Source organism: Yoonia sp. BS5-3 (assembly GCF_038069655.2).
In the GTDB taxonomy this organism is placed as follows: domain Bacteria; phylum Pseudomonadota; class Alphaproteobacteria; order Rhodobacterales; family Rhodobacteraceae; genus Yoonia; species Yoonia phaeophyticola.
Genome location: NZ_CP150951.2, coordinates 451727 through 506632 on the forward strand (window position 1 = coordinate 451727; position 54906 = coordinate 506632).

General features: G+C 56.3%; 60 protein-coding genes, 2 tRNA genes and 2 pseudogenes (2 of these 64 only partly in view). 18 read left to right on the forward strand and 46 right to left on the reverse strand.

Going from position 1 to position 54906, the window contains the following annotated elements; all coding sequences use genetic code 11:
* Both AABB29_RS02340 and AABB29_RS02345 read left to right on the forward strand, forming a co-directional pair.
* A protein-coding gene (locus AABB29_RS02340) for a response regulator transcription factor (protein WP_341368475.1) crosses the window boundary here: on the forward strand, positions 1 to 539 show its 3' portion. 148 nt of this gene lie to the left of the window's left edge; only the last 539 of its 687 coding nucleotides appear in the window; the start codon falls outside the window, past its left edge; the stop codon is at positions 537 to 539.
* Positions 540 to 723: 184 nt separating this feature from the next.
* Complete coding sequence (locus AABB29_RS02345; protein ID WP_341368474.1) at positions 724 to 1098, forward strand: rhodanese-like domain-containing protein; 375 nt, start codon at positions 724 to 726, stop codon at positions 1096 to 1098.
* Between the two features lie 137 nt (positions 1099 to 1235).
* Here AABB29_RS02345 and AABB29_RS02350 read toward each other — a convergent pair whose 3' ends face one another.
* Complete coding sequence (locus tag AABB29_RS02350; protein WP_341368473.1) at positions 1236 to 2186, reverse strand: DMT family transporter; 951 nt, start codon at positions 2184 to 2186, stop codon at positions 1236 to 1238.
* 135 nt (positions 2187 to 2321) lie between these two features.
* On the reverse strand, positions 2322 to 3443 hold the full coding sequence (locus AABB29_RS02355) for a PLP-dependent transferase (RefSeq protein WP_341368472.1): 1122 nt from the start codon (positions 3441 to 3443) through the stop codon (positions 2322 to 2324).
* A 365-nt stretch (positions 3444 to 3808) separates the two neighbouring features.
* On the opposite strand from AABB29_RS02355, the gene AABB29_RS02360 reads away from it, so the two are divergent.
* Positions 3809 to 3985, forward strand: coding sequence for a hypothetical protein (locus AABB29_RS02360; protein WP_341368471.1), 177 nt, complete (start codon positions 3809 to 3811; stop codon positions 3983 to 3985).
* Between the two features lie 16 nt (positions 3986 to 4001).
* Here AABB29_RS02360 and serB read toward each other — a convergent pair whose 3' ends face one another.
* Entirely contained in the window at positions 4002 to 4877 is an 876-nt protein-coding gene (gene serB, locus AABB29_RS02365) for a phosphoserine phosphatase SerB (protein ID WP_341368470.1), read from the reverse strand.
* 222 nt (positions 4878 to 5099) lie between these two features.
* Between serB and AABB29_RS02370 the strand changes: the two genes are divergently transcribed.
* The gene (locus AABB29_RS02370; RefSeq protein ID WP_373636757.1) at positions 5100 to 6032 is read left to right on the forward strand and encodes a formylglycine-generating enzyme family protein; all 933 of its coding nucleotides are present in this window, start codon (positions 5100 to 5102) and stop codon (positions 6030 to 6032) included.
* A 55-nt stretch (positions 6033 to 6087) separates the two neighbouring features.
* Here AABB29_RS02370 and AABB29_RS02375 read toward each other — a convergent pair whose 3' ends face one another.
* Together AABB29_RS02375 and aceB are read right to left on the reverse strand one after the other, a co-directional pair.
* Complete coding sequence (locus AABB29_RS02375) at positions 6088 to 7689, reverse strand: isocitrate lyase (protein ID WP_373636758.1); 1602 nt, start codon at positions 7687 to 7689, stop codon at positions 6088 to 6090.
* An 84-nt stretch (positions 7690 to 7773) separates the two neighbouring features.
* On the reverse strand, positions 7774 to 9399 hold the full coding sequence (aceB, locus tag AABB29_RS02380) for a malate synthase A (protein WP_341368467.1): 1626 nt from the start codon (positions 9397 to 9399) through the stop codon (positions 7774 to 7776).
* Between the two features lie 159 nt (positions 9400 to 9558).
* On the opposite strand from aceB, the gene AABB29_RS02385 reads away from it, so the two are divergent.
* Positions 9559 to 10992, forward strand: a complete 1434-nt coding sequence (locus AABB29_RS02385; RefSeq protein WP_373636759.1) for a short-chain fatty acyl-CoA regulator family protein — start codon at positions 9559 to 9561, stop codon at positions 10990 to 10992.
* On the opposite strand, the gene AABB29_RS02390 is transcribed toward AABB29_RS02385, so the two are convergent.
* From AABB29_RS02390 to hmgA, 3 genes are read right to left on the reverse strand one after another with little or no spacing between them, the layout of a single operon-like run.
* Positions 10973 to 11098 carry a DUF2783 domain-containing protein gene (locus AABB29_RS02390; RefSeq protein ID WP_373636760.1) on the reverse strand — a complete coding sequence of 42 codons (126 nt, stop codon included), beginning with the start codon at positions 11096 to 11098 and terminating at the stop codon, positions 10973 to 10975. The two genes, AABB29_RS02385 and AABB29_RS02390, sit on opposite strands and share 20 nt — an antisense overlap.
* 27 nt (positions 11099 to 11125) lie before the next feature.
* Entirely contained in the window at positions 11126 to 12097 is a 972-nt protein-coding gene (locus AABB29_RS02395) for a fumarylacetoacetate hydrolase family protein (protein WP_341368465.1), read from the reverse strand.
* A complete protein-coding gene (gene hmgA, locus AABB29_RS02400) occupies positions 12094 to 13452 on the reverse strand; it encodes a homogentisate 1,2-dioxygenase (protein ID WP_341368464.1) in 1359 nt (452 codons plus the stop codon). The genes AABB29_RS02395 and hmgA overlap by 4 nt, the downstream gene beginning before the upstream one ends.
* A gap of 87 nt (positions 13453 to 13539) precedes the next feature.
* On the opposite strand from hmgA, the gene AABB29_RS02405 reads away from it, so the two are divergent.
* Positions 13540 to 13965 (forward strand): MarR family winged helix-turn-helix transcriptional regulator, encoded by a 426-nt coding sequence (locus AABB29_RS02405; RefSeq protein WP_341368463.1) that lies wholly within the window; start codon positions 13540 to 13542, stop codon positions 13963 to 13965.
* A 69-nt stretch (positions 13966 to 14034) separates the two neighbouring features.
* Here AABB29_RS02405 and AABB29_RS02410 read toward each other — a convergent pair whose 3' ends face one another.
* The 6 genes and pseudogenes from AABB29_RS02410 to AABB29_RS02435 all read right to left on the reverse strand — a co-directional run bounded on the left by AABB29_RS02410 (position 14035) and on the right by AABB29_RS02435 (position 20543).
* Positions 14035 to 15153 (reverse strand): Gfo/Idh/MocA family oxidoreductase, encoded by a 1119-nt coding sequence (locus AABB29_RS02410; RefSeq protein ID WP_341368462.1) that lies wholly within the window; start codon positions 15151 to 15153, stop codon positions 14035 to 14037.
* 11 nt (positions 15154 to 15164) lie between these two features.
* The gene (locus tag AABB29_RS02415; RefSeq protein WP_341368461.1) at positions 15165 to 15911 is read right to left on the reverse strand and encodes a sugar phosphate isomerase/epimerase; all 747 of its coding nucleotides are present in this window, start codon (positions 15909 to 15911) and stop codon (positions 15165 to 15167) included.
* Positions 15912 to 16048: 137 nt separating this feature from the next.
* Positions 16049 to 17128: an ABC transporter ATP-binding protein gene (locus AABB29_RS02420; protein WP_341368460.1), complete on the reverse strand. Its 1080-nt coding sequence runs from the start codon at positions 17126 to 17128 to the stop codon at positions 16049 to 16051.
* 94 nt (positions 17129 to 17222) lie between these two features.
* Positions 17223 to 18119 carry a carbohydrate ABC transporter permease gene (locus AABB29_RS02425; RefSeq protein ID WP_341368459.1) on the reverse strand — a complete coding sequence of 299 codons (897 nt, stop codon included), beginning with the start codon at positions 18117 to 18119 and terminating at the stop codon, positions 17223 to 17225.
* 184 nt (positions 18120 to 18303) lie between these two features.
* Positions 18304 to 19137 (reverse strand): annotated as a pseudogene (locus AABB29_RS02430) (carbohydrate ABC transporter permease); the annotation flags it as partial.
* A 179-nt stretch (positions 19138 to 19316) separates the two neighbouring features.
* The gene (locus AABB29_RS02435; RefSeq protein ID WP_341368458.1) at positions 19317 to 20543 is read right to left on the reverse strand and encodes an ABC transporter substrate-binding protein; all 1227 of its coding nucleotides are present in this window, start codon (positions 20541 to 20543) and stop codon (positions 19317 to 19319) included.
* 210 nt (positions 20544 to 20753) lie between these two features.
* Here AABB29_RS02435 and AABB29_RS02440 point away from each other — a divergent pair, with 210 nt between their 5' ends.
* The 4 genes from AABB29_RS02440 to AABB29_RS02455 all read left to right on the forward strand — a co-directional run bounded on the left by AABB29_RS02440 (position 20754) and on the right by AABB29_RS02455 (position 23406).
* Positions 20754 to 21803 carry a LacI family transcriptional regulator gene (locus AABB29_RS02440; protein WP_341368457.1) on the forward strand — a complete coding sequence of 350 codons (1050 nt, stop codon included), beginning with the start codon at positions 20754 to 20756 and terminating at the stop codon, positions 21801 to 21803.
* 44 nt (positions 21804 to 21847) lie between these two features.
* The gene (locus AABB29_RS02445) at positions 21848 to 22342 is read left to right on the forward strand and encodes a L,D-transpeptidase family protein (RefSeq protein WP_341368456.1); all 495 of its coding nucleotides are present in this window, start codon (positions 21848 to 21850) and stop codon (positions 22340 to 22342) included.
* Between the two features lie 68 nt (positions 22343 to 22410).
* Entirely contained in the window at positions 22411 to 22893 is a 483-nt protein-coding gene (locus tag AABB29_RS02450) for an RNA pyrophosphohydrolase (RefSeq protein ID WP_341368455.1), read from the forward strand.
* A gap of 54 nt (positions 22894 to 22947) precedes the next feature.
* Positions 22948 to 23406, forward strand: a complete 459-nt coding sequence (locus AABB29_RS02455) for a hypothetical protein (RefSeq protein WP_341368454.1) — start codon at positions 22948 to 22950, stop codon at positions 23404 to 23406.
* On the opposite strand, the gene AABB29_RS02460 is transcribed toward AABB29_RS02455, so the two are convergent.
* Both AABB29_RS02460 and AABB29_RS02465 read right to left on the reverse strand, forming a co-directional pair.
* Positions 23386 to 24564, reverse strand: a complete 1179-nt coding sequence (locus AABB29_RS02460; protein WP_373636761.1) for a lytic murein transglycosylase — start codon at positions 24562 to 24564, stop codon at positions 23386 to 23388. The genes AABB29_RS02455 and AABB29_RS02460 overlap by 21 nt on opposite strands.
* A gap of 58 nt (positions 24565 to 24622) precedes the next feature.
* Positions 24623 to 25357: a YafY family protein gene (locus AABB29_RS02465; RefSeq protein ID WP_341368453.1), complete on the reverse strand. Its 735-nt coding sequence runs from the start codon at positions 25355 to 25357 to the stop codon at positions 24623 to 24625.
* A gap of 76 nt (positions 25358 to 25433) precedes the next feature.
* On the opposite strand from AABB29_RS02465, the gene AABB29_RS02470 reads away from it, so the two are divergent.
* A complete protein-coding gene (locus tag AABB29_RS02470; protein WP_341368452.1) occupies positions 25434 to 26126 on the forward strand; it encodes a Tom37 metaxin N-terminal-like domain-containing protein in 693 nt (230 codons plus the stop codon).
* On the forward strand, positions 26123 to 26536 hold the full coding sequence (locus AABB29_RS02475) for a DUF1801 domain-containing protein (protein ID WP_341368451.1): 414 nt from the start codon (positions 26123 to 26125) through the stop codon (positions 26534 to 26536). Before AABB29_RS02470 ends, AABB29_RS02475 begins: the two co-directional genes overlap by 4 nt.
* A gap of 242 nt (positions 26537 to 26778) precedes the next feature.
* Here AABB29_RS02475 and AABB29_RS02480 read toward each other — a convergent pair.
* From AABB29_RS02480 to rnr, 3 genes are all read right to left on the reverse strand, one after another.
* Positions 26779 to 26853, reverse strand: a tRNA-Asp gene (locus tag AABB29_RS02480).
* A gap of 10 nt (positions 26854 to 26863) precedes the next feature.
* Positions 26864 to 26938, reverse strand: a tRNA-Glu gene (locus AABB29_RS02485).
* Between the two features lie 529 nt (positions 26939 to 27467).
* Entirely contained in the window at positions 27468 to 29711 is a 2244-nt protein-coding gene (rnr, locus tag AABB29_RS02490; protein ID WP_341368450.1) for a ribonuclease R, read from the reverse strand.
* 123 nt (positions 29712 to 29834) lie between these two features.
* Between rnr and AABB29_RS02495 the strand changes: the two genes are divergently transcribed.
* Positions 29835 to 30590 carry a YHYH protein gene (locus AABB29_RS02495; RefSeq protein ID WP_341368449.1) on the forward strand — a complete coding sequence of 252 codons (756 nt, stop codon included), beginning with the start codon at positions 29835 to 29837 and terminating at the stop codon, positions 30588 to 30590.
* Here AABB29_RS02495 and AABB29_RS02500 read toward each other — a convergent pair.
* The 3 genes from AABB29_RS02500 to dapE are packed head-to-tail and all read right to left on the reverse strand — an operon-like array spanning position 30587 to position 32467.
* Complete coding sequence (locus AABB29_RS02500; protein WP_373636762.1) at positions 30587 to 30865, reverse strand: SH3 domain-containing protein; 279 nt, start codon at positions 30863 to 30865, stop codon at positions 30587 to 30589. The two genes, AABB29_RS02495 and AABB29_RS02500, sit on opposite strands and share 4 nt — an antisense overlap.
* 49 nt (positions 30866 to 30914) lie before the next feature.
* Positions 30915 to 31328: a GNAT family N-acetyltransferase gene (locus tag AABB29_RS02505; RefSeq protein ID WP_341368448.1), complete on the reverse strand. Its 414-nt coding sequence runs from the start codon at positions 31326 to 31328 to the stop codon at positions 30915 to 30917.
* Positions 31325 to 32467 (reverse strand): succinyl-diaminopimelate desuccinylase, encoded by a 1143-nt coding sequence (dapE, locus tag AABB29_RS02510; RefSeq protein ID WP_341368447.1) that lies wholly within the window; start codon positions 32465 to 32467, stop codon positions 31325 to 31327. The genes AABB29_RS02505 and dapE overlap by 4 nt, the downstream gene beginning before the upstream one ends.
* A 213-nt stretch (positions 32468 to 32680) precedes the next feature.
* Here dapE and AABB29_RS02515 point away from each other — a divergent pair, with 213 nt between their 5' ends.
* Entirely contained in the window at positions 32681 to 33244 is a 564-nt protein-coding gene (locus tag AABB29_RS02515; RefSeq protein WP_341368446.1) for an isochorismatase family protein, read from the forward strand.
* On the opposite strand, the gene AABB29_RS02520 is transcribed toward AABB29_RS02515, so the two are convergent.
* The 6 genes from AABB29_RS02520 to AABB29_RS02545 form a co-directional block, all read right to left on the reverse strand.
* Complete coding sequence (locus tag AABB29_RS02520) at positions 33234 to 33662, reverse strand: GNAT family N-acetyltransferase (protein ID WP_341368445.1); 429 nt, start codon at positions 33660 to 33662, stop codon at positions 33234 to 33236. The genes AABB29_RS02515 and AABB29_RS02520 overlap by 11 nt on opposite strands.
* Positions 33663 to 33805: 143 nt before the next feature.
* A complete protein-coding gene (locus tag AABB29_RS02525; RefSeq protein WP_341368444.1) occupies positions 33806 to 34138 on the reverse strand; it encodes a hypothetical protein in 333 nt (110 codons plus the stop codon).
* A complete protein-coding gene (locus AABB29_RS02530; RefSeq protein ID WP_341368443.1) occupies positions 34135 to 34416 on the reverse strand; it encodes a hypothetical protein in 282 nt (93 codons plus the stop codon). Before AABB29_RS02530 ends, AABB29_RS02525 begins: the two co-directional genes overlap by 4 nt.
* A gap of 54 nt (positions 34417 to 34470) precedes the next feature.
* Positions 34471 to 35298, reverse strand: a complete 828-nt coding sequence (gene dapD / locus AABB29_RS02535; RefSeq protein ID WP_341368442.1) for a 2,3,4,5-tetrahydropyridine-2,6-dicarboxylate N-succinyltransferase — start codon at positions 35296 to 35298, stop codon at positions 34471 to 34473.
* A gap of 150 nt (positions 35299 to 35448) precedes the next feature.
* Positions 35449 to 36285 carry an RNA methyltransferase gene (locus tag AABB29_RS02540; RefSeq protein WP_341368441.1) on the reverse strand — a complete coding sequence of 279 codons (837 nt, stop codon included), beginning with the start codon at positions 36283 to 36285 and terminating at the stop codon, positions 35449 to 35451.
* 165 nt (positions 36286 to 36450) lie between these two features.
* A complete protein-coding gene (locus AABB29_RS02545; RefSeq protein ID WP_341368440.1) occupies positions 36451 to 36996 on the reverse strand; it encodes a thioredoxin family protein in 546 nt (181 codons plus the stop codon).
* An 89-nt stretch (positions 36997 to 37085) separates the two neighbouring features.
* Between AABB29_RS02545 and AABB29_RS02550 the strand changes: the two genes are divergently transcribed.
* The gene (locus tag AABB29_RS02550; RefSeq protein WP_341368439.1) at positions 37086 to 37931 is read left to right on the forward strand and encodes a TIGR00730 family Rossman fold protein; all 846 of its coding nucleotides are present in this window, start codon (positions 37086 to 37088) and stop codon (positions 37929 to 37931) included.
* Positions 37932 to 37939: 8 nt separating this feature from the next.
* Here the strand turns inward: AABB29_RS02550 and AABB29_RS02555 are convergent, their stop codons facing one another.
* The 7 genes from AABB29_RS02555 to trxB all read right to left on the reverse strand — a co-directional run bounded on the left by AABB29_RS02555 (position 37940) and on the right by trxB (position 43276).
* A complete protein-coding gene (locus AABB29_RS02555) occupies positions 37940 to 38101 on the reverse strand; it encodes a hypothetical protein (protein ID WP_341368438.1) in 162 nt (53 codons plus the stop codon).
* Positions 38102 to 38104: 3 nt separating this feature from the next.
* The gene (locus AABB29_RS02560) at positions 38105 to 38695 is read right to left on the reverse strand and encodes a sugar phosphate nucleotidyltransferase (protein ID WP_341368437.1); all 591 of its coding nucleotides are present in this window, start codon (positions 38693 to 38695) and stop codon (positions 38105 to 38107) included.
* 16 nt (positions 38696 to 38711) lie between these two features.
* The gene (locus AABB29_RS02565; RefSeq protein WP_341368436.1) at positions 38712 to 39008 is read right to left on the reverse strand and encodes a hypothetical protein; all 297 of its coding nucleotides are present in this window, start codon (positions 39006 to 39008) and stop codon (positions 38712 to 38714) included.
* 168 nt (positions 39009 to 39176) lie between these two features.
* Positions 39177 to 39923 (reverse strand): glycosyltransferase family 2 protein, encoded by a 747-nt coding sequence (locus AABB29_RS02570; protein ID WP_341368435.1) that lies wholly within the window; start codon positions 39921 to 39923, stop codon positions 39177 to 39179.
* Between the two features lie 15 nt (positions 39924 to 39938).
* Positions 39939 to 41687, reverse strand: a complete 1749-nt coding sequence (locus tag AABB29_RS02575) for a bifunctional sulfate adenylyltransferase/adenylylsulfate kinase (RefSeq protein ID WP_341368434.1) — start codon at positions 41685 to 41687, stop codon at positions 39939 to 39941.
* Between the two features lie 99 nt (positions 41688 to 41786).
* Positions 41787 to 42329, reverse strand: coding sequence for an RES family NAD+ phosphorylase (locus AABB29_RS02580; protein WP_373636898.1), 543 nt, complete (start codon positions 42327 to 42329; stop codon positions 41787 to 41789).
* On the reverse strand, positions 42329 to 43276 hold the full coding sequence (trxB, locus tag AABB29_RS02585; protein WP_341368433.1) for a thioredoxin-disulfide reductase: 948 nt from the start codon (positions 43274 to 43276) through the stop codon (positions 42329 to 42331). Before trxB ends, AABB29_RS02580 begins: the two co-directional genes overlap by 1 nt.
* Before the next feature lie 162 nt (positions 43277 to 43438).
* Here trxB and AABB29_RS02590 point away from each other — a divergent pair, with 162 nt between their 5' ends.
* Complete coding sequence (locus tag AABB29_RS02590; protein WP_341368432.1) at positions 43439 to 43939, forward strand: Lrp/AsnC family transcriptional regulator; 501 nt, start codon at positions 43439 to 43441, stop codon at positions 43937 to 43939.
* 2 nt (positions 43940 to 43941) lie between these two features.
* Here the strand turns inward: AABB29_RS02590 and AABB29_RS02595 are convergent, their stop codons facing one another.
* The 5 genes and pseudogenes from AABB29_RS02595 to ccoN form a co-directional block, all read right to left on the reverse strand.
* A complete protein-coding gene (locus tag AABB29_RS02595; protein ID WP_341368431.1) occupies positions 43942 to 44448 on the reverse strand; it encodes a hypothetical protein in 507 nt (168 codons plus the stop codon).
* Between the two features lie 109 nt (positions 44449 to 44557).
* Positions 44558 to 45430, reverse strand: a complete 873-nt coding sequence (gene ccoP, locus AABB29_RS02600; RefSeq protein WP_341368430.1) for a cytochrome-c oxidase, cbb3-type subunit III — start codon at positions 45428 to 45430, stop codon at positions 44558 to 44560.
* Positions 45427 to 45630, reverse strand: a complete 204-nt coding sequence (locus AABB29_RS02605) for a cbb3-type cytochrome c oxidase subunit 3 (protein WP_341368429.1) — start codon at positions 45628 to 45630, stop codon at positions 45427 to 45429. The genes ccoP and AABB29_RS02605 overlap by 4 nt, the downstream gene beginning before the upstream one ends.
* A gap of 12 nt (positions 45631 to 45642) precedes the next feature.
* Positions 45643 to 46404, reverse strand: a complete 762-nt coding sequence (gene ccoO / locus AABB29_RS02610) for a cytochrome-c oxidase, cbb3-type subunit II (RefSeq protein ID WP_341368428.1) — start codon at positions 46402 to 46404, stop codon at positions 45643 to 45645.
* A 14-nt stretch (positions 46405 to 46418) separates the two neighbouring features.
* A pseudogene (ccoN, locus tag AABB29_RS02615) lies at positions 46419 to 48013 on the reverse strand (cytochrome-c oxidase, cbb3-type subunit I).
* Between the two features lie 232 nt (positions 48014 to 48245).
* Here ccoN and AABB29_RS02620 point away from each other — a divergent pair.
* Together AABB29_RS02620 and AABB29_RS02625 are read left to right on the forward strand one after the other, a co-directional pair.
* A complete protein-coding gene (locus AABB29_RS02620) occupies positions 48246 to 49253 on the forward strand; it encodes a hypothetical protein (protein ID WP_341368427.1) in 1008 nt (335 codons plus the stop codon).
* 155 nt (positions 49254 to 49408) lie between these two features.
* Positions 49409 to 50242 carry a universal stress protein gene (locus AABB29_RS02625; protein WP_341368426.1) on the forward strand — a complete coding sequence of 278 codons (834 nt, stop codon included), beginning with the start codon at positions 49409 to 49411 and terminating at the stop codon, positions 50240 to 50242.
* 37 nt (positions 50243 to 50279) lie between these two features.
* Here the strand turns inward: AABB29_RS02625 and fnrL are convergent, their stop codons facing one another.
* The 6 genes from fnrL to AABB29_RS02655 all read right to left on the reverse strand — a co-directional run.
* On the reverse strand, positions 50280 to 50999 hold the full coding sequence (fnrL, locus tag AABB29_RS02630) for a transcriptional regulator FnrL (RefSeq protein ID WP_341368425.1): 720 nt from the start codon (positions 50997 to 50999) through the stop codon (positions 50280 to 50282).
* A gap of 91 nt (positions 51000 to 51090) precedes the next feature.
* The gene (locus AABB29_RS02635) at positions 51091 to 51606 is read right to left on the reverse strand and encodes a gluconokinase (protein ID WP_341368424.1); all 516 of its coding nucleotides are present in this window, start codon (positions 51604 to 51606) and stop codon (positions 51091 to 51093) included.
* Positions 51607 to 51698: 92 nt separating this feature from the next.
* A complete protein-coding gene (locus tag AABB29_RS02640; RefSeq protein ID WP_341368423.1) occupies positions 51699 to 52565 on the reverse strand; it encodes a dioxygenase in 867 nt (288 codons plus the stop codon).
* Positions 52566 to 52576: 11 nt separating this feature from the next.
* Positions 52577 to 53881, reverse strand: a complete 1305-nt coding sequence (locus tag AABB29_RS02645) for a TRAP transporter large permease subunit (protein WP_341368422.1) — start codon at positions 53879 to 53881, stop codon at positions 52577 to 52579.
* On the reverse strand, positions 53878 to 54429 hold the full coding sequence (locus tag AABB29_RS02650) for a TRAP transporter small permease subunit (RefSeq protein WP_341368421.1): 552 nt from the start codon (positions 54427 to 54429) through the stop codon (positions 53878 to 53880). The genes AABB29_RS02645 and AABB29_RS02650 overlap by 4 nt, the downstream gene beginning before the upstream one ends.
* A 31-nt stretch (positions 54430 to 54460) precedes the next feature.
* A protein-coding gene (locus AABB29_RS02655; RefSeq protein WP_341368420.1) for a C4-dicarboxylate TRAP transporter substrate-binding protein crosses the window boundary here: on the reverse strand, positions 54461 to 54906 show its 3' portion. It continues 628 nt past the right edge of the window; only the last 446 of its 1074 coding nucleotides appear in the window; the start codon falls outside the window, past its right edge — the gene reads right to left on this strand; the stop codon is at positions 54461 to 54463.

The window sequence follows — 54906 nt, forward strand, 5'->3', positions numbered from 1 at the left end:
ATGATTTAATGATCCTTGATGTGGGCCTGCCCGACACCGATGGGCGCGAGCTTTGCCGCGTGCTGCGCAAGCAAGGTGTGAAATGCCCGATTCTCATGCTTACCGCGCAAGATAGTGACGCGGACACGATTTTGGGTCTCGATGCGGGCGCCAATGATTATGTCAGCAAACCGTTCAAGTTTCCGGTCCTTCTGGCGCGTATCCGCAGCCAGCTGCGCACCCATGAACAATCCGAAGACGCGGTCTTCCAGCTTGGGCCTTATACCTTCAAACCAGCCCAGAAAATGCTTGTCACAGAAGACGATAAGAAGGTGCGGCTGACGGAAAAGGAAACAAACATCCTGAAATTCCTTTATCGTTCAACCGAAGGTGTGGTCGCCCGCGACGTCCTACTTCACGAGGTTTGGGGCTATAATGCGGGTGTGACCACGCACACATTAGAGACACATATTTACCGTCTTCGCCAAAAAATAGAACCAGATCCGTCCAATGCCCGCCTTCTTGTGACCGAATCCGGTGGTTATCGATTAGTGGCGTAGTAGACTGACCCGGTGGCTTTTTTCCTCCCAGTTTTGGCCACCGGGTTCGCGAGTTCCCGCCGGAGATCGGGTTATATCTCCACCTCCCTGTTGGACTGGCCCGGACTTCGTGTCCGGGCTTTTTTTCTTGGCGGCGCACCTGACCCGCCCTACCTTTGGTCTGCCAATCAAAAAGGAGGCCCCCATGAAATCCGCCAAGACCTATCTGGAAGATGCAAACGCCATTGTTCCACGCATCTCTGCGCAAGAGGCTATTGCCAAACATACTGCAGGCGGCGCCACTTTTATTGATGTACGCGATAGCGCCGATATTGCAAAGACTGGCACAATCGCAGGGGCACACCGCATCCCGCGCGGCTTTATGGAATTTGCGGCCGACCCCGACATGCAATTCCACAACCCTGTTTTGCAAAAGGACGCGGCCCTTTATCTCGTCTGCGGCGCTGGCGGACAGGCGGCGCTCGCGGGGAAGACCCTGATGGATATGGGCTATAGCAACGTCACCAATGTTGGCGGCATCGGCGATTGGAAAGAAGCGGGCGGACCGACTGAGGAGTAACCAAGTAGCGGCTCTGGCACAACGCGGTGGGGTACCTAACGCTGTGACCAGGGCCATTAAGTGTTTCAGACTGAAGCAGATGTTGAAGGCTATTTAGGGTAGGGTCTGGCTGGGCGGGACAAAACCGCCATTCCACATTATGCTTGCTCTGGCCGCTTTGGCGCAATTGCAACAATCAAAGCTGCGGTCATGATCATCGTCATACCGAACCATCCCAACGCGTTTGGCAATGTTGCGAACAAAATCAGGTCAAAGCCCAGAGCCCAAATCAAGCCAGTGAAATCAAATGGTGCGAGTGTGCTCACAGGTGCCCGCGCTACTGCTTCGCTTGACGCAATATGCCCCGCTCCGCCCAGGAAACCAGCCAGCGCAAGCCATCCAAAGGTCGACCAATTCAGCGGAGCCCACCCGAATGGGAGCGTCAGAAGGCCGACGGATGCGGATACGATGGCAAAGAAAAAAGCAATTGCCGATGCGCTTTCGGAGTTTGTCATCTTCTTGATGTGGACGCGCACGAACGCCATCGTCACCGCATAGCCAAGCGCAGCGGCAACGCCAATCCACATTCCGTCTTCAGGAGCTTCAAGCGCGTCCCAAAGGAGAACGAGCACTCCGAGAAACCCCATCGCAACGCATACAATAAGCCGCCCTGACAGGCGCTCTTTCAACACGAGAGCCGCAAGAGGAAGCGTCAGAACCGGTGCAAGATACGCGATGGCTTGTGCGTTTGCGACAGGCAGATACGCCAAAGAAATGAATGACAGCGCCATAGAAAGCGCGCCGAATAGACCACGCGTGATATGTAGACGTGGATGTTTCGGTCTCAATCCATGCGGAAATGCTCCCAGTACCCATACATACAAGCAAATAGGAAAAAGCGCCAAAGCCGAGCGCCAAAACATGATTTGCCCCACCGGAAGTGTTTGGGCCGCTCCGTGGACTGCGGCAGACATCGCTGCCATTAGCGCAACCGACAGCAAACGCAGTAGTATGCCCGAAGACTGATTTGTTTTCATCATAGGCCCAAACTCCCGAAAATACATCGTTAGCGCTAACATATATTTCGTAAGAGGATTATGACGGGTCAAGAAGTACGCTATCTGCCATTCGCCCACGGCGCAGCATTTGAAACATTGGGCTCATACCCGCAATTCGCTGCAGCCAGTGCCAACGACCGCTTCCCGGTTTTGGCAGCATTCACGACGCGACGCCCAACCCTCGCATCACCCGAGCGCTTGGTCCCAATCGCCGATCAGGTCGTCGATGTCCTCAATCCCCACAGAGACACGGATCAGGTTTTCGGGGATACCTGTGTCAGGTTCAATCGTGTGGCGATGCTCGACAAGGCTTTCCACACCGCCGAGCGACGTCGCCCGAAGGAAGAGCTCAAGCTTGCCAACGACCTTTAGCGCGTCCTCGCGCGCGCCGGTGACCAACACCGATAGCAAGCTGCCAAAGCCGCCTATCATCTGCTGTTTGGCCACTTCATGTCCGGGATGCTGCGGCAGCCCAGGGTAAAGTACTTTATCGACTTTGGGATGCTCTGACAGGAATGTCGCCAATGCCAGCGCGTTTTGCGACATGCATTTGACACGCAGCGGCAGCGTCCGCATTGCCCGGGTTAGAAGCCAGGCTTCGAACGGGCCAAGGATCGCACCGGCCATTTTACGATCGGCCAGGATGTCCTGCCATGTCTGGCTACCTTTGTCTGCGGTGGACAAAACACCTGCCAAAACATCCGAATGTCCGTTGATCGCCTTGGTCGCCGAATGCATCGCAATATCGGCCCCATGGTCCAATGCACGGGTAAGAATCGGTGTCGCTGCTGTGGCATCCACCACCAATAGCGCTTTTGTCACCGCGCGAAGCGCGGCGATATCGACTGTTTTCAACCATGGGTTTGATGGCGTTTCGACGAAAACAAGATCAATATCTATCGCCACGCAAGACGCGATCAATTGGTCCGCATCCACCTCTGTCAGCGTGATGTCCCGCCGGGCGCAAAACATCCGCACCCAAGCCGTCGTTCCCCAATAAATCCCCGATTGCAGGATAACCTTGGCGCCATTGGGCAAGGTCCGAAACACAGCTGCGATAGCCGCCATACCAGACGGAAAAAGCAACGTTTCATCCGCATTTTCAAGGCGTTGCAAAACGGCTTCAGCCTGTCGCAAATTGTCAGAGTTATCACGCGAATAGATGTTATCCGTTCGAAGCAACCCGTAATCGGCATCTCTGACAAAAGTTGTTGCGGGTTGCAATGCAGGCACAACACCGCCCGATTGAAGGTCAATGGCACCTGCTGCATGCGCAGCGATTGTCGCGGGTTTTACGGTCTTTTTCATGCCTCCTATCTGCATTGTAGATAGGCACAGATGCAAGAGCGCGGAACAGCATCTTGTGATCAACACAAGCATATACACCAAAAAGAACTGGTTAATGGCGCGTTAACCTTTTAGTATGACGCCGGGTTAAGTAAGCTCTGACACCCTGTCGACACCGACCTAAAGAGCACCGAATAACCAGTAATAGGCAGTCCAAAGGGAGTGGGCGCTGTGTTTCTTACAAACTCTGTTAACAATTTGGCGCTACCGTTCCGTTGTGACATGACGACAGGTCACGACCTGTCTTTTTGTATAGATGCATATACTTCGCCCAATTGCGGTCCAGATTTTCCCAGATATCTGACCGCACACGAAGGAGAGAATTAATGTCGACCAGAAATCGGGCGAATGCCGCTGACGACGCTGCAGAAGCGTTCTATGGACAAAGCGACACAAGTTTTGTCAAACAAATCGGACAAATCTGCGCTAGCGACCCAAGACTATTGCAGGTCTTCATGCGCACCCGCGAATTCTACAAAGAACAGCAGGCCACCAGAAGCTGAACGTCGATCGCCGGCTTTAGGTCACAAACGCGTCCCGACTATAGCCTTGGATAAACAACAAGGCCGTCAGGTCACCATGGTTAATCCGAATATCGCATTCAGCTTGCACCGTGGGTTTGGCATGTAAAGCAACCCCAGTCCCTGCGCGGCCAAGCATTCCCAAATCATTGGCCCCATCGCCCACGGCAAGCACATCCTGTTCGTCAATACCAAGCTTGGCGGTAATCTCTTCCAGCGCCTGCACCTTGGCAGCTTTTCCCAAAATAGGTCGCCCTACCGCGCCGCTCAGCTTGCCGTTTTCAACCAAGAGCGTGTTCGCACGGTTCTCGTCGAAACCAAGCGCTGCCGCCACCCGCTGTGTAAAGGCGGTAAATCCACCTGAAACCAGCGCAGCATAACCACCCTGCGCCTTCATCGTGTTCACCAGCTCATATCCGCCAGGCATATAGGTGATCCGCTGATCCAGAACCTGTTCGATGATCTCAACGGGCAGGTCTTTCAGCAGACCGACCCGTTCGATCAGGGCCGCCTCAAAATCCAGTTCGCCATTCATAGCGCGGGCCGTGATGTCAGCAACCCGCGCACCAACGCCCGCCTCTGCGGCAAGCTCATCAATGCATTCCTGCCGGATCATGGTGCTGTCCATATCGGCCAACAGCATCTTTTTGCGCCTTTGATCCGTCGGCTGGACGACCAAATCCACACATGCGTTTTGCAGGTCCGCCCAAACGTCCCATTGATTGTCCGGGACATTTGCGATCTCAAACGCTGCGGCTTCATCAATAGCCAACCAGCTTATGTCCCCGCCGCCCCAGGCATTGCGCAGATTATCGACCAGAGCGCTGTCCAAAGACCGTTCGGTTGGGCTTGTCAGTAATGTGACTGTCAGCATGTTTGGCTCCCTTGCGGTATCCCAGATGCGGTAAAATGCATCGGTACAGGCGGTCTATAGCGAAGTTGTTTTCCACCGCAACCGCATGCAGCACATTTGCGCCCGGCCGTCAGACTTTCGCGGCGGGGTGCCCGTTGTCGATAAAAATGATAACGTCACAGCACCAAATGCGCGAGGAAACACCATTTGTCAAAGCAGGCCCGCAAAGGATGCTGCGCCCCGGTGAGGGGACAAAACACCATCCACACCACGCATGCGGCACTCCGATTGTCCGGCGCGCCAGAGGTGCTGGAAGCCGTCGATATCCCGGGTGGCAAAGCACTGATCGGCACCAATGCACCCCTCATCCCAGATGATGGGGAAGGTCCAATCCGCGGTAAGACACTACGCCCGTTCCGCATGATGAAGCGGGTTGTGACCAACGCCGATTTTGCACGCTTTGTGGACCAGACCGGATACATCACCGAGGCCGAGCGTTTTGGCTGGTCATTCGTTTTTCATACGGACGTCCCAAAGGACATAATCCAAACCCAAGCCGTCGCTGGCATCGAATGGTGGCGCAAGGTCGACGGGGCAAATTGGCGCCAAGTCAACGGTCCCGGCACAGAAAACACCCTGCTCACAGATCATCCGGCTGTGCAGATATCTTGGAACGATGCGCATGCCTTCGCCCGCTGGTGTGGTGGCCGTCTTCCGACCGAGGCCGAATGGGAACATGCCGCCCGTGGCGGTCTTGGCGATATCCGCTATCCTTGGGGCGATGATGAACCGGATGATACCGGCTTTATGCCCTGTAACATCTGGCAAGGGCGATTTCCCGATGGCAATACAGGCGCAGATGGCTGGATGGGCACCGCGCCTGCGCAGTCTTTTGCGCCCAACGGGTACGGGCTTTATAACATGGTCGGCAATGTCTGGGAATGGACTGCCGACTTCTACCGGATCAAATCCCTCAAGAAGCGGGTGAAGGAAAAACTGAATGCAATGAAGGGCTTCAGATTGCTCAAGGGTGGATCATATCTTTGCCACCAAAGCTATTGCCACCGATATCGGATCGCCGCACGTACCGGGAATTCACCTGACAGCACGACGCCCCATCAGGGTTTTCGGGTGGTTTGGGACATAAACCGCTCTGACGGCGTGTCCGAAACATGAAGGGGCGCGACGACCCAACGATCGTCGCGCCTGCGGCAATGCCATTGGTAGCCGATTACTCTGCCGCAAATTGGTTCATCGTGTTTGCGGCCCCGCCCGCTTTGAGCGCCCGATCACCGCTGACCATTTCTTTGAACGAATCCCCAAGATCAGAACCAACTTCATGTTGATGTTTCACCGCTGAAATCCCGCGGCGGATCTCTTCGCGCTGAACGGTTGCAACATATGCAAGCATCTTGTCATCGCCGAAGTAACCACGACTAAGCTCATCGACAGATTTCGCGGTCAGATGGAAGGTCGGCAACGTAATCAAATTGTGGAAAACACCGGCACGGGCGCTGATATCGGTCTGGAAGTTACGCAAACGCGCATCCGCTTCGCGGCCAAGTTCAGTGTCATCATAGTCAGCAGACATAAGCGCATTGCCATCGGGGTAATCGGTTTCTGCGATCTTACCTTCCGCGATCCAACCGTCGCGCACCTGTTTGCGCAGGTTCAAGGTCCAGTTGAAGCTGGGTGAATTGTTATAGGCCAGCTTGGCGCCCGGGGCCTTGGCGCGGATTTCAGCGACCATCCCTGCAATTTCATCAACATTCGGTGTATCCGTTTCGATCCACAACAGATCAGCCCCACCTTCGTTGATTGACGCGATGCAATCTTCGATCACCCGTGCGCGACCGGTATCTGGCTGGAATGGGAAAAGGCCGTTTGGCAAACGTTCCAGCCGCATAAAGGTGCCGTCACGATAGAGCGCTAAATCATTTTCAGCCATCGGGTCTTGTGGCGTAATCGGCGACGTTTTCAACCACTTGGTATATTCCGCAGCTAAATCACCGGGGGATTGGCTGACAGGAACCTTCTGCGTCAACCCCGCACCCAAACTATCTGTGCGGGCAACAATGACACCGTCCGTGACGCCCATTTCTTCAAATGCCAAACGGCAGGCACGCAGTTTTTCGATAAAGTCTTCGCGTGGAACGGTCACTTTACCATCTTGGTGACCACATTGCTTGGCATCCGAGACCTGGTTTTCAATCTGCAAGCAGCAGGCGCCAGCTTTGATCAACTCTTTGGCCAGAAGATAGGTCGCGTGTTCATTGCCAAAGCCGGCATCGATATCCGCGATGATTGGCACTACATGGCTTTCGAATGTGTCGATCGCCGCGATTGCGGCAGCCCGCTCTGCCTCGGTCTGCGCGGATTTCAGATCTTTGAACAGGTCATTTAAGGCGACTTCGTCTGCCTGACGGAGTGACGTGTAAATCTCGCGGATCAGATCGGCGACTGCCGTTTTTTCATGCATGGACTGATCAGGCAGATGCCCCCACGTGTTGCGCAGCCCGGCCACCATCCAACCTGAAAGATAAATGTAGACGCCCTTGGCCGTCCCTTTCATGCGTTTGACAGATTTGATCTTTTGCTGCGCATGAAATCCGCTCCAGCATCCCAGGCTTTGGGTGAATTTTGATGTGTCTTGATCGTAGGCGGCCATATCCGCGCGCATAACTGTCGCCATGTCCCGCGCGATATCGAGATGTGTGTCAAAGGTGTTCTGGATTTTCAGCTGCACGATATCATCGATCGCTATGTCAGAGACTGTGCCGTGGGGCAGACGCTCGGCGACTTCAGCGTAGGTTTCTGTATATGTTTTCTGCATCGGTATGTCCTTTTTGGGCAGAGTTCGACTGGCAGCAGCCCATGACAATGGGCCACTGTATTTTTTGCTGTTTTTGTGCGTTGACTAGTCCAGGACGTTGAGCACGTCGTAGGCTGGCAATGTGATAAAGTCGGGCGGTGTGTCGGCCATAACCGCATCACTCACAATTCGGATCGCCGAAGCATAATGACCGCGATGAAACCCGGCGGGCCCATCCACCGCAAGAATGCGCGCGACCTCAGCCTGAACGAGCTCAGAAAACCAGGTCGGGTCCAAGACACGCGTGCGCCCCTCCTCTATTTCGATCTGGGCGCTATGGTGCAGCCATTGCCAAAGCTGCATGCGGCAAATCTCTGCCGTTGCGGCGTCTTCCATCAGGCCATTAATGGGAACAGCCCCGCGACCACACAGCCAATGGCTGAGATATTCGACCGCGATATGCAGATTGCTTTGGACACCTTGCAACGTGATTTTGCCGTTATGGGGCGCCAGCAATTTCGTCTCTTCAATGGCGTAGTATTGGCGCGGTGCCTTGATCTGGTTTGACTGCGGCATGTGCTGGTCAAACACGGACATGGCAACGGAAACAAGCGCTGGATGCGCGACCCATGTGCCATCATGTCCGATCTCAACCTCGCGCAGTTTGTCAGCACGCACCCGGTCAAGCGCGACCGCCATCGCATCAGGATCGTCCTTGATCGGAATTTGCGCAGCCATCCCGCCCATCGCATGAATACCGCGCCGGTGGCATACCTTGATCAAACGCGCCGCATAGCTGGCAAGGAAAGCCGTATCCATCGTCACCACATCACGGTCCGGCAGCATAGCAAACGGATGCGCGCGCATTGTCTTGAGGTAGCTAAAGATATAGTCCCAGCGCCCGCAGTTCAGACCGACAATATTTTGTCTGAGCTCCCAGATGATTTCGTCCATTTCAAACGCCGCTGGCAGCGTCTCAATCAATGCGGTGACTTTGATACATCCAGAAGGCAGGTCCAGCTTGTCTTCGGTCCAGGCAAGAATAGCCGCCCAAAGACGCGCCTCTTGGTGGTTTTCCAACTTCGGCAGATAAAAATACGGACCCCGCCCCGTATCATGTAACGCCTTGCCATTGTGGAACATATGCAACGCAAAATCGAACAGCGCGGCTGAGGCTGATCTGCCCCCAATCAGCACATTCGCCTCTTCCAGATGAAAACCCCTGGGACGCACGATCAATACGGCAGGATCGTCGCTGGTCGCATAATGCGTTCCAGTCGTCGGATCATCGTAGGTTAGCGTCTCATCCCGAAAATCCTGAAGATTGACCTGGCCTGCAATCATCGCAGCAAAACGCGGCGCTGACGCATCTTCAAAATCGGCCATGAAGGCCTTGGCCCCAGAATTCAACGCATTGATCATCATCTTGCGATCAACTGGGCCTGTGATTTCAACGCGGCGGTCCTGCAAATTGGCTGGTGCAGGCGCCGCCGTCCAGACACCATCGCGTATATCCTTCGTTTCGCTCAGATATCCGGGGAGCTGCCCAGCATCAAAGGCCTTCTGCCGCGTGCTTCGTGCCGTCAGCCTTTCCTGCAATTGCTGGGAAAAGGCATCGTGCATGTCGCATAGAAACGCGAGCGCCTCGGCCGTCAGCACACGATCTGCGCCCGTGACATCGCGCAGCACCATGGGCTGAGCTTTGGTTGATTGACTAAGATCCAGTGGCATTGTCGCACCTCGTTCCGCAGCGTTTAATCTGTCATGACAATATATCTCGTTGTACAAAATTGTAATAAGTATATGTTTTAAAAGGGTAATGATGTAATTATTGTTATGCCGCGACGCAGTAACTTGTCACTTTTGTTATGAAACGAAAGCAGGTCGACCATGGCACCAAGAGGCGCAAAGATAGTTATCGGGGCAAAGCTAAAGCGGCTTCGACGCAGTCTGAACTTGACCCAGGCGCAAATGGCCCAGGATCTGGACGTGTCCCCGTCTTACATTACGCTTATTGAGGCGAACCAACGGCCAATCAGTGCACGTCTGCTTGTGAAGCTTGCGCAGATTTACGACTTTTCCCCGGGCGACATTGACAGCGGCATCGATCTACAGCTCCAATCTGAAATCGCAGCGGTGGTCAAAGACCCGGTCTTTGGTCAGACGGTCCCAAGGGCCGAGCTGGAAGAGGTTGTTGGGGCATCTCCGGCTTTGGCGCGTGGGTTATTGGCGCTCTATGGTCGGTATCGCGATCTGGCAATGGCTGCATCTGCCGATGACACGCCATTCGCCGACCGCGAGAAGGCAGAGCTTTTGGAACAGACAGCCCGGCCTGTCGAAGATGTGCGCGAACATTTCCACGCCCGTTCCAATTATGTCGCAAATCTTGATAGCATCGCAGAGGATCTGGCCGCAGAAATAGGTATTGCGCGCAACGAACCGCAGATCTTGCTGAGCGAGCGGCTGAAGTCAAAATACGGATATGACGTCCGTATTCGGACCCAGGATTTCCTGCCCGGCCAATTGCGGTTATTTGATCCGCACCGCAAATGTTTGAATTTGTCGGAAAGGCTTGATCAACCCGGACGGCGTTTTCAAATCGCACTGACACTGGCCAAGCTTGAATATGCTGATGCGATCGAAGACGAAGTATCGCAGGGTGAATTTACCGACGAAGCGCGCCCCTTGGCCCGCGAAAGCTTTGCCAGCTATTTTGCAGCGGCTTTGTTGATGCCCTATGGGCGGTTCTTGAACGCCGCCGAAAACGAACATTACGACATCCAGCTGCTGTGCCAGCGCTTCGGTGCCAGTTACGAACAGGTGGCCCACCGGCTGACGACGCTCCAACGCCCGTCGGCAAGGGGCGTACCCTTCTTTTTCGTGCGCGTTGATCAGGCGGGCAACGTATCAAAGCGGTTCAGTGCGGGCAGGTTCCACTTTTCACGCTTCGGAGGGTCCTGCCCGCTTTGGAATATTCACGATTGTTTTGACGCACCCGACCGCGTGCATACGCAAGTGATCGAAATGCCGGACGGCACAACCTATTTTTCAATCGCAAAATCTGAGCTGCGACACGGCGCGACCTTCAGCGCCCCCGCCGCGCGGCTTGCCATCGGATTGGGCTGTGATATCGCCTATGCCCCACGGCTGATCTACGCCAAAGGCCTGATCCCCGATCAGATCAAACCAGCCCATATTGGCGTGAATTGCTACTTATGTGAGCGGCAAAGCTGCGCATCGCGCGCCTATCCACCGCTGAACAAGGCTTTCGCCTTCTCAGATCGCATCCGCGGCATTTCAAGCTTTAGTTTCGATCCAGACTGAAACTTGAATGAGCCGCAGCGCTTATAGCCCCTAAGAGCACCTGGAGATCGCCAATTTGATTTGCCAAAATCAGGATATGCGCCCGCCCGATCTGTTTGATGTCCACGCGGCGCTTGGGATGCGAATGCTTTGCTCATGTCAGCGCTTTCACTTCTTGATCTATGGCGCCAAAGATGGAATTGCCCTGGGCATCTTCCATCCAGATTTTCACGCGATCGCCCGGTTGCAAGAATGGTGTCTTTGCCGCGCCCGAGGTGATGGTTTCAACCATCCTTTGCTCGGCGATGCAGGCATAGCCACGCCCGCCTTCCGCAATTGTCTTGCCCGGGCCGCCATCCTGATCGCGGTTCGAAATGGTGCCCGACCCAAGGATCGTGCCCGCACCCAGCGGCCGGGTCTTGGCGGCATGGGCTAGCAATACGCCGAAGTCGAAAGTCATGTCTTCGCCCGTTTCAACACGCCCAAAAGGCGCGCCGTTCAGGTCGATGCGCATCGTCCCGTGCAATTTCCGCCCGTCCCAGCCTGGGCAATCTGCCGCGGCGACGGCGACAGGCGAAAAGGACGAAGGTGGTTTGGATTGCACAAATCCAAACCCTTTGGCCAGTTCGGCCGGGATCAGATTGCGCAACGAGACATCGTTCATCAAGACGATGTAGCGGATCGCTGCTGCTGCCTCCTCTGCGGTCGCCCCTTGCGCAATAGCATGGGTGATGACGGCGACCTCTGCCTCAAAATCGATCCCCCAGCGCGGATCCCCTGCGATGGGCTGATACGGCGATAGAAAGCTATCTGACACACCTTGATACATCAGCGGATCCGTCCAAAAATGTTCGGGCATTTCAGCACCGCGTGCCTGGCGCACAAGCGCGACGTGATTGACGTAGGCCGAGGCATCAAGAAACTGAAAGGCGCGGGGCAAAGGGGCGGCACAATCTTTGATCTTGAAAGGCGCGGCTTCGCCCACAGCGCATAGATCGTCGCGGTCGAGGGCGTCTTGGAAACTGGCCGTATCCGCCGGCTGACATGTCGTCAGATCGTCCGAGACGACAACAAATGCGCCGCCGATTCGGGGGGCTTCGGGGCTGAACAGTGTTGCAACTTTCATTTTTTGCCCGGCGTCCCGTCAAATTTCTTTTCGATATCGTCCCAGCAATCGATGTAGTCGTCCTGCAATGGGGCCTCTTTCCCCGCGAATTCGGTCAGATGTTGCGGAAAGCGGGTTTCGAACATGAACGACATCGTCTGGTCCAGCTTGTCGGGGCCCAGATTGGCATTTGACGCCCTTTCAAACGCGTTTTTATCCGGTCCGTGGGGCAGCATCATATTATGCAAGCTGATCCCCCCGGGCACGAAGCCCTGCGGTTTTGCGTCATACTGGCCATAAATATTACCCATCAATTCGGACATGATGTTCTTGTGATACCAGGGCGGGCGAAACGTATCTTCGGCCACTAGCCAGCGTTCGCGGAACAGAACAAAGTCGATATTGGCGGTGCCTTCTTGACCGGATGGTGCGGTCAGGACTGTAAAGATCGATGGGTCAGGATGGTCAAACAGGATCGCGCCAACAGGGCAATAGGTGCGCAGATCGTATTTCATTGGCGCGTAGTTCCCGTGCCACGCAACCACATCAAGCGGCGAATGCCCGATCTTAGTCACATGGAACGCGCCGCACCATTTGATTGTTACCGTCGATGGCACCTCGCGATCTTCAAATGCAGCAATAGGGGCCTTAAAGTCACGCGGATTGGCCATGCAATTGGCCCCGATAGGGCCGCGCCTGGGCAGTTCAAATTTCTGACCGTAGTTTTCACAGACAAAACCACGGCACGGCCCGTCCAACACTTCAACCCGGTACAAAAGCCCGCGCGGAATGATTGCGATTTCCTTTGGTTCAAGATCGATAATGCCAAGTTCCGTATGGAACCGCATCCGCCCGGCTTGCGGAACCACCAGCAACTCAGAATCCGCCGAATAGAAGTAATCATCGACCATGCTTTCGGTGACAAGATACACATGCGCAGCCATGCCCACCTGCGTGTGTACATCGCCTGCCGTGGTCATCGTGCGCATACCGGTCACCCATGTCAGTGGCGCGTCACCATGTGGGATAGCATCCCAGCGATATTGGCCCAAGGACACAACATCGGGCACCACGTTCGGCGCCGATTTCCATAGCGGCACGTCGATCTTTTCATAGCGATGAGAATGCTTAACGGATGGACGAATGCGGTAACACCATGTCCGTTCATTCTGTCCTTGCGGGGCGGTGAACGCCGTCCCGGACAACTGTTCACCATACAGGCCGTAATTGCACCGCTGGGGCGAGTTCATTCCCTGCGGCAAGGCATCGGGCAATGCCTCTGTTTCGAAATCATTGCCATAGCCGGGCATGTAGCCTTGATGCGGCCCAGGAAGGGATTGCGCCTGTATGATATTCCGCGAACCAAGATCTGTCATTGCCCTGTGCTCCATAATTTGGTTTGAACAAAGTAAGAGTTACATTTGTAACTAACAACAATCTTCTGCAACAAATTGGCCCCGGACATGTCCCAAGATCTTTCTGAATTTTTGCCCTACCGGTTATTTCAAGCGGCGGAGGTCACCGGTCGAGATTTTCAGAAAATATACCAAGGGCGTTATGGGATGCTGCGCACGGAATGGCGGGTGCTGTTTCACTTGGGCCGTTCAGGCGACCAAACAGCCAAACAGATTTGCCAGCGCGCCATGCTGCATAAGACCAAAGTCAGCCGCGCTGTCAAAGCGCTTGAGGCAAAGCGCCTTCTGACGCGGAAAACCGTTGAAGGCGACCGGCGCTCAGAAATCCTGTCGCTGACAAAACAGGGGCAAGCGGCGCTTAAGGACCTCACGGGCATTGGCGCAGAATACGATCAGGGGCTGATCGACGCATTGGGCGAAGAAAAATACCAAGCACTGCTGGCAGCGTTAGAGATTTTGAACCGCAAAGCCTGACATATTCAACTTATGTATGCCCCCCGAAAGGTTTTCTGATCAGGGGCCATGCCAGGTACGTCTACAGGATCACACCAGCAGCGCCCGCGCCTCGTCTGGTGACAGGGCGGCAGGTCGGTCGCAGCTTGTGGTTAGCGTGATGAACTTGCGCGTCTCGCCAGCCTTCAGGATACTGGTCATGACATCCACCGCATGCACCGCCAGATCGATATTGCAGCGATGTGGCCGGTCATCGGCGATCGCCGCAGCCATATCTGCCAACCCCGCACAACGATAATTCGCGCGTGTATCCTGATTGGGCACGCCAAACGGATGATCCCATGTGGGCATTGTCTTGATGTCCTGATTTTGGCCGCTGATCTCAACCTCGCCGCCAAAGAAGTTCGGGTCGGGCAGGAAGATCGATCCGTCTTCACCGTAAAGCTCCATATGCCCATGCCGATGCGCCCAGACATCCCAGCTCGTCCCCAGCGTCACGGTTGCGCCATTCGCGAATTCCAAAAGCGCGTGGATATTTGTTGGTGTGTCCACCGGAACCGTCTCGCCCAGCCGGTCGCCATTCCCAATTGTCCGCTCGCTGAAAGTGGCCGTCGCCAGCGCCGCGACGGTTTTTACAGGGCCGATCAGTTGGATCAGATTGGTGATGTAATAAGGGCCGATATCCAGCACCGGTCCTGCGCCGGGTTGAAAGAAGAAATCGGGGTTGGGATGCCAGCTTTCCATGCCATGGCCCATCACATGGCATGTCCCGCCAATGACCTTGCCCAGATCGCCCGCATCAATCGCTGCGCGCGCCTGTTGATGGGCGCCGCCGAGGAATGTATCAGGCGCAGATCCGATGCACAGGTTCTTAGAGGCCGCCAGCGCCCTCAGCTCTTCGCCTTCTTGCAGTGTCAGTACCAGCGGCTTTTCGGAATAGGCATGCTTGCCCACCTCCAGGATGCGTTTGGTCACTTCAAAATGCACCGCCGGAATGGTCAGGTTGACGACAACATCAACATCCGAAGCGCGCAGCAAGTCGTCGACCGTATCCGCCCGAATATCATATTCCGCCGCCCGCGCACGCGCTGCATCCATATTGATATCGGCCACCGCGACGGGCTTCAACGCTTTGAAAAGTGGGGCTAAATCCAGATATGAGGTTGAGATGTTTCCGCATCCGATAATGCCGACGCCAAGTTGTGCCATGTGACCAATCCTTAGAATTTCTGAACAGAGGCAAAGCTGCGCTGCGCGAAGCGCGCGTCGTCGCTGGGGTTGTCATGTTCGAGCACGTAGTGATCGATGCCAGCCTCTTGCAGCGCGGCATGGATCGCAGGCCAATCCATGATGCCGTGGCCGACATCGGCCCAACCGTCCTCATCAGTGCACTCGCCTTCTTTGGCAATGTCCTTGATGTGGACCGCGCTGAGACGGCTTGCGTATTTGGTGATCCATGCCGCCGGGTCATGCCCGGCGATCCGAACCCAGCCCAGGTCAAGTTCCAGCGACAATGTGCTGGCTGCCTCGGCGATCAGATCAAGCGGCATGTCGCCGCTTTCGGTCGCTGCAAATTCAAATTCATGGTTGTGCCAGCCGAATGCTAAACCGGCGTCCTGCAAGGGTTTTCCCGCCTCGGCAAGCCGTTCCCCAAAAGCAAGCCAACCCGCTGTATTTGTTGGTCTTTCTTCCGATCCGATAAAGGGCACAAAGACTTTTTCGATCCCCAGTTTCTGGGCGATTGCGATGGCTTTGGCAGGGTCCCCTTCAACCAGGTCGAGCCCCATGTGACTGCTGGTCATCCGCAGCCCGTTAGTCTCAAGCCCCGCGTGAAGACCATCGAGATCGTCGAACAAACCGCCGAAACCTTCGACCTCGGCAAAGCCTGCGTCGCTAAGCATTTTCAGCGTTTGCGACAGCGGTGGAAAATTGCGTGAGCAGTAAAGCTGGTATGAAATTCGGGCCATGATTTACGTCCTTGAGGCATCAGCGGCGCGCAGCGCCGCAAAAAGAAGAAGTGTTCTGCCGGGCCGCAAAGGTCCGTACAAATGAGGTGCAAGATCGCGTACAGAACCTGTACATACGGCGTATGTACAGGGGGCCACTACAGGCGGTCCTCGGTGGCTGTATCAAAGAGCGAGGCGCGTGATGGATCGATCCCGATCGTAATGGTCTCGCCCGCCTTGACTGTTGCCTGCCCGTCCATCCTGATCCGGAAGAAATGCTGACCAAGCTTAGCGTAGACCAACGTGTCGGACCCCATGGGTTCGACCAGATCGATATCAACCTCAAATGTCAGCGGCGCGTTGCGCACCAGCTCACCGGTGATCACGTGTTCGGGCCTAATCCCGATAGTCGCCGGACGGTCGGCTGTTTGCGGGGCTGCAAATTCATAGCCGGTCATCGGCATGACCATGTCATCGACTTTGAACGCCCCGCCTTCCAGGTGACCCTCGATAAAGTTCATCGAAGGCGAGCCGATGAAGTCGGCCACGTAAAGATTGCGCGGCTGGTTATAAATCTCATCCGGGGTGCCAAGCTGCATGATCGCCCCGCCCTTCATCACCGCGATCCGGTCGGCCAGCGTCATCGCCTCAACCTGATCATGGGTCACGTAGATCATCGTGTTTTGCAACTGGTTGTGCAGCCGCTTCAGCTCAACCCGCAGATCGACCCGCAGCTTGGCATCGAGGTTGGACAAAGGCTCATCAAACAGGAACACATCCACATCCCGCACCAGCGCCCGCCCGATGGCCACACGTTGCCGTTGCCCACCCGAGAGCGCCCCCGGTTTACGGTTCAACAGTGGTTCGATCTGCAGAATTTCGGCGGCGCGCGCGACCCGCTTTTCAATCTCGTCCTTGGGCAGTTTGGCGTTTTTCAGCCCAAACGACAGGTTCCCCTTCACGGTCATCTGCGGGTAAAGCGCATAGGATTGGAACACCATGCCGATCCCCCGCTCGGACGGTTCGGCCCAGGTGACGTTTTTATCCTTGATGAATATCTGCCCGTCGGTGACCTCAAGCAAACCTGCGATGCAGTTCAACAAGGTGGATTTCCCGCACCCCGATGAGCCGAGCAGCACAAGAAATTCGCCTTCGTGGATATTCAGGTTCAGCCCTTGCAGAACCTTGACGGCACCAAATGCCAGATCAAGTTCTTTGATTTCGACAGAGTATGTCATTCTCGTTTTTTGTCCTTTCCGGCGCCGTGCAGTGGCCCGTCGCGTTCGTTCTTTGAAAGCCGGCAGCTTTCATTTTGCTGCGCAAAACCAGTCCTCACCCTTTCACAGCCCCTGCTGCGATGCCGCGGACGAAGAGTTTGCCTGAGGCAAAGTAGATAACAAGTGGCACAAGGCCGGTGAGAAGGGTGGCCGCCATATTGACGTTGTATTCCTTGATGCCCTGCACCGAGTTCACGATGTTATTGAGCTGCACGGTCATCGGATAGGTGGCCGGTTTGGTGTAGATCACCCCGAACAGAAAATCGTTCCAGATACCTGTCACCTGCAGGATCACCGCCACCACAAAAATCGGCAGCGCCATGGGCAACATGATCTGGAAGTAAATCCGCCAGAACCCGGCCCCGTCGACCCGCGCTGCTTTGAACAGCTCTTCGGGCACAGAGGTAAAGTAGTTCCGGAACAAGAGCGTCAGGATCGGCATCCCAAAGATTGTGTGCACCAGCACCAACCCACCCAGATCACCCATCAACCCGATTTCCCGCAGCATAATCACGATCGGGTAGATCATGGTCTGATAGGGGATGAACGCCCCGATGATCAGGATCGTAAAGAAGACCTCAGACCCTTTGAATTTCCAGTTTGAGAGCGCGTATCCATTGACCGATGCAATGGCGATCGACAGCAGAACAGATGGGATCAGAATGTTCACGGAGTTCCAAAAGCCCCGGCTGAGTCCATCGCAATTCACGCCCGTACAGGCCTCGGACCAGGCTTTCACCCAGGGTTCGGTGGTGATTTCCAAGGGCGGCCCAAAGATATTCCCCAGCCTGATTTCCGGCATACCCTTCAGCGATGTCACGATCATCACGTAAAGCGGCAGCAGATAATACAGGCTGATCATGATCAGCGTGCCATAGATAAAGATATTGGTCCGGCTGAACCGTTTCTTTGGCTTCGGCCCGCGCGGCCCGGTAAGTGCGATATCAGCCATATTACGATTGCTCTTTGATAAAGCGCAGATAGGCGATCAATGCCCCCGCACAGATGATAAACCCGCCCAGCGGGAGAAGAAGTGACAGCGAAAATGACCACGCTACAACCACCCAGACAAAAGCCGCGATTGCAGATAGCGCCAGCCCGATCAGCCCAAAGAAGGTCCAAAGCCGCATGCCTTTGCCAAATTCCAGATAGGCCCAAGGGATCAGGATCACGACAACAGAGACCAGCATCATGGTTGAGGCTGCAAACCCCTGCCCCAGGTTTTGCGCCCGGAACATATATTCGATCACGTATTTCGCAGGCACTTCGGAACTGATCCCCGGCCCCCCGTTGGTTTGCGCCACCACCAGGTCATAAAGTTTGATGATCCCCGATGCGATCAGTACCAGTGACGTGATGAACACAGGCCGCATCATCGGGATAATCACCCGCACATAGGTTTTGACTGTCCCGATCCCGTCGACCCGCGCTGCTTTCCAGATGTCTTCGTCAATTCCGCGCAGCCCGGCCAGCATGATACACATAATCAGCCCGGACCCTTGCCAGATCCCGGCGATCAACAGCCCGAACATCACAATGTCCGGGTTGTTCAGCGGGTCAAAAGCGAAGCTGTCCCAGCCCCAGCTTTGCACCACCGCCTGCAGCCCCAGATCGGGGTTCAGAATCCATTGCCAGGCCAGCCCTGTCACCACGAAGGACAGCGCGAATGGGTATAGAAAGATCGTCCGAAACACCCCTTCGCCCCGGATCTTCCGATCTAGCAATGCTGCCAGCACAAAGCCGATGGTCAGCGTCAGGATCAGTGAGCAGATCCCGTAAAGCGCCAGATTTGAAATCGAGATCAGCCAGCGTGGTGTCTCCCACAGCCGTTCATATTGCTCAAACCCCACAAAGTTCAGCTTGGGTAGCAGTCGTGACCCGGAAAAAGAGTGGACGATTGTCCAGAGTGTCCCGCCCACAAAGACCACAAGCGCCGTCAGGATCATCGGGATCGAGGCAATTTTGGCCATGGGGTTTCGCAAGAGCCGTATCGGGCGCTTTGCACCGGTGGAGCGTTGCACCGGTCCGTCTTCGACCACTGACATTGTGGTTCTCTCCTGTTGGCGGGATGGCCTGGTTCGTGCAGGCCTTGTTATCAGCCCAAACGGCCCACCTGAACTCAGGCAGGCCGCTTGGGTGGTGAGTGGTGTTAGTCAGCCGCTGCGATCAGCGCTGCGTAACGCTCTTGTGCGTCAGCAGCGGACATGTCGCCCGACCAGAACTCAGCCATCAGATCTTCGATCTGTGTTGTTGTGTCTGCAGACAGGTTCTGATCGCCTGATGGCAACACGTTGCCAGCCGCCAGGATTTCCAGACCTTTCTGCATGCAGTCATTTGCCGCGGACAAATCAATGTCGCCCCGTACTGGCAAAGACCCTTTGGACAGGTTGAATGCCACCTGTACCTCTGGCGAGATCAGCAATGCGGCCAGTTCTTTTTGCGCTGCTTCGATTTCCGGATCGTCGATCACTGGGAAATAGAACGCGTCACCACCTGTATCGAGCACCTGGTTCACGCCCAGACCTGGCAGGCAGGTGTAGTCTTCACCCGCGACAGAACCGGCAACGGAAAATTCGCCTTGCGCCCAGTCACCCATGATCTGACCGCCAGCTTCACCTGTGATCACCATGTTGGTCGCTTGGTTCCAGTCCTGCACATTCGTGTTGGCAGCCATTTCACGCGCTGCAACGGCAGCTTCGAATACTTTTGCGTATTCGGGGCCTGCAGCAACATCCGCATCTTTATCGGCATTCACGGCCAACCATGCGTCCTGCCCGGCAATCGCCACAGCCATCACGCCAAATGCACCATTTTGCTGCCAGCCTTGCTGACCCATGGCGAGTGGCACCTTGCCTGCCGCCTCAAGCGCGTCTGCGGACGCAACAAATTCGTCCCAGTTCGAAGGCACATCAACGCCAGCATCGGCAAAGGCCTGATGCGACAGCCACATCCACTGGAATGAGTGAATGTTCACAGGCACACAGTAAATCCGACCATCCAAGGTGCAGCTATCAAGCAGCGAGGACGGGTTCACGATATCGGCCCAACCACCGGCTTCAGCAACATCGGTCAGGTCCAGCATCAGGCCAGCTTCGATCAGCTCTTCGGCCTGACGGCCGTGGTTCAGCTGCGTTGCCGCCATCGGATCGCCGCCCAGGATACGGCTGATGATGATGGGGCGCGCTGTGCCGCCCGAACCGGCGATTGCGCCGTCAACCCATGTATTGCCTGTCGCGTTCCATGCCTCTGCAAACTTGGACACGGCGGCGGCTTCACCACCCGATGTCCACCAATGTGTCACTTCCAATTCGACTGCAGATGCAGCGGACGCACTGACGATCGCTGTTGCCGCGAGTAGTTTAGTGGTCAGTTTCACGATTCTCTCCTCCCTGGTTCTAAATCGTTGTAGGAAATCCTATAACGTTTTAGATTGACCTCGCAAGACAAATTAGGCCAATATCTACCACTAAAGAACAACTTCCCACTAGAACGTTGTTTTTAAATGTGCTTTTGCCCTGATCGCACCCTTCATAGCGGTCGATGCAACAATCACGAAACTGGCAGCAATGCCTGGAGACAAACCAAGATGCCCCAGAATAAGGGACAGCCAGAAATCGCAGCGCCGACCCTGTCGTCGGATGGAAAACCAACGCTGAAAACAATCGCCAAGATCAGCGGTCTTGCCGTACCCACGGTATCGCGCGCCCTGAACGATGCGCCAGACATCGGGTCAGAAACCAAAAAGCTGATCCGCAAGATCGCCAGTGATATCGGCTATGTGCCAAACCGCGCTGGCGTGCGTCTGCGCACCGGGCGCACAAATGTCATCGGTCTGGTCATGTCCACCGAACATGATTTGATGAGCCACACCGCCCGTCTGATTGCATCCGTTGCCGGCGGTTTGCGCAATACGCCCTTTCATATGGTTGTCACCCCGTTCTTTCCCGATCAGGATCCGATGGACCCGGTGCGTTACATCGTCGAAACCGGATCAGCCGATGCCATCATCATGAACCAGATCCAACCCGAAGACCCGCGTGTTGCCTATCTGATGGAGCGTAACTTTCCGTTCGCCACCCATGGCCGCACCGATTGGGCCGAGCGTCACCCCTATTATGATTACGATAATGCCGCCTTTGGCCGTATCGCCGTAAAGCAATTGGCGGATCGTGGGCGCAAGAAGGTTCTGCTGATCGCCCCACCCAAACAGCAAAACTACGCCCAACATATGTGCGCTGGTGTCACCGAGACGGGGCCGCAACATGGTTTGCAGATCACGGTCGCAGGCAGCGTCACCAGCGACTCGCTCAGTGACGATTTGGTCGCTTTTGTCCGGCAAACCTTGCAGGATGATCCGTCCATTGATGCGATCGTCTGCGCTTCGACCTCATCGGCGATGGCTGCTGTTGCCGCGCTTGAGCAAACGGGCGCCACGGTTGGACAAGAGATCGATGTTTTCGCCAAGGAGGCGATCCCGTTCCTAAAGCTGTTCCGCGCAGACATCTTGACGATTTCAGAACAGGTGAATACGGCCGGTGATTTTCTGGCAAAAGCCGCTATTCAAGCCATCCGAGAGCCAAGCAAGCCCCCGATGCAATATCTTGAAGTGCCCTCTGAAGAGACGCCGGAGGCTTAGTTCCCGCTCGCCAGCCACGCCGGTCCTGTGCTTAATTGCGCCCTATGAAACCTGCAGACCTTGTCCTGACCCCGACACATATCCGCTTTATGAACCGCCGCTTTGCCTGCACGATCGGGCGTGGCGGTCTGACATCCCGCAAGTCCGAGGGCGACGGCGCAACCCCGCGCGGCACGCATCGCATTGTCGGGATGCTTTACCGCCCGGACCGCATGGCCCGGCCCGCCGATTGGGCCCTGCCCGTGACCCAGACCGATCTTTGGTCCGATGACATCAAAGACCCCGATTACAATATGATGGTCCGCGCCCCCCACCCTTACGGCCATGAGCGCCTGCACAGGTCCGATCCGATGTATGATTTGGTGATTCTGACGGATTGGAATTGGCCCTACCCTGTCAAAGGTCGCGGCTCGGCCATTTTTATCCATCAATGGCGTGGTCCGGGCCGCCCAACGGCTGGATGCGTGGCTTTCCGCCGTGATCATCTGGCTTGGATCGCCCGGCATATCCGCTACGAAACCCGGCTTGTTATCGTATAACGAAGGCGCCTTGGGCTTAACTTGTACCAACTTGAGAGGTACAAATTATGAAACACGAAGGCCCATTCATGACACCAGAAGAAATTGCGAAATTGCCCTATCGGCCCTGCGTCGGCGTCATGCTGATCAACCCGCGCGGCCATGTCTTTGTCGGGCAACGCATCGACCGCGATACTGCCGCCTGGCAGATGCCTCAGGGCGGTGTCGATAAGGGTGAAAAGACCTGCGATGCTGCATTTCGCGAATTGGAAGAGGAAACGGGCATCACCCCCAATCTTGTCACGCTTGAGGCCGAGAGCGCCGGTTTGATACCTTATGATATCCCGCAAGAGCTGGTCCCCAATATCTGGAAAGGGCGCTATCGCGGACAGGAACAAAAATGGTTCCTGATGCGCTATCACGGCACACCGGATCAGATCAATTTGCAGACCGAACATCCCGAATTTTCCGCCTGGAAATGGGTTCATCCTGATGATCTTGTTGCGGGAATTGTTCCGTTCAAGCGCGCCGTCTATGAACGCGTTTTGGCCGAGTTTCGCCACAAGCTATGATCAGCTGGGCCGCAGCGCCCTGTTATGCTATAACCAAAATACAGGGAGACCGAGATGAAACCGTTCTTAATCGCAGCCCTTTTGGCGATGATTGCAGGCCAGGCCCACGCGCTTAGCTGCCGCCGCCCTGATCCGATTGATACCTTCAAGCAGGTGGCTGCCGCGCCCGAGAGCTATTTCGTGCTTTATGGCGAGCTAACATTTGACGGCCCGGTTCCTGCGTCCCCGGCCACCATCCCGGCCCAGTTCCGCGGCAAGGGTCTGACCCGCGAAGGCTTTACATCGGATTATGTCAGCCCGGTGAACTTGCAAATCGAATGTGTGGCCTCTTGGTGCGGATCGGCCCGCAGCGGCGGTGATGCGCTGTATTTTGTTCAGGCAACCGAGCCGCCCGTAACCATGGTCGCGGGCGCCTGTGGCGGTATGATTTTCCCTGATCCGTCGCAAGCCGTTTTGGATATGCTGACTTCCTGCATGCAGGGCGGTGCCTGCTCAGCGCAACCTCTCGAGTAGCGACACCGACGCGAACCCGTCTGCGGGCAGCCCCACGCTGCGCTGATAGGCCCGGATCGCCGCCTGCGAGTTCGGCCCGATCCGTCCATCGACCCCTTGCGTCGAGAACCCGGCATCCGTCAGCCGCTGTTGCAGCTCAACCCGTTCGGCCCGCCGCAATTGCCGCTCGCCTGCCGGGAACGCCACCCGCAATGGCCCCATCCCCCGGATCCGGTCCCCCAGATGCCCGACCCCGATGATATAGGCCTGCGCATTATTGTACCGCGAAATCGTGGTGTAATTGGCGAAGGTCAAGAAGGCGGGCCCGCCCGCCCCTGTCGGCAGGATCAGCGATGCCTCGCCGTAATTGGGCACCACTTGCCCGTCAACGCCGCGCACCCCAAGCTGTCCCCAAGCGGCCGGTGATCGGCGCCCGGTTTGCCCATAGTCAAACCCGCGTGGCAGGATCACTTCGACACCCCAGGGCTGGCCCTTGCGCCAGTTGAACCGCCGGAAATACGCCGCTGTTGAGGCCAGCGCATCGCTGGGATCATCTGCCCAGATATCCCGCCGCCCATCGCCGGTGATATCAACGGCGTAAGCCTCGTAAGATGTCGGAATGAACTGTGTATGCCCCATCGCGCCGGCCCAAGATCCGGTCATGTTGCGCGGCGCCACATCACCGTTTTGCAGGATGCGCAAAGCGGCGATCAATTGTTCTTCGAAGAAACGCCCGCGTCGCCCGTCATAGGCCAGCGTCGCCAAGGTCGAGATCAGCGGCACATCGCCCCGGCGCTGGCCGTAATTGCTTTCCATGCCCCAGACCGCTGCGACCACGTGGGGTTCGACATCAAATGTCGCTTCGATCCGCGCAAAGACATTGGCAAACTGCCGCACCATCGCCCGCCCATTGCTGACCCGCGCGTCCGAAACTGCGGTGGACATGTAATCGGCCAAGGGGCGCACGAATTCGGCCTGATTACGATCCCGGTCGATACTGTCTTGCAGATAGCGCACATCGGCAAAGGCCGCCTGAAAGGTCCGGTCCGAGATGCCTGCTGACCGTGCACGCGACCGAAACCCATTGATCCAATTCGCAAATCCCGATGATTGCGCATGCCCCGCATTGCCCAGCATAATGGCCGAGATCCCGGTGCCCATGAATTGCCTGCGTTTCATTGTCTGCCTCCGATTTATTATTTTGCCGCAGTCTAACGCAAATCGCAGGCGGGCGAAATCAACTCTGCGCGGGATCGGGGCTTTTTGCCACCATGGCCGATCCTTCTGGCCAACAGCTTGAAAGTTCTTCGATTGCGGCGCGCAGCATGGGCACGCGGCGGGGGCGGAAACTGCTGGTCGTGACCCTTAGGTTCTGCATCCGGTCGAGCCGGAAATTCCGATAGGCCTGGCGCAAATGGCACCAGGCGATCAGGCTATGTGTCTCTTTCAAAAATACGATGCTGAGCGGGTCCACCCGGCGCGTGCTGCTGTCACCATTGGCATCGATATAGTCGATCTCAACCGTGCTTTCATCCCATGTGGCCTGCCGCAGGCGGCGCACGTCAATCGTCGGCTGCGGCGGGCGTTTGATCCTATCGGCGGCGAGAACCGCATATTGCAGACGATGCGCCTGCGCATCCGGCAAGCGCGCCTGCAATTTAACCAGCGCATTGCGCGCCGCACCGGCCAGATCGGGGTCGGCAATCGCTTGCACCTCGCGAAGGCCAAGGACGATTGCCTCGATCTCTTCGTCGTCGAACATCATCGGCGGAAGGGATGCATCTTCGGTCAGCGCATAGCCATAGCCTGCCGTCCCATCGATGATCGCACCCAACCCGCGCAACGCTTCGATATCGCGGTAAAGCGTGCGCAACGACACACCCGTGTCATCGGCCAGTTGCTGCGCAGTCACCGGCGGCGCATGGCGGCGCAGCGATTGCATCAACTGAAACAGGCGGGCGGTACGCGACATGGGCCGCAGCCTATCACTGCTGCCGGAAACTGTCAGTAGTGTTGTGCATAAGGTCCCTGACACATAGGAGACCGCGATGATCACCCTTATCACTTACGAGGCCGGGTTTGGCCAACCAAGCTTTAGCCCCTTTTGCGTCAAAGCCATGTGGCTTTTGCAAGCGGCAGACGCGCAATGGCAGCGCGAGGATAGCAATGACCCCCGCAAATTCCCGCAAGCAAAGCTGCCGGCTATTCGGGTGCCCGAAGGGATCATCGGGGATAGCCACAATATCCAGATCTATCTGGAAGAACGCGGCGCGGATTTCTGGGGCGCTGTCACCGATAAGGCCAGCGGTCATGCCTTTATCCGCATGGCAGAGGAACATATGTATTTTCATCTGGTGCTGGATCGCTGGGCCAATGACCAGCTTTGGCCGATCATCAGGGAAAATTACTTTGCCGCCATACCGAAACTGCTGCGCAGACCGATCACCAGCAGCATTCGCAAAGAGACCTTACGGGGCATGAAAGCGCAGGGTCTGGGCCGCCTGACCCCCGAAGAAAGGCTGAAACGGATCGCGCCGGATCTTGCCGCCATCAAAGCCCGTCTGGATGCCCATCCCTACCTGATGGGCCCCGAGATCAGCTTGCCCGATTATTCGGTTGCCGCCATGTTGTGCGCCATGATGGCCACGCCACTACCCACGCTGCTACAAGAACGCATTACCGATGACCCGGTGCTGAGCGCATATGCTATGCGCGTTGCAGAAAGGATGACCCCGGCATGACCCGCCCGTTTGCCGATGAAAAAGTGAAAGCGGCCTATGATGCCTTCCCAGGCGAGGGCCGCGCCATGGCTTTGCAACTGCGCGATCTGATCTTTGCGGTGGCCGCAGACAACCCCGCGGTGGGCGCTATTGAGGAAACTTTGAAATGGGGGCAGCCGTCTTATCTGACCCCACAAACAAAGTCAGGCTCAACCCTTCGGATCGGGATGGCGAAGCAGGGTGGTGCGGCTCTTTTCGCGCATTGTGCGACGGACATCATCAGCACCTATGCCAGCAGCTTTCCCGGAGCCGATCTGATCGAGGGGAACCGCGCGGTAATCTTCGCAAGCCCCGACAAAATCGTACCAGAGCGGCTGCGTCTTTTGATTTACCATGGGCTTACCTATCATCTAAGAGATCGAGATTCTTAGGATCGGCGCGGAATGGGGCAAGAGCGTGTCAAAGGTCGTGCGTGTTTGCGGCAAAGGGCAAATGCGGTGCATTATCGGGTTCCATGCACAATCCTTGCTGCCGCATGTTTTGAGAACGTATGACGCATGGTAAGGTTGAACCCACACCTACTCTTTGGCGCGTGTTGCGAAGGCGTCTGATCTCGGCTGAATGAAGGCAGAGAATTGCGGTCAAATCTGGCTTCCCCAAGGGTGAGACTGCATGGCGGTCGCGACGGGACTCGAACCCGCAACACCCGGATAGACAATCCGGTGCTCTCCCATTGAGCTACGCGACCGCAATCTGCTTGGTAGGGCGTACGGGAGTCGAACCCGTGTTCTTCGTTAGAAAGACGAATGTCCTGACCACTAGACGAACGCCCCAAAAGCAGATGTGAACTTCATACATCCGGATCGCGAGTAACGTCAAATAATTATTTTAAAACAATAACTTAAATCATATCTTCTCTGTTCATTGCCCAATGCGGCAATGCTAGAACAGAACGCTGGTGTCGTATGCGTGAAGGTGAAATCAGGGAGACCGCGCAGCCGAGCGGGGTCTCCTCTGTATCGTCAGGTTCTTCCAACTGCTGATTGGACACAGCTTTGATCTCCTTGTGTTTTTGAAACAAAAAAGGCGGCCACCTGATGGTGCCGCCCTGACAGAAAGGTTCTTGTGAACCTAACTTTGGATGATGCGCATACCTAGTCCACGCACCCCCATAGGGCGTTGGTCCAAGTATCTCGTTCTGAAAACCAAACTTTCATCGTGCGCTCCAACTTGCTGGCCGATTATCAGATTTGCGCCTGAATACACAAGAAAACAATTTAGCAAGACATCAACTAAACCGGACAAATGACAGACCACCAAACCATTTACTTGGCACACCTCTGGGCCCACGTATTTCCGGCCCTATTTCCGCCGCCGCTTGACCTTGCGCGCTGTCTTGGCCGCCTTTTTCCTTGCTGATCCTGCCTTGCGCCGCCCCGGTTTGCCCCGCCCTTGTGCGGGTCCGCGCGGCATGATCCGGTCGTCCAGCGACACCAGTTCAACAATCAGTCCGCCCGTTACCGGTGCCGCTTCGGCCAGTTTCACGCTGGCCCGCTGCCCCAACCCGATGACCAGCCCTGTGTCAGCCCCCATCAGCGTTTGGCTTTCCGTATCATAGTGGAAATATTCCCGCCCTAGGCTGCGGATCGGGATCATCGCGTCGGCACCGGTTTCATCAAGTTTCACGAACACCCCGAATTTGGCGATCCCGCTGATCCGCCCGGTCAGCTCGGCCCCGATCCGGTCGGACAGGAACGCCGCCAGATAGCGGTCCGTCGTGTCCCGTTCTGCCGTCATTGAGCGCCGTTCGGTATCGCTGATCTGTTTGGCTGTCTCGGCAAGATGTTCGGTGTCCCAGGGGCTGAGCCCGTCATTTCCCCACCCATGCGCCGCAATCAGTGCCCGGTGCACGATCAAGTCCGCATAGCGCCGGATCGGCGAGGTGAAATGCGCATAGGCCCGCAGCGCTAGCCCGAAATGGCCGAAGTTTTCGGGGTTGTAGTAGGCCTGCGTCATCGACCGCAGCGTTGCCATATTGATCAGCTCAGCGTTTTCCGTATCCGCCGCCCCGGTCAGCAATTTGTTCAGATGCGCCGTTTTCAGCACCTGCCCTTTGGCCAGCACCAGCCCTGAGGCAACCGCCACTTCCCGCAATGCTTCGAGCTTTTCGGGGCTTGGCTCTTCATGTACCCGAAAGAGCAGCGGCGACTTTTTCGCGATCAGCGTTTCAGCTGCGGCCACATTGGCCAGCACCATGAATTCTTCGATCAACCGGTGCGCGTTCAGCCGTTCCTTGAATTTGACCGATGAGACCTGGCCATGATCATCAAGCACGATCTGCCGTTCAGGCAGGTCCAGTTCCAGCGGCTGGCGCTGCGCCCGCGCCTTGCAGAGCGCCCCAAAGGCTGCGTAAAGCGGCCGGATAATATCATCCATCAGCGGTGCGGTCTTGTCATTGACCCGGCCATCCATCGCCTCTTGCACTTCTTCATAGTTCAGGGACGCGACCGATTTCATCAGCCCCCGATGAAAACGATGGCTGATCATGTGACCATTCGCATCAATCCGCATGGCCACCGCAAGGCAGGCCCGTTCGACCCCTTCATGCAAAGAGCACAAGTCGCCGGACAGCCGGTCCGGCAGCATCGGCACAACCCGATCCGGGAAATACGTGGAATTACCGCGCTTGCGCGCCTCGCGGTCCAACTCTGACCCCGGCGTGACGTAATGGGCCACATCCGCAATGGCGACCCAAATCGTGAAATCCCCGTTATCATGAGTTTCCACATAGCAGGCATCATCGTGATCGCGCGCATCCCACGGATCAATCGTCACCAGCGGCATGTCCCGCAAATCCTTGCGCCCTTTCAAACCGGCAGGTTTGGCCCCGTCTGCTTCGGCGACAACCTCGTCTGGGAAATGATCGGGGATGCCATGCTGATGGATCGCAATCAAAGACACTGCGCGCGGCTGCGTTGGATCGCCCAGCCGCGAAACGATCCGCGCCTTGGGCAGCCCCATGCGCCCCTTTGGTCCGGCCTGTTCGGCTTCGACCAATTCGCCATCTTTGGCCCCACCGGTAGCCCCTGCCGCAACCGTCCACTGCTTGTCAGCGCCCTTGTCGATCGGCAAGACCCGCCCACCTTCCGAGCCCGCACGAAACACCCCCAATATCCGTTGCGGATTTGCGCCGATGCGCCGGATCATCCTGGCTGTGTGGGAATGGGCCTCGGTTTTGTCGACGGTCAGCCGCCCTAAGATGCGGTCGCCCACGCCCAGCGCCGGATCAGAGCTACGAAGCATCATCAAAATCCGCGGCTCGGGCCCTTTGCCCGTCCATTCAAGCGGGCGCGCAAACAGATCGCCATCGGCATCAGGGCCGGTAATCTCAAGCACCGAAACAGGCGGTAATTCTTCGGCATCTCGGTAAGAACTGCGCCGCTTGGCTAATTTTCCGTCGTCCTGCAATTCTTTCAAAAGCCGTTTCAGATCGATCCGAGCGGCGCCCTTGATTCCAAAGGCTTTGGCGATATCGCGTTTGGCTGTTTTGGTGGGGTTTTCAGAGATCCATTGCAGAATCTCAGACTTGGTGGGGATGCGTGTCATGGTCATGGCCTAACACGCGGCGCGCAAGGCGTCATCCCCGTTGGCGATACGCTGACCAATCGGGTGCGACGGAAGCGCCCCGCATGCCCGTATAACCTCAGACACCGCCAACAGGAGCCCGCCATGACCCCGACCCGTATCGCTATCCTTTTTTCACTTTTGCATCCTGCCGCGCTGGCAGCCCATGAAAACGAGATCAGTTTGACCACGCAAGGTGACATGACTTGTATCGCCTCAAACGGGGTGCCCGATCATGAGATGGGCCGCTTTCCGAACCCGGCCAACCCAAATGCCTTTCGCGAACAAACCCTGCGCTTTTGCTTTCCAACTGACCCGGAATTGTCCAACACCGTCACCGAAGGGCTGATGACCGTGGGTGTTTCAGTCACTGGTGTGCCCATACGGCCCTATACAGCCGGCTATTACGACCCAAATGGCCGCCGCAATCTTGGTGCGACCCCGAGCGATTGGCGCCAACAGGCCATGCATGATCCCCGCAGTCTGGGGATGGATGCGCAGAACGGGCATGTCGACCGGTCCGGTCTTTATCATTATCACGCGGTGTCATCTGATCTGATGGCCGACCAAGAGGGCTCATTGCTGGGTTACGCCCCTGACGGGTTCGAAATTCGTTATAGCCCCAGCACCGCGATCTCATCCTGGCAATTGCGCAGCGGCACCCGCAGCAGCGCGCCGGGCGGTGCCTATGATGGCAGCTTTGAGGAAGATTTCGAATACATGGCCGGTAGCGGCACGCTGGATGAATGTAATGGCGGGATGGTCGACGGGACCTATACCTATTTCGCCACCGACAGTTACCCCTATTTCCCGCGTTGCTTTAAAGGCGAGGTCAACCCCCGCTTTATGACACGCCGTTAAATGCCGGTGATGTAGTCGGCCGAGACATAACCGGTTACTTCGGGGGATTCGACAAGCGAGACCTCGCACCAAAGCTGGCCCAGTTCGGTCACGCACTCCTGGCGGTTCAGTTCGGTCCCGTCAGGCAAGCCAAGGATCACCCGATACCCAAGACCCGGCCCTGCCCGCAGCTTCAGCAGCTCATCGGGGCCGGTGCGTTCGACGACACTGTATTGGCTGGCACATGCGCTGAGCGCCAGGCAGGCGGCAATGGCTGAAAGTATCCTGTTGAGCATGATATGGCCTCGTTTGTTTTTCTTATGCATAGACTGGGAAAGCGCCAATTCACAACGCTCTGATCATATCCTGATGCGGGATGCCCGCGTCATCATAAAAAGGCCCGATAGGTACAAAGCCCAGCTTTGCATAGAACCCAATCGCATGGTCCTGCGCGCCAAGCTTTGCCTGCGTCACCCCCGGGATTTGCCGCAAATGATCCATCCCCGCACGCACCAGCGCCGCCCCAAGCCCGGTGCCGCGCCGATCAGGCAGCACACAAATGCGGCCAATTTTCCCTATCTCGCCCTCAATCAATAGGCGTGCGGTGCCGACGGGGCGCCCATCAACCGTCGCCAAAAGATGAATTGCCTGATCGTCCAGATCATCGATCTCATCAGGCTCGGAGATGCCTTGTTCCTCAATGAACACCTCGCGCCTGAGCGCGATACACGGCGCGTAATCAGTCACAACCGCGATCATGCAAAATAATCCGTCAGGATACGTTTATAGATCGTCTTGAGCTGCCCGATCTGGTCGACCGCCACCCGTTCATCCACCTGATGCATGGTTTTGCCAACCAATCCAAATTCGACGACCGGACAGTGATCTTTTACGAAACGTGCATCTGAGGTTCCCCCCGACGTCGACAGCGTGGGCGTCCGCCCTGTCTCAGCCGTCACAGCTTTGCCGATCAGATCAGAAAGGGGCCCGGGCGGGGTCACAAAGCTTTCGCCGGATACTTTGACCTGCATGTCAAACGTCACCCCGAAATCGGCGGCTACTTTGTCTGTCTCGGACTGCATCCATGCAATCAGTTCCGCGCTTGAATGGGTGTCGTTGAACCGGATATTCAGCGTCGCCTTGGTTTGCGCGGGGATCACATTGGTCGCCGGGTTTCCCGTGTCGATTGTCAGCACCTGCAAGGATGACGGGTCAAAATGTGCTGTGCCTTCATCAAGCACCCGCGATGACAGGATGTCCATCAATCGCGCCATGGCAGGCATCGGGTTTTTGGCCCGGTGCGGGTATGCGGCATGCCCCTGCACACCGGTTGCCGTGAAAAATGCCGTCAAAGAGCCGCGCCGACCGATTTTCATCGCCTCGCCCATCACATTTGGGCAGGTCGGCTCGCCCACCAGGCAAACTGACATCGCCTCATTATGCGCGCCCATCCAATCCAAGAGCGCCGTGGTCCCGTGCAGTGCGTCCGCCTCTTCATCACCCGTGATCGCCAGGATCACGGCCCCATCAGGTGGCGTTTCCGTCACAAAATCAATGGCAGCGGCGGCAAAGGCGGCCACACCGGATTTCATGTCCGTGGCCCCGCGTCCGTAAAGAAACCCATCTTTGATCTCGGCCCCAAAAGGCGGCATGGTCCAGGCGGTCTCATCCCCCAAGGGGACGACATCGGTATGCCCGTTGAAACCAAAGCTGCGATTTGCCCCCTGCCGTCCCCAACGTGCGTAAAGATTGCAAATGCCGCCCCGGTCCACACGGGTACAGGTAAAGCCTGCCTCGCTCAGCACACGCTCCAGCAAAACCAAAGCGCCACCCTCGGCCGGAGTGACAGAGGGGCAACGGACCAGATCAGCGGTCAGGGCAACGGGATCAATGGGCATGCAGCGGCTCCTTTTTCCACCATGGCTAACGGGAAGTGAAAGGGGATGCAATTTTGTTACCGGCTGCGTGGACGTTGGGAGGGGGCGCGCATGTCCGCTTTGCGGGACGAACCTGCAATTCGCTGCGGCTGCGCGAATGTCTGCTCCTTTCTTTTCAAACCAAGTGTTGCAGGTAGTTGTTGACGCTGAAGTTTGAGCACGTGACAACGCAGTATGACAGATGTTCTTCTTATTATTGATGTTCAAAATGCCATCCTCGACGGTACGGCAAGCGATAACCGCGTCGAAGCCGTCACGTCGTATTTCGACGCAGTTGTTGGGAGGCTTTCCATTCTAAAGGAAAATGCCGCGTCGCAAGGCGTTCAGACAATCATTGTTCAAAATGATGGTCCAGCAGGGCATCGACTGGCAGTAGGCACCAACGGTTGGGAAATCGTACCTCGACTTGCTCCGACCCCAAAAGACATTGTTGTCCATAAGGTGAGCTGCGACTCGTTCCATGAAACGGATCTTTCGGAACATCTCACGCGGGTTGGGGCATCTCGTCTCGTCGTCGGTGGGTGCATGACGCAGTTTTGCGTCGATACAACTGTTAGACGCGCAGTGTCCTCTGGATTTGATGTTGTGCTTGCTTCTGATGGTCACTGTACTGGGGATTCCGGAGCCTTAACCCAATCCGAGATAATCGCTCATCACAACAACACTTTAGATGGATTTGATGCTGGGCCATGCGCTGTTTCGGTCGTGCCGACGGCTGAAATCTCTTTCAGGACTTAGCAATCCGGCACGACATCCCAAGTGACGCAGGCGCAGTTTCTGTGAAGCCAAATTTTTCATAAAGTTTGTTCGCAGGAACATCCGCAAGAAGGCTTAGAAAGGTCGTTTCCGGCAACTCTTTTTTTGCCCAATTCATCAGTGATGTCATCACCAGCTTTCCAAGACCCTTACTTCGAAAACGAGGGGCAACGGCAATATCAACAATCTGCACAAAACAGCCACCGTCTCCGACGATCCGTCCCATTCCGATGGCCTCGTGTTCGCAACGAAGTGTCACCGCAAATAGTGTGCCTTTAAGACCGATTTCCGCTGCCTCAATGGAAAACGCACTTAGCCCGCCCTCTCTGCGAAGCTTTAGATATTCCTCAACTGATGGCGGTTTTTCAATGACATCAATCAAGCTCGTGTTGACGGTCATGCAATTAATCCAATTGTTTGCGGTAGCGTTCCATTCAGCTACCCATCTTACTGGCCAAATTGTTTGCCGCATACCGAAAAGCAGCCATTGGGGTTAAGCGCAGCATCGGTCTTATTGGGCTCAAAACTGCCTTTGGCTTTCTTTCATACTGCCGAGTCAAAAAACGGCGTCATCTGTGCAACGATAACACTGTTCTCATCCAATGCGCGCTGCATCAGGTCTTTTTCATCCTGCGAAATGTCGTGGCCTTCGGCCAGCCGTTCCTCTAGCGTGCCGTAGCCTGACACATCCAACGGCGCCAGATCCGCTTGCTTAAGGATCGCCACGGTTTCGCGGACCGCCTCGGCCTCATCGATCCCGCTGGCGTAGCACATCAGGGCGCCGCCCGTTGCCTCATCAGGTAGCCCATCGCCCTGATTGCGCCCGACCTCGACCAGCAGGGTAAAGACCTGTTGCCGGCTTTGCTTTTTGCTCATTGGCTGTCCTTTTCTTCCCACCGTGATCTGACCGCCCAGATTGTCGAAACGATGATCACCACCTGCAACGGTGCGTAGATGACAATCATCAACACAAGGATCCGCCAAAAGAGCGTCAGCTCCATGATCAATGTCAGCGACACCGCCGGAAGAAACAGCCAGGCCAGTAGCAGGGCAATCATCGCGATATCGGCAGCGACCGGCAGCCACGCCGCCTTGAACGACGGCCGTATCCCAGCCGCGATGCGCTTGCGCGCCAGGATACGGCTGAGGATCATCTGTGGTGTTTCCAGTTCATCAAAAATCGATGCTTCACCATGAACTAAAACACCCTAGTCCCGCAGCAATTCGTTGATGCCGGTCTTGGACCGGGTCTTTTCGTCGACCCGTTTCACGATCACGGCACAATAGAGGTTCACGTTGTTTTTTGAGGGCATGGAGCCCGCCACAACCACCGAATAGGGCGGCACTTCGCCGTACATGACCTCGCCAGTGTCCCGGTCCACGATCTTGGTCGACTGGCCGATGAACACGCCCATCCCCAGTACGGACCCTTCGCGGACGATGCAGCCCTCGACCACCTCAGAGCGGGCGCCGATAAAGCAATTGTCTTCGATGATGGTTGGGCCAGCCTGCATAGGCTCCAGCACGCCGCCGATGCCGACGCCGCCAGACAGATGCACGTTCTTGCCGATCTGCGCGCAGCTGCCCACGGTGGCCCAGGTGTCAACCATGGTGCCTTCGTCCACATAAGCGCCCAGGTTCACGAAAGAGGGCATCAGGACCACACCGGGGGCGATAAAGGCGGATTTGCGCACGACCGCGTTGGGGACCGCACGGAAACCAGCGGCCTTCCATTGATTGTCGCCCCAGCCTTTGAACTTGCTGTCGACCTTGTCCCACCAGCCGCTGCCCTGCGGGCCGCCGTCTTGCTGTTCCATATCCTTGATCCGGAACCCCAGCAGCACGGCCTTCTTGGCCCATTGGTTCACATGCCAGCTGCCGTCCGCTTGTTTTTCGGCCACGCGCAGGCTGCCGCTGTCGAGGGCACCCAGCGTATCCTCAATAGCTTCGCGGGTTTCGCCTGTGGTGGCGGGGGTGATCTGATCACGGGCCTCCCATGCGGCCTCAATAGCGGTTTCCAGTTGGGCGTTAGACATGAAAGCTCTCCGGTCTTGTATCTGGGGCTGTCTAGCCCGGAGACGGGGATCATTCAACGGCTCAAAGTGGAAAGCTGGGTACCGGGCCCTTTCGAGGCGGCATGGGAAAACGGGCAGAAAATCAGATTGCTCTGCACGCTACCCGTTGTCTCAGATTGCCTTAGCGTTGTAACGCTGCCTGCGCACTTCATACAAAAGCAAGCTACCGGCGACACCAAGGTTGAGGGAATCCGTCCCTTCGCACATGGGAATGCTTACAAGGTTGGTACATAATGCCGTTTGCTGATGACTTAGACCGTGTCGCTCTTCGCCGAACATCAGCAAGGGCGTCCCGGTTGGGCAGGCGAATTCGTACAATCCCGTTTCCGCGTCTGGCGTCGCCCCGATGACTGGATTGCCCGTCTGCGCAACCCAATGGCGCAGTGTGTCCCAATCTGTTCTGATGAAGGCCTGTTGAAAGACCGCGCCCATCGAGGACCGGATCACTGCAGGCGCATAGGGGTCCACATGGTCACCCACAAGGATAAAGCCCGCGGCACCAGCCGCACTTGAAGACCGTATCAGCGTGCCAAAATTACCTTCCGATTGCACCCGTTCAAGCACCGTCCAGCACATTTGCTGCTTGGGCGGCAAGTCTTCGAACCTTGTCCATCTTTGCCGGAGCAGCGCGCACACGCCCGAAGCACGTTTGGCCGTCGAGAGTTTGCGGAAAGCTTCGGGCGAGACGCTAAATGTAGGAATACCATCGCGTTTGCGGCGTCGGACCAGCTTACGCGCCAATGGATTTATGAGCAGTTTCTCACTGTAGATCACGCAGTCAATGACAAACCGATTGTCATGGGCCCGCACAAAATTGCGCACACCCTCGATAAAGAACTGTCCGCGTTGATTTCTGAAACTGAGTTTATTTCGCACCTGTCGTGCATCTTTCAGCGCTGCAGCTTTAGTCCAGGAAATGCTGCTTTCCTTTACGCTATTAGCTGCCATGCTCCTTGCTGGCCGGGCCATACGGGACCGCGTGTATTTGATATGTCATGAAAATCGCGGAGCCTATCCGCCAAGTTATCGGTACCTTATCGTAACGAAACTTATTGAGGTTTGCACGAAGAAAGCCATGTCGTGGCAGCATTTGATGAGTGATGTCGCCACCCGCTATCGCCACTTCAACGAACAGCCCATGGACGGATGTTGCACCTTGGGGCCCTTCCCGGAGGTCGCAACCGCCGTCATCACTTCAAGCAATTCTGGTTTGCGCGCCGCCGGGTCTTTCATCCCGGCATCATCGATTCGGCCCCGGTATTGCAACCCACCCTTGGCATCAAAGCCAAAGAAATCGGGGGTGCAGACCGCATCATAGGCGCGGGCGACGGATTGGTCGGCGTCCACCAGATAGGGGGCGGTCAGCCCATGCGCCTGGGCAAAGCGGGTCATATTCTTTGGGCTATCGGCGGGGTAGCTTTGCCAATCATTGCTCATGATGCAGGCGGTGCCGATCCCCTGGGCCTCAAGGGCCTGCAGGTCAGTCGCCAGCCGGTCAATGATCGCGATCACATAGGGGCAATGATTGCAGATGAAGGCAATCAAGAGCCCCTTTTCGCCCATCAGGCTATCGCGCGAATGGGTCTGCCCATCCGGGGTCGCCAAAGTGAAATCCGGGGCGGGCCTTCCAAAATCGCAGATCGGCGTATTGATTAACATCGCAAGCTCCTTTTTGCGTGACCACCTTATTTGCATTGCATCTTACGGCCATGCAGGCAAGTTTGGGCCAAGCAAGACAGGAATTCATAATGCAAGAAAACCGGCACCACCCGCTTCGTGACAGTCAACAGGACCGCGAAGATGTCAAAAATATCCCCGACACTCCGCAAACCCGCGCCCCGTCCTATGCGCTGGCCTTTGCTGATGAGGATTTTCTATGCCGCGAAGAGCTGCGGCCGGTGCGGTTGCAACTGGAATTGCTCAAACCCGAAATGCTGATGAATGAGGCCGGGGTAAATTCTACCATCGTCCTTTTTGGCGGCGCCCGTATCCCTGAGCCTGCCAAGAAAGACCAGGCCCGAACCCAGACGCTGGCTGATCTGAGCAAATATTACGAAGAGGCCCGACGCTTTGCCGAGATGATGACGGCCAAATCGCTGAAAACCGGCGGCACCGATGATGTCATCGTTACTGGCGGCGGGCCGGGCGTTATGGAGGCTGGCAATCGCGGCGCTGAGGATGCAGGCGGGCGGTCCATCGGGCTGAATATCGTCTTGCCACATGAGCAAGCCCCGAACGCTTATGTCACCCCCGAGCTTTGCTTTAACTTCCATTATTTCGCGATCCGAAAGATGCATTTTTTGATGCGCGCCTCAGCCGTTTGTGTGTTTCCCGGCGGTTTTGGAACGCTGGATGAGCTTTTCGAAGCGCTTACCCTGATCCAGACGGGCCGCATGGCCCAAGTGCCATTCTTGCTATTTGGCAAATCCTTTTGGGAAAAGATCATCAACTGGGATGCCTTGGCCGATGCGGGCACGATCTCGGCCGATGACCTGAAACTGTTCCGCTTTGTGGAAACGGCCGAAGAAGCGGTTGAAGCGCTGGAAAGTTGGCAGGACAAGGGCGTCAAACGCGGGGCAATCCCGGGGCGTTAGGTGGAAACCTAGCGCGCCGTGCCCCCGCATAATTTGGGCGGGTGCTGTGTCCAGAAATCGATCCCGGTGCTGTCTGTCATCTCGCGCAGATCTTTGGCTGAGTTGATCGAGGCCCACCACCCGCTATGCCGCTTGGCTGCGACCATCCCGTTGCGAACGAGGCGCGCCATCACTTACTGCTCAAGGCTATCTGATGGGGCGTGGATGGCGTCTTGCAGCTCGGGCCCGGCAGCAAAGATACCGCCATTGATCCACGTCCCCCGTAAAACAGGTTTTTCGCGGAAGCCAGAGACCCTGTCACCATCAAATTCAAGCTCGCCCCAGGGCTGGCGCGGATTGACCGCCAGCATTACCAGGGTCACGCCCTTTTGCACCTGCAAATCAGACAAGGTTGCAGGATCAAAATCTGAAAATACGTCGGTATAAGAGATCAGCACACCTGGCGCGAATTCTTCGGCGCTGACATAAAGCAGCCGTCCACCCGTACCGGTCGCCTCGCCAGAAAATCGCAGGGTGAATGGTACTGTTGCCCCATCCCCAACGGTCAGCATGCCTTCATTGTCGCTGAGCCCCAGCGCCTGTTGCAGGCGATCATGATTGGCCCCTGTCAAGACAATGACGTGCCGGCATCCGGCCCTTACAAGCGCGCCCGCCGCATGCAAAACCATCGGCGTCTCCCCGATCTGCACGGCAGGTTTGGGCAACGCATTCACGCCGCCAAAGCGTTCGCTTTTGCCACCTGCGAGAATGACACCTGTTTTCATCCCTCTCCTCCGATACCTAGAAAGGCAACCATCCACCGATCCGCCCCAGCCGATTACCGATTTTTCGCAGTCGGGAGTAAAGCTTTGGCCGGTCTGTCAGCGGCAAATAGCTGTGGATCAGCATATACCCCAAGAGCGTTAGCTGCGCACCCAGATTGCTGGTCTTGAATGCAGGCTCATCCAGGAACAGTTTGCGGACATGGCGCAAATAGAAAAGCTGTTTGAGAAACGTGGGTTCTTGCCGCTGTATATGGGCCAGATAGTCCTCATCCGTGGTCCTGTCCCGCCGCATTGCCAGCGTATCACTCGTCAAGATGTCCCCGCGTAGTGCAAGCTTGGCCGCGCTGTAATGGTCCCAACCTTCGGGGGGCGGTCTTAGGGATCGATCCAGGCAGCGCCGACACCCGCAATAATCCATAGAGCCGGGCCGCATCCACGGTTTTGATCAGCGCCTCACGCCAACGACGGTCAGCCCCATCGATCACGCATCGAGCAGGTTTGCGACATCCTCGCCAGCCGCTGGGGGCGGCATGTTGATATCTGATAGCCCCCAAATCGGAATGTTTAGCCGTGCGAGCTGCCCAGAAAGCCAGACATCATCAACGCTCCAAAGTACATCTGAAATGTCATAGGCCGCCGCGTCGAAAAAGTCAGGTCTGACCAACACCGCGCCGACGCCGCGCGCGATATCGGCAAAACCAGCATCCGAATTCCGTGGCCACGAAGGACGTTGCCGACCGCCGCCAAATGGCTTGCTGCAAATCTGCCCGATCCTTCTTAGCCGGTAATAAAGGTCTTTTCGATATGGCCGCGCACGCGGTCCAGGCTGTTCGCCCTGCGTCGCACATATTTCACTAATGTCGCGTGTTGCCACGGCGATACAAGTACCGTCCCGTTTGTCACTTTCGGGGATCATCTGTTCGAAATAATCGGGCTGATATCGCCGATCATCGTCGCAATAGATCAGCTTACAGTCAGACCCATGTAAATCATCTACCGCATGCAATACCTTGCTTGCAGGACCAAAATCATCGTCACATCGCACAATGCGAACCCCGGCAGGCACCTCGGGCAAGTTGCCGTCATAGTCGGGGAACCGGCGATATTTGCGCGGAATGTAGAGGCGGATCTCGTCCAACTTTGCCGTTTGACGCAATAAACCGTCAAGCGTTGAACCGATATGCGAAAACCGAGGCGGTATCGTCGTAAGAGAGACTATAACGCTCATGCCCCACTATCCGTCCTAACCCTTGATTAAACCAAGACTTTCGAGTTTCAGAATAACTTGGTGCGCGCAATTGTCGATGGGTACATTTTCGGTTTCAAGCCGCAATTCGGGATTTTCAGGCACGTCATAAGGATCGGAGATACCGGTAAATTCTTTGATCTTGCCTTCGCGCGCCAGCTTATAAAGCCCTTTGCGGTCACGCCGTTCGCATTCCTCGATAGAGGTAGCGACATGCACCTCAAGGAACGCGCCAAACTGTTCGACGTCCTCGCGCACGGCCTGCCGTGTGGTTTCATAAGGGGCAATCGGCGCACAGATCGCAATGCCGCCGTTTTTGGTGATCTCAGAGGCCACATAGCCGATCCGGCGGATGTTCAGATCGCGGTGCTCTTTGCTAAAGCCCAGCTCAGACGACAAGTTTTTGCGGACGATATCCCCATCCAGCAGCGTCACGGGACGCCCGCCCATTTCCATCAGCTTGACCATCAACGCATTCGCAATAGTAGATTTACCCGACCCGGAAAACCCGGTGAAAAACACAGTGAAGCCTTGGCTGGCCCGTGGGGGGCGCGTTTTGCGCAGCTCTTCCACGACCGCCGGGAATGAGAACCATTCCGGGATTTCCAGCCCTTCCGACAACCGCCGCCGCAATTCTGTGCCTGAGATATTCAGGATAGTGACGTCGTCTTTATCTGCGATTTCGTCCGCGGGTTCGTATTGGGCACGGTCCTGCACATAGACCATGTGCTTAAAGTCGACCATTTCGATGCCCATTTCATCCTGATGCTTGCGGAACAATTCCTGTGCATCATAGGGCCCGTAGAAGTCTTCACCTGCTGAGTTCTTACCTGGCCCCGCATGGTCACGCCCAACGATGAAATGGGTGCAGCCGTGGTTTTTGCGGATCAAACCGTGCCAAACAGCCTCGCGCGGGCCAGCCATGCGCATGGCAAGGTTCAGAAGGCTCATCGTGGTTGTTGAGGACGGGTATTGGTCAAGCACCGCCTCATAGCAACGCACGCGCGTGAAGTGGTCAATGTCACCGGGCTTGGTCATTCCCACGACCGGATGGATCAACAGATTGGCCTGTGCGGCCTTGGCTGCGCGGAAAGTCAGTTCCTGATGGGCACGGTGCAGCGGGTTGCGGGTCTGGAACGCCACAACTTTGCGCCAGCCCAGTTTGCGAAAATAGGCGCGCAATTCGTTTGGCGTGTCGCGCCGCCCCCGGAAATCATAATGCACGGGCTGCTGGATGCCTGTTATCGGGCCACCCAGATAAACATCGCCTGCCGTGTTGTGCAGATAATTTACCGCCGGATGCGCCTTGTCATCCGCACCAAACACCTTTTCCGCTTCACGGGATTTATTAGGCGTCCATTTGTCAGTCACCGTCATCGTCGCCAAGATCACGCCTTCCTGGTCGCGCAGCGCGATATCCTGCCCCAGTTCAACCGTGCTGGCAAAATCGGCAGAGACATCAAGCGTGATCGGCATTGGCCAAAGCGTGCCATCCGTCAGGCGCATGCTATCGACAACGCTGTCATAGTCAGCCTCGGTCAAAAACCCTTTGAGCGGGTTGAAACCGCCATTCATCAAAAGCTCTAGATCGCAGCATTGACGCGGGGACAGGTCGTGGCTGATCAGATCAGCCGCTTCCATTTTCATTTTCTGCGCGCTCTCATATGAGACATAGAGTTCGGGGATCGGAGCGAGATCAAGGACCATTGGCTTGCCTGACGATGTCATTTCAATTTGGAGTGGCATAGACCCCACCGAGGGGCAATGTCTAGCAAACCGACGTAAAAAGAACGGCAATTCGCCGCCATACAAGAAGCATAGAACGGCTGACCGGCCATCTCCTGATCAGACGGACGTAGCCCCTGGCTGCACCCATGTTGTGGCAGGTCCGTTCTGCCGCAATTGTGCCCCTGTCGCCTTGTTCCAAGAAAAAAGAACGACATGCCAACGCGACGGTGCCCTGCGCGAGCTATAGATCATCCCATCCGCACCCGCTTGCCGCACGGCGTCGGACGCCAGCCAGCTGGTCGCCATTTGCCCAGCCGCCCGCTGATCAGCCCAAGGGACGCTAGGCCAGGATGGATCAATCCCAAGCGCCGCGCACAGCGCGCGGTCGCGCAGGTCGGCCAAGCGGGCGTTTTCCAACAGCAACGGCACGATCACACGGTCCGCGTCGCCTGGTTTGACGTAGATATCAATCGCAACGCTCGCGGTCTCATGCGACGGTGACGCATAAAGTGCTGTCTGTCCGTTTTTGTGAAACCGTCCTTCGGAATGGATGACACCATCCAGCACTTTGTCCGCATAAGCTGCAAATACGATACGATAGAATTGTCCGGTATGCTTAATAAATCTGGGGTCCTGCGATGTCGGCGCAGCCCCTTGCATCACGCGTCGTCCAGCTCAGCCAGATATTTTTCGGCATCCAGTGCCGCCATGCAGCCCATCCCGGCGCTGGTCACCGCCTGCCTGTAGACATGGTCGGTCAGATCACCTGCCGCAAAGACACCCGGGATTGCGGTGCGTGTTGTGCCAGGCTCAACCACCACATAACCGCCAGAGTGCGTTTCCAGCTGGTCTTTGACTAATTCCGATGACGGTGCGTGGCCGATGGCGATGAAGACACCTTTGGCCGCGATTTCTGTAATCTCGCCGGTTTTGGTATGTTTTACACGTACGCCTTCCACACCAAGCGGGTTTTCGGTGCCGAACACCTCTTCGACTTCGTGGAACCAAAGCGTTTCGATTTTGGGGTTCTTGAACAAACGATCCTGCAGAATTTTTTCGGCCCGCAATTCGTCACGCCGGTGGATCAGCGTCACCTTTGAGGCGAAGTTCGTCAGGAACAGCGCCTCTTCGACCGCCGTATTCCCGCCGCCGACAACAACAATTTCCTGACCGCGGTAAAAGAAGCCATCGCAGGTCGCGCAGGCGCTGACGCCAAAGCCTTTGAATTTCTCTTCGGTCGGCAGCCCGAGCCATTTAGCGCGCGCGCCAGTGCATAGGATCACAGCATCCGCAGTATAGACCGTGCCGCTGTCAGACTGCGCTTTGAAAGGCCGGTTCTGCAAATCAAGCGAAGTGATAATATCGCCGACGATGTCGCAACCCATGGCGCGTGCATGTGCCTCCATCCGGAGCATCAGATCGGGGCCTTGCACCTCGGTATCGCCGGGCCAGTTTTCAACCTCGGTTGTGGTGGTCAACTGCCCGCCCGGTTCAATCCCCTGTACCAGCACAGGTGCCAACATCGCCCGCGCAGCATAAACGCCAGCCGTATAGCCAGCAGGGCCGGAGCCGATGATCAGAACTTTGGTGTGACGGGTCGTGGTCATGGCAGCCTCATAAAATATATCGGCACCGATATATCCCCGCCGCCCCAATGTTAAAAGAGCAGGCCGCCGGACATTCGCCGTTATATTATTACCAATTACAGAAACTTTATTGCGCAAATCGGGCGGCTAGCCTAGTATTTGGAAAACAACAAGGGTTCAGGGATGCCAGGCACGAAACTTGATGAAATCGACCGTATGATTCTTGCCGAGCTTCAGGCCGATGGTCGTATGACCAATGTTGAGCTGGCAAAACGTGTTGGAATATCTGCCCCGCCCTGCCTGCGCCGGGTCCGCACCTTGGAAGAACAGGGCTTCATCCATGGTTATCACGCCGAGGTAAACGCCCGCGAGTTGGGTTTTGAGGTGCAGGTCTTTGCCATGGTCGGTTTGGTCAGCCAGGCCGAGGTGGATTTGTCTGCTTTCGAGGCCTTGTGCAAAGGTTGGCCCCTTGTCCGCGAATGCCACATGCTGAACGGCGAGGTCGATTTTATTCTGAAATGCGTGGCCCCCGATCTTCGCAGTTTCCAGCGGTTCCTGACCGAAGAACTTACCAGCGCAGAAAATGTCGCGTCGGTTAAGACATCATTGGTTATTCGCGGCGCAAAGGACGAACCCGGCGTGCCGTTTGACGTGCTTGAAGAGCGGCTTGCCCAAGAGGCTTAGGGTCAGGACCGCGTCCAGCGCGCGGACCATTCTCGGGACAGCTCATCACGGCACGCATGCGCAAGGGCCAGCGACTGGTCTTGCAAGCTGTCTTCGGACGCGTTCGCAATGACATTTTCCGGGGCAAATGCTTTTGCATCATCGGAGTTGGCGGCGTCCGGGCTTTGATAGGACAGGTCAAGCGCCGTCAGACTAGCACCAAAACGGATCATCGCGGCTTTGACCGTCTCATTTTCGATCAAACCCATCTTACCCCAATAAAGCTGCCAAAACCGCTGCAAATCTGGCTGTTCTGGTGTCTCAGAGGTTGCAATTCTAGCGGCCGTATCAACGGCCTCTTCGCACCAAAGCAGTTTCTTTTGCAAAAACGGTGTCGCGGCAGCGATGGATTGCACATGTATGAACTGAAAAATCCCTGCGATCAGTCCGATGACAGCGATCATGGCCGTGACAGCCTTGATTTTCGTTTCCGTATTCATACCAGCCCCCAGCTTGGGTTTATTCTGCATGAACGCTGCAAAAACACAAAGAAAAAGGCGCCCGCAGGGCGGGCACCTTTTCCATCACGATCACCATACCGATGCGCGAACAGGTGGTATGATGCGCGATCCTGTAGGGTTATTCGCCGCCCCCCAATTGGTGGACATAGGCGGTTACGGCATTGATCTCAGCCTCAGTCAGCCGACCGGCCCAGGGCGGCATGACACCAAACCGCGCATAGCGAATTGTCTCTTCCAACGCCGCTTCATCGCCGCCATAGAGCCAGATCGCATCGGTCAGGTTCGGCGCCCCCAAATCACGGTTCCCCGCCCCGCTATCGCCATGACAGGCCGCGCAGTTATCCAGGAAAACGGTTGATCCAGCTGCTGCCAATTCAGCGTTATGGGTCTGCCCGGAAATGGCCAGAACATGCTGAACGACAGCGTCCACCTCATCCCGCGATAGGATGTCATCAAAGGCGGTCATCTCGGAATAGCGTGCATCCCAATCCTCGTCATTGCGAATGCCGTGCCGGATTGTGTAAGCGATATTGTCGAAATCACCGCCCCATAGCCAATCATCATCCAGCAGGTTCGGATAGCCTTCGGCACCTGCCGCACCCGCGCCGTGACATTGCGAGCAATTGTTGCGAAAAACCGCCCCGCCCGCCGAAATGGCAAAACGATTGAGATCTTCATCGCTGGTCAACGTGTTCAGATCAGCGGCAGCCAATTGCGCCGAGATTTCAGCATTGGCATCTTCGAAACGGGCAATTTCGGCTGCGACTTCGGCCCGGGTGGAGTAGCCTAGCACACCTGCTGTTGCCCCACTGATCATAGGCCAAGCCGGGAAGGCGATTGTATAGCCAATCCCCCAAAGGATGGTCAGGTACAAACACCATAACCACCAACGCGGCAGGGGATTGTTCAGTTCTTTTATCCCGTCCCAGGCGTGACCAGTTGTGTCAATGCCTGTCACGTCGTCGATATCTTTTGGAGTCTCGCTGCTCATGATTGCAGCTCCTTGGTGTTGCTGTCTTGGGCGGCTTGGCCCGGACGGTCATCGTTACGAAAGGGAATTTGGGCCGTTTCATCATGGACAGCGCGGCTGCCCGGTCGAAATACCCATAAGATGCTGCCCACGAAGAAAAGGAACATCGCCAGCAGCACCCAGCTATCTGCAAGTTCACGCAGCCAAGAATATGTATCCATTACCAGCTCTCCTTAACGGCTTGCATCAGGGGTGAAGGTCGAGAAATCGACTGTCGTGCCCAGCATCTGCATATAGGCGATCAGTGCATCCATCTCGGAGACACCGGGCTGCCCGTCAAAATTGCGGATCTGTGCGCCCGGGTAGCGTTCGAGCAGGTCATCATAGGCATCCGTATCCGGATCAGCCTGCGCGATGACATCAGACGCCGCGACCTCGATCATTTCATCGGTATAGGGCACACCCACAAAGCGATGCGTTGCCACAAGATCGGCCGTATATTCGGCGTTCACCCTCGTATCGAGCAAATAGGCATAGCCGGGCATGATCGATTCAGGCACGACCGATTGCGGCCGGACCAAGTGATCGACATGCCAGTCATCGGAATATTTGCCGCCAACCCGGGCAAGATCAGGTCCAGTCCGCTTGGACCCCCATTGATGCGGGTGGTCATACATCGATTCCGCGGCCAATGAATAATGCCCGTAGCGTTCGACCTCGTCCCGCATGGGTCGGATCATTTGGCTGTGGCAGACATAGCATCCTTCGCGGATGTAGATGTCGCGCCCCGCCAGCTCGAGCGGGGAATATGGCCTTACCCCTTCGACCTCTTCAATTGTGTTCTCAAGCCAGAAGAGGGGTGCGATCTCAACAATCCCGCCGATGCTCACGACCAGCAAAGACGAAACCAGCAATAACGTCGGGCTCCGTTCCAGGATGGCGTGTCTGGCAAGGAAGCCTTTGGCTGGCCCACTATTTGGTGTTGTATCAGACATGTCTCAGCCCTCCTTTATTCAGCCGGGACGCCAACCGGGGCCGCAACCCTGGCACCGCCGCGAATAGTCATGAACATATTCCAGGCCATGATCAGCGCGCCCCCGAGATACAGAACCCCGCCCAGTCCACGGACCACATACATTGGGAATTTTGCGGATACGGTGTCGGCAAAGCTGTTCACCAGGAATCCGTTGGCGTCGACTTCCCGCCACATCAGGCCTTCCATTATCCCGGTCACCCACATCGAGGCCGCGTAGAGAATGATGCCGATCGTGGCCAACCAGAAGTGCCAGTTGATTGCGCTCAAGGAATACATCTGCGCCCGCCCCCACAGTTTTGGTGTCAGGAAGTAGAGGGCAGAGAATGTGATCATGCCGTTCCAGCCCAGCGCACCTGAATGCACGTGCCCTATGGTCCAATCGGTGTAGTGTGACAGACTGTTGACCGCCCGGATCGACATCATCGGTCCTTCAAATGTGGACATGCCGTAGAAGGCCAGACTGATCACCATCATCCGAATGATCGGATCGGTGCGCAGCTTGTCCCAGGCCCCTTGCAGGGTCATCAGACCGTTGATCATACCGCCCCAGCTGGGCATCCACAGGATGATTGAGAACACCATCCCAAGGGTCGAGGCCCAATCAGGCAAAGCAGTGTAATGCAAATGGTGCGGGCCCGCCCAGATATAGAGGAAGATCAGTGCCCAGAAGTGAATGATAGATAGTTTATAGCTGTAAACCGGCCGCCCGGCCTGCTTGGGCACGAAATAGTACATCATCCCCAGGAAGCCGGCGGTCAGGAAGAAACCCACCGCATTATGCCCATACCACCATTGCGTCATGGCATCCTGCACGCCGCTAAAGATTTGCACGGATTTGCTGCCCCAGATCGACACGGGGATCGAGATGTTATTGACGATATGCAGCATCGCCACCGTGATGATGAAGGACAAAAGGAACCAGTTGGCCACATAGATGTGCCGTTCGGTCCGCTTGAAGATCGTCCCAAGATATACCAGCAAAAACGCCACCCAGACGATGGTCAACCACAGGTCCACATACCATTCAGGCTCTGCGTATTCTTTGGATTGCGTTGCCCCGAGAAGGTAGCCTGTCGCGGCGAGAACAATAAACAAGTTGTACCCCCAAAACACAAACCACGCCAGGTTACCCCCCACAACCGTGCCCCGCAGGTGCGTTGCACGATATAAAAAGACGACATGATCAGGGCGTTCCCCCCGAATGCAAAAATCACCGCTGACGTATGCAGCGGCCGCAGTCGTCCGAAATTGCCGTAAGGTTGCAGGACTTCGAAATTGAGCGCCGGAAAGGCCAGCTGGAAGGCGATGACCACCCCAACCAGAAAGCCGATGACACCCCAAAACCCGGTAGCAATGACCCCGGCCCTTACGACATCATCCATATACCCGTCAGGTGTAGGTTTGACCGGTTCATCGATGCTGCGCAGCACCCGGATGAACATATAGCCCGACACGCCCAGAATGATCATCGCATGGACGATATAGGCCGTATCGCGTCCCCAATTTGCGCCAATCGCCGCGAAGAGCGCGATGCACCCCAGCGCGATCAGCTTAAAATAGTTCCCCATCAGAGATCCCCTTACGTTGGTCGCACCCCATGCAGGGTCCGACAGCTCTATCTTGATCCTGCTTATGGGCTGTCTTTGCCTGGGCATCTTTGATGTGGATCAAGAGCGGCAGGCTTGTTTCGATTGCCTCATGAGCCGCGCGACGAAAAGAAGCAGATGCTGTCCTGAATGAGACAGCGGGGCTCTTGGCGGGCGCTATGGTTTTCCCAACCACAGATGAAAGGATGAACAGATGGGCGATATCCCAAGAGTAAACCCGAACCGCGGCGTACCGAATCCAGAGGCACCGCGACTGGAAGAGCAACCAATTCCGGGGCGCACAGGGCAGCCCAACACCAATGCAAACACCCGTGATGCACCACCCCCTCGGATGGAGGCTGCCGACAGAACCCGACCAGCGGACCCAGTCAAGCTCGCCATGGACTATTTTGGAAACCCGAAATCGCCGATTGATGAGGCGAAAGGCAAAATCCCGACACAAGACCAGATTTACCAATTGGCCAGCGAATACGATAGGTCGGCTACCAATGGCCGTAGTGCTGATTTGGAACCGCCAAAAGCGACACACTATGTTTATGACAAGACAACCGATACGATGGTTAAACAGACCAGCAGATCGCAATCTGCGACCACCGTTCCTGCCACGCTCAAATACGAGCCGACAGAAGTTGTGGTAGCGCTGTTTAACGCAGAGGATCTTAGCAAAATAGACCTATCCGCCCTTGCAAAGATTACTGAAGATGTCCCGCTTATGTTACGGTTAGAGCATTTTATGACTGAAACCGAATGGCAAGGCCGATTGGAATTTGGCGACGTGATACCGCAAAAGGTGAGTGTAGAGGGCCGGTTCATAGGGATGAATGAATACCACTTGGACAAGGACTATCGGGAAGAGGAAGATCAAGACATTCATCAAGCCTTGCGCGCTCGGTTTGACATGCCCCAACTGGCAACGACAGAAGAACCCGCGCCCGTTCGCACCGAGGAAGCTGAAGTTTTAGAAACCGTCGTGGAAACAGAAGGCACTGCAGAAAGCCGCGGGACCGCGCAAGTAGAGCAAGACGAGGAATTGGTTACAACGCCCCCAACGCCGCCGGTTGGCACGGAAGAACCAGTAGCAGAACTCACACCGTCAGAGATCGATCAGATACAAAATCCGACCGCAAAGTTCGACGCTCTGAAAAATCTCTGGACCAACCTTAATGACAAAAACAAGCCGAAGTTGCCGCCCGGCTCTTAGGACCACATCATCGGTTTCACCCGACGAAGGTCACCCGCCTATTTGACCTAGATCAAGACCCCCGCTCCTAAAATCCGGCATAGTCGGGCCAAGGAGCGGTTTTGCGCGAACGATCGCCCCCACAGGTTCAATCGAATATGGGGAAGGCCGATCAGATGGCTTATAGGATCATTGCGACAATTCTGACTGATACAGACCAATCTACCGAAGGGCTTGATGCCGCGATTACACTTGCAGACCGGATGGATGCCCATCTGGATATCTATGTTGTGACCATCAGCCATACTGAAACCAATAATTACTACCTTGGCGCCGAGGCTGTTATGGTCGCGGAGCAAACGCGCTGCGCAATAGAACAACGCAAAAAGCTAGAGCAGTGGCTGCAGGACCGCATGCATGGCGAAATCATCCGTTGGTCCACTCAGTCCGCAACAGTGCAGGGACCTGCTTTGACCGGATATCTTGCGCGGAAATTGCGGTTCTCCGATCTTGTTGTCTTGCCCCGCCCCTATCAAAAAAACCCAGAAGCGGCCGCTTTGGTTGAAGCGTGCCTGTTTTCAGCGGAACGTCCAGTTCTGATGATCCCCAAAGGCTGCAAAGCCCCCGCCCCCGGTGGGCATGTGCTGATGGGTTGGAATGATGGCGCCGAGGCCTTGGCGGCGGCGCGGGCGGCCGTACCACTTCTTAAGCAGGCCGATGTCGCTGATATCTGCATCATTGATCCGCCCCTCCATGCGGCAGACCGCTCAGACCCGGGCGGAGCAATGGCCCAATATCTGATGCGTCATGGCACCAAGGCCGACATAATCGTGCTTGCCAAAACGGAACCGCAAATTGGCAACATGCTGCTACGCCGAGCCGATGAAGTTGACGCGAATATGATTGTTTGCGGCGCCTATGGACATTCCCGTCTGCGCGAAGCTGTTTTTGGCGGTGCAACCCGCAATCTGCTAGAGCAGGCGGACAGGCCGATTTTGATGTCGCGTTAACGGGGGGGGCGTCTTCATCCGGCCATAGAAACACAGTCTATGCGTCTTCGCCTGTCTCGGCCTTAAGTGCCTCGAGATCTGGGACGGTGATATCACGGCGGTCCTGGAAGGCGATCAGCCCCTCTTTCCTGAGCGCCGACATTTGTCGGCTGACCGTTTCGATGGTCAACCCAAGATAATTGGCCATGGTTTCACGTGTAATCGGCAGGGTGAATTCCGCCTTGGCCGCCCCGTTTGGGTTAAGCGACTGCATCCGCACAGCAATCATGTAGAGTAGCGAAGCAATTTTTTCGCGCGCCGTCTTCCGCCCCAGCACCAGCATCCATTCGCGTGCAGCGTCAAGTTCATCCAGCGTCATTTGCAACAGCCGTTGGCCCAGATGCGGGGTCGCCTCCAACATCGCCTCAAAAGGCTTGCGCCGGAAGCAGCATAGCTTCACCTCGGTCTCGGCCATGACGTCGCATTCGATCGTCTCGCGGTTCGGTCGTCCCATAAAATCGCCGGGTAAAAGCAGCCCCACCATCTGCACCCGCCCATCAGGCATGGTCCGGGTTAGACTAGAGACGCCCGAGACGATAGAGGCCACAAATTCAAGCGAATCCCCTGAAAAGAAAACCGTCTGACCGGCCGCATAGGTCCGATAGTATTTGATCTGTTCCAGTTGAACCAATTCATCCGGCTCGCATTTTGAGCAAACCGCGCTGTGACGAATAGGGCAGTCAGCGCAGGAGTTGGGTTGCGAGACGACCATGTTCATCGGGTGATCCCTTCTTGACGATCAAGCTTAGCCTAAACCAAGCTATCTACGCGATCTATACGAAAAATTGTCACGGCTTGGTTAACGACTTCTAGAGGGCCACCTGCCCCAACAGTTCTCTTACAATCATCTCTGGTGCTTGGTCGATATCAACGGTGACTGCGTTTTCATCTGCACCAAGTGGCTCAAGCGCAGCAAACTGGCTGTCGAGTAGGGACAAAGGCATGAAATGGTCAGATCGCGCTGACATCCGATCAGCGATCACCGCCCGGCTGCCAGACAGATGCAAAAACGTCACCTGCCCGCGCGCATGCGCGCGGATGACATCCCGATAAGACCGCTTTAGAGCCGAGCACCCAACCACCAAGGCCCCATCATGATCTGCAAAACACTTGCCAACCGATGCCAGCCATGGCGCCCGATCATCGTCATCAAGCGCCTCGCCTGCCGCCATTTTTGCGATGTTCGATTGTGGATGCAGATCATCCCCATCCATGAACACCGCCCCCGTTGCTTGGGCAAAAGCCGCACCAATGGAAGATTTCCCGCAGCCGGACACCCCCATGATCACGAAATTTCGTGTCACCGCACTACCTTCAGCGCTCATTCCACCATCCATCTGCAGTTTTGAGCAACCTAAGCGGCGCGCTGGCCAGATACCAGCCCTGCCCACGCCAAGTTGCCAATCCGAATGCCGGTCTATTCAGGGGCGAGTTTGACGTCAAATTCCACATGCAGGAATGGATCATTCACCTGCCCTGACAATTCCATCCCTTCGGGGAAGGCAGACGCGGGCTTTTCCACATAGGTCATCACCAGATCATCGCGCACCCCAAAGACCGTATCCTGATCAAGATAGGGGTCATCATCGGGGAAAATTTCGGTCACCAGGCTGCGATAGCCCGGCGCAGTTACGATGTAATGCAGGTGCGACGGTCGCCAGGGGTGCCGCCCACAAGCCCGCAGAATGTCCCCGACCGGCCCGTCTGATGGCACTGTGTACTCAACCGGCTTGACCGTGGTGAAGGCATAGCGCCCGTCATCCCCAACTGTCATCAGCCCATGGAATGAAAACGTGTCCTGCTCATCATCCTGACTGGCATAAAGCCCGTTTGGCGCCGTCTGCCAGATATCAATCACAGCCCCCGGGATCGGGTTTCCATCGATATCGCGAATAGTGCCTTCGGCCAGCAGGATCGGCCCGCCATAGTGCCGTTTCATATCCCCGCCATAAGCCAAGGGCGGTGCCCCGGACACATGGAACGGCCCCAGCACAGATGAGGAAGTCGCGTCATTGCGCGAATGCAGCATATCCACGAGCGACGACAGCCCAAGCACATCGGAGGTCAGCACGAATTCATGCCGGTCTTCTGTTTCAACGGCAGCGCAGCCTTCGAGGAAGGCAATACCTTGGCGCCATTCATCATGGGTCAGTTTCGTCTCGCGCGCGAAATCATGCAGATGCTGCACGAGCGATCCCATGACCTCGCGCATACGCGGGTTCATGTCCTTGGACATATAGCCCATGAAAACATCGGTGATATTATCTTTGGTCACATTGCGCATACCGGATTTCCCTAGATGAGTGCGAGGCTGAGGATCGGGAATTCGATCAGAATGAACAGGATGATCAGCATCACGAAGGCAAAGGGCAGCGCGCCCATGAACACATCCTTCAGGCTGATCCGATCATCATTGATGGTCGATTTGATCACGAAACAGGATATCCCAAGCGGCGGCGTCAACAGGCCGATCTCGGCCCCGACCACCGTGATAATCCCGAACCAGATCAATGACATGTCCAAGGATTCGGCCAAGGGCAGGAATAGCGGAACAACAATCAAGATGATCGAAGCCGTATCAAGCAGCGTTCCCAAGAACAGCATCAAGAGGACGTAGAGGATCATGATCCGCCAGAAAGACGCATCATTGCCCACAAGCAGGTCTTGCAACTGGTTCGGCAACCCAGCAAGGCCAAGCATCCGGCTGTAAATCGACGCCGCTGTGATCAAGAACAGGATCGCCGCTGTGATATGGCCTGTTTCCAGCAAGGCCTCCCAAAAGGTTTTCAGCGTCATTGATTTGCGGATCGCCGCGATGACCAGCGCGACAAGTGCGCCTGCCGCCCCGGCCTCAACCGCCGTCAGCCATCCGGTGTAAATCCCGCCCAGAACGATCACGATCAATCCCAGTGTTGGCAGGGTTTTTGAGGCAACTTCACGTGGGCTCATCCATTCGGTGTCTTGCACGACACGCCCGCCAACAAAACCTGGCGTGTAACGCCCCATGAACCAGATCGCTGCGACATAGGCGATAGCCAGCATGATCCCCGGGATCACACCTGCAAGGAACATGTCCCCAACCGATTGTTCGGCTACGAAGGAATAGATAATCAACATCGCAGAGGGCGGGATGATCATGCCCAAAACCGAGGACCCGGCGACAACCCCAACAGCAAAGCGCGGGTTGTAATCCTGCGCCATCATCTGCGGCACCGAAACCTTGGTAAAGACCGAGGCCGACGCGATGGACGAACCGGTCACCGCCGCAAAGACCGCATTGGCCCCAACAGTTGCCATACCGATCCCGCCTTTGACCTTGCGAAACCGCATGGTCATGACCTCGTAAATGTCCCTGCCCAGCCCGGCTTTGGACACGATAAGCCCCATAAAGGTGAAAAGCGGGATGGTCGCGAAACTGTATTCCATCGCTGAATCGCCCACGGCGATCTTCAGCAGGTTCAGCGCCAGCGTGAAGTTGTCCCGCATCAACCAGATGGACACGAAGGACACCATGCCCAATGCGATGGGGATATAGACCCCAGAGTAGATCAGAAAGACGATAGCAACGACCGAGATCAGGCCAATCTCAATCGGGGTCATGTTGCGGCCTCATCATGTTCAGGCGTCCGAACAAGCTGTGGGCGGTCCTGCGCCGAGATCACTTTGATCACGAAAATCAGACAAGAAAGTGCTGCGCCGACCGTGATCACCAATTTGACGGGCCACCACGGAAGGGTGAAGACACCGGGCACACCGAAATAGTCTTGGGTGTCCCACATATGCAGAAACTCAGGGAAGGTGACATCGGCAATCAGCCCCATGAAGATGGCCGATAACGCATTGATGATCCGGCGCATATTGGCCGCCACGCCTGGGCGTTTTTTCCCAATAACGGTCAAAAAACCATCTGAGCGGGTCAGTCTGTCAACCCGCACAACATCGGGCAGCTGCAAGAAAACGATCAGCACGACCGAGAACTGCACGATCTCATACGCCCCTTTCAGTGGCGCGCTGAAAACCCCGCGCGCCACCACATCAACATTCAGGACCACGACCAGACCAAGCACAACAAGTGTGCCCAGCGCATTGGTCGAGATCGCAAGTATATTCGCAACCCGAGAGAGGCCTGCGAAAGCAGACTTAAGCATGATGACAGTCCTCCCTCAGGTCTTCAGTCGGTTACTCGGACGCCCAGTCGCGCACTGGCGCGAAACCAGCATCCTCGAGTTTGGTCAGATAGGCCGCGACCATTTCTGTCCCGGGCTCACCAGCTTCGTTCAGTGTTGTTGCCAGCTCTTGCGCGATATTTGGCATCGCCGCTGCCCAAGCCGCACGGTCATCTGCCGACACATCAACAATGGTACCGCCAGCATCAACATAGGCCGCTTCGGCCTCGGCCGCCCGATCCATCGCGATCCCGGCAAGGTGATCGCGGTAGTCGATTGCAACTGCTTGCAGAACCTCTTTCACCTCATCAGGCAGGCTGGCCCAGTAGTCAGCGTTCACTGTGACAGTCTTGGAATTCACAGCGCCGAAATCCGTACGCAGCATATAAGGCGCAACCTCAGAGATTTTGAATGTCGCTGCGGCTTCGGGCCAGAGCATACCGCAATCGGCCAGACCGG

Coding starts and splice junctions, on each gene's coding strand:
- AABB29_RS02345 (WP_341368474.1), top strand. CDS start 724: ATGAAATCCGCCAAGACCTATCTGGAAGATGCAAACGCCATTGTTCCA.
- AABB29_RS02355 (WP_341368472.1), bottom strand. CDS start 3,443: ATGAAAAAGACCGTAAAACCCGCGACAATCGCTGCGCATGCAGCAGGT.
- AABB29_RS02360 (WP_341368471.1), top strand. CDS start 3,809: ATGTCGACCAGAAATCGGGCGAATGCCGCTGACGACGCTGCAGAAGCG.
- serB (WP_341368470.1), bottom strand. CDS start 4,877: ATGCTGACAGTCACATTACTGACAAGCCCAACCGAACGGTCTTTGGAC.
- AABB29_RS02375 (WP_373636758.1), bottom strand. CDS start 7,689: ATGCAGAAAACATATACAGAAACCTACGCTGAAGTCGCCGAGCGTCTG.
- aceB (WP_341368467.1), bottom strand. CDS start 9,399: ATGCCACTGGATCTTAGTCAATCAACCAAAGCTCAGCCCATGGTGCTG.
- AABB29_RS02385 (WP_373636759.1), top strand. CDS start 9,559: ATGGCACCAAGAGGCGCAAAGATAGTTATCGGGGCAAAGCTAAAGCGG.
- AABB29_RS02395 (WP_341368465.1), bottom strand. CDS start 12,097: ATGAAAGTTGCAACACTGTTCAGCCCCGAAGCCCCCCGAATCGGCGGC.
- hmgA (WP_341368464.1), bottom strand. CDS start 13,452: ATGACAGATCTTGGTTCGCGGAATATCATACAGGCGCAATCCCTTCCT.
- AABB29_RS02405 (WP_341368463.1), top strand. CDS start 13,540: ATGTCCCAAGATCTTTCTGAATTTTTGCCCTACCGGTTATTTCAAGCG.
- AABB29_RS02410 (WP_341368462.1), bottom strand. CDS start 15,153: ATGGCACAACTTGGCGTCGGCATTATCGGATGCGGAAACATCTCAACC.
- AABB29_RS02415 (WP_341368461.1), bottom strand. CDS start 15,911: ATGGCCCGAATTTCATACCAGCTTTACTGCTCACGCAATTTTCCACCG.
- AABB29_RS02420 (WP_341368460.1), bottom strand. CDS start 17,128: ATGACATACTCTGTCGAAATCAAAGAACTTGATCTGGCATTTGGTGCC.
- AABB29_RS02425 (WP_341368459.1), bottom strand. CDS start 18,119: ATGGCTGATATCGCACTTACCGGGCCGCGCGGGCCGAAGCCAAAGAAA.
- AABB29_RS02440 (WP_341368457.1), top strand. CDS start 20,754: ATGCCCCAGAATAAGGGACAGCCAGAAATCGCAGCGCCGACCCTGTCG.
- AABB29_RS02445 (WP_341368456.1), top strand. CDS start 21,848: ATGAAACCTGCAGACCTTGTCCTGACCCCGACACATATCCGCTTTATG.
- AABB29_RS02450 (WP_341368455.1), top strand. CDS start 22,411: ATGACACCAGAAGAAATTGCGAAATTGCCCTATCGGCCCTGCGTCGGC.
- AABB29_RS02455 (WP_341368454.1), top strand. CDS start 22,948: ATGAAACCGTTCTTAATCGCAGCCCTTTTGGCGATGATTGCAGGCCAG.
- AABB29_RS02460 (WP_373636761.1), bottom strand. CDS start 24,564: ATGAAACGCAGGCAATTCATGGGCACCGGGATCTCGGCCATTATGCTG.
- AABB29_RS02465 (WP_341368453.1), bottom strand. CDS start 25,357: ATGTCGCGTACCGCCCGCCTGTTTCAGTTGATGCAATCGCTGCGCCGC.
- AABB29_RS02470 (WP_341368452.1), top strand. CDS start 25,434: ATGATCACCCTTATCACTTACGAGGCCGGGTTTGGCCAACCAAGCTTT.
- AABB29_RS02475 (WP_341368451.1), top strand. CDS start 26,123: ATGACCCGCCCGTTTGCCGATGAAAAAGTGAAAGCGGCCTATGATGCC.
- rnr (WP_341368450.1), bottom strand. CDS start 29,711: ATGACACGCATCCCCACCAAGTCTGAGATTCTGCAATGGATCTCTGAA.
- AABB29_RS02495 (WP_341368449.1), top strand. CDS start 29,835: ATGACCCCGACCCGTATCGCTATCCTTTTTTCACTTTTGCATCCTGCC.
- AABB29_RS02500 (WP_373636762.1), bottom strand. CDS start 30,865: ATGCTCAACAGGATACTTTCAGCCATTGCCGCCTGCCTGGCGCTCAGC.
- AABB29_RS02505 (WP_341368448.1), bottom strand. CDS start 31,328: ATGATCGCGGTTGTGACTGATTACGCGCCGTGTATCGCGCTCAGGCGC.
- dapE (WP_341368447.1), bottom strand. CDS start 32,467: ATGCCCATTGATCCCGTTGCCCTGACCGCTGATCTGGTCCGTTGCCCC.
- AABB29_RS02515 (WP_341368446.1), top strand. CDS start 32,681: ATGACAGATGTTCTTCTTATTATTGATGTTCAAAATGCCATCCTCGAC.
- AABB29_RS02520 (WP_341368445.1), bottom strand. CDS start 33,662: ATGACCGTCAACACGAGCTTGATTGATGTCATTGAAAAACCGCCATCA.
- AABB29_RS02525 (WP_341368444.1), bottom strand. CDS start 34,138: ATGAGCAAAAAGCAAAGCCGGCAACAGGTCTTTACCCTGCTGGTCGAG.
- AABB29_RS02530 (WP_341368443.1), bottom strand. CDS start 34,416: ATGATCCTCAGCCGTATCCTGGCGCGCAAGCGCATCGCGGCTGGGATA.
- dapD (WP_341368442.1), bottom strand. CDS start 35,298: ATGTCTAACGCCCAACTGGAAACCGCTATTGAGGCCGCATGGGAGGCC.
- AABB29_RS02540 (WP_341368441.1), bottom strand. CDS start 36,285: ATGGCAGCTAATAGCGTAAAGGAAAGCAGCATTTCCTGGACTAAAGCT.
- AABB29_RS02545 (WP_341368440.1), bottom strand. CDS start 36,996: ATGTTAATCAATACGCCGATCTGCGATTTTGGAAGGCCCGCCCCGGAT.
- AABB29_RS02550 (WP_341368439.1), top strand. CDS start 37,086: ATGCAAGAAAACCGGCACCACCCGCTTCGTGACAGTCAACAGGACCGC.
- AABB29_RS02555 (WP_341368438.1), bottom strand. CDS start 38,101: ATGGCGCGCCTCGTTCGCAACGGGATGGTCGCAGCCAAGCGGCATAGC.
- AABB29_RS02560 (WP_341368437.1), bottom strand. CDS start 38,695: ATGAAAACAGGTGTCATTCTCGCAGGTGGCAAAAGCGAACGCTTTGGC.
- AABB29_RS02570 (WP_341368435.1), bottom strand. CDS start 39,923: ATGAGCGTTATAGTCTCTCTTACGACGATACCGCCTCGGTTTTCGCAT.
- AABB29_RS02575 (WP_341368434.1), bottom strand. CDS start 41,687: ATGCCACTCCAAATTGAAATGACATCGTCAGGCAAGCCAATGGTCCTT.
- AABB29_RS02580 (WP_373636898.1), bottom strand. CDS start 42,329: ATGCAAGGGGCTGCGCCGACATCGCAGGACCCCAGATTTATTAAGCAT.
- trxB (WP_341368433.1), bottom strand. CDS start 43,276: ATGACCACGACCCGTCACACCAAAGTTCTGATCATCGGCTCCGGCCCT.
- AABB29_RS02590 (WP_341368432.1), top strand. CDS start 43,439: ATGCCAGGCACGAAACTTGATGAAATCGACCGTATGATTCTTGCCGAG.
- AABB29_RS02595 (WP_341368431.1), bottom strand. CDS start 44,448: ATGCAGAATAAACCCAAGCTGGGGGCTGGTATGAATACGGAAACGAAA.
- ccoP (WP_341368430.1), bottom strand. CDS start 45,430: ATGAGCAGCGAGACTCCAAAAGATATCGACGACGTGACAGGCATTGAC.
- AABB29_RS02605 (WP_341368429.1), bottom strand. CDS start 45,630: ATGGATACATATTCTTGGCTGCGTGAACTTGCAGATAGCTGGGTGCTG.
- ccoO (WP_341368428.1), bottom strand. CDS start 46,404: ATGTCTGATACAACACCAAATAGTGGGCCAGCCAAAGGCTTCCTTGCC.
- AABB29_RS02620 (WP_341368427.1), top strand. CDS start 48,246: ATGGGCGATATCCCAAGAGTAAACCCGAACCGCGGCGTACCGAATCCA.
- AABB29_RS02625 (WP_341368426.1), top strand. CDS start 49,409: ATGGCTTATAGGATCATTGCGACAATTCTGACTGATACAGACCAATCT.
- fnrL (WP_341368425.1), bottom strand. CDS start 50,999: ATGAACATGGTCGTCTCGCAACCCAACTCCTGCGCTGACTGCCCTATT.
- AABB29_RS02635 (WP_341368424.1), bottom strand. CDS start 51,606: ATGAGCGCTGAAGGTAGTGCGGTGACACGAAATTTCGTGATCATGGGG.
- AABB29_RS02640 (WP_341368423.1), bottom strand. CDS start 52,565: ATGCGCAATGTGACCAAAGATAATATCACCGATGTTTTCATGGGCTAT.
- AABB29_RS02645 (WP_341368422.1), bottom strand. CDS start 53,881: ATGACCCCGATTGAGATTGGCCTGATCTCGGTCGTTGCTATCGTCTTT.
- AABB29_RS02650 (WP_341368421.1), bottom strand. CDS start 54,429: ATGCTTAAGTCTGCTTTCGCAGGCCTCTCTCGGGTTGCGAATATACTT.